This is a genomic window from Kocuria turfanensis (assembly GCF_001580365.1).
In the GTDB taxonomy this organism is placed as follows: Bacteria; Actinomycetota; Actinomycetes; order Actinomycetales; family Micrococcaceae; genus Kocuria; species Kocuria turfanensis.
In genome coordinates this window covers 1-52020 of the sequence record NZ_CP014484.1, presented here as the reverse complement: position 1 = coordinate 52020, position 52020 = coordinate 1, and the positions used below count along the sequence as shown (strand labels likewise).

Here is a 52020-nt window from a genome sequence, read left to right as displayed (position 1 = left end):
CCGTGGACGGGGTGCAGCCGCCGGCCGATGCCTGCATATCCGACACCAGCGCGAGTCCCGCAACACCCACCACGGGCACGCCTACAGCCACCACCCCGGCCAGCGCCAGAGCAGCGAAAACCAGGCCGGAGGAGCCCTTGGACTCGTCTTCTTCCATGAGCCACCTCCCTTTCCTGGTTACCTTCCAATTGACTGCCTTAGACAGTTATAAAAACTAGCACGTCTTGCCTGTGTAAAGCAGTTATAAAAGTCCTTCAAGGGGTGTGGAAGCTGCTTGGTGAGGGTCGCAGGGGTGGGTGCTCAGCGCGGGTGCGACACAATGGCTTTCGTGCCGTCCATAGTCCGCCCCGCAGGCCAGTCCGAACTCGTCGCTCAAGCCGCCATGGTCTTTGGCAACACCGTCCGGCTGTCGATCATCCATGTCCTCGGGCGCGGGCCGGCACTACGCACGGAACTGGTGGCTAAAACAGGACTCCCGGCCAAAACTATCGGCGCCCAGTTGACCGAGCTCGAGGCCGTGGGCGCCGTCAAAGCAGAGGCGCAGCGCGGACGAGGTCGCCCCATGCTGTACTACGCGAACCAGGTGCAACTGGAGAAGTTGCTATCCGCCCTCGCGGAATACGCGCTTGGGGGTATGTCCGATAAGGACACAGGGGTGCCCCTGGGGTCTCACTAGAATCTTCCCTCCTGTGATTTCGTCATCCAACGGGCTATGAACCTGTTCATGAACCTGTTCACGGTCAACTATAGGGGTACCCGAAGCGGCATCACAACGACAGGGAGTGGCTACTGGGGTGTCTCGTCCGCAGACGACTTCTCGTTCTTTTCGATCACGTCAAGGATGGCCTGAAGTCCTGCGGGGTCGATGTCCCCGAGGGCGCGCATGGCGAAGTCACGTACCTGTGCGCGACGCATGGAGATGATCATGTTCAGTTCCCGCTCGATCTGGTCGGGCAAGGGGCCGTCCTCGTGCAAGAGGAATCCAGGATCGACACCGAATAGGTCAGCAATGGCGCTCAGCAGCTCGCGATCGGTGCGAAGCGCTGGATGGCCAGTGGTGAGGTAATACCACTTGGTTCGCCCTAGGGCGACACCGCGCTCCCGCAAGCCAGCTTGAATCGCAGGAAAGTTCAGGGGTTTACCGTCCTCGCCGGGCAGCGCGTCGAGCAGCAAATTGACCTTATTGGCCAAGACCTGCTGTGGGGTCCGCTCGTCCTGTTCCATGCCTACTCCCTCTACCCGACTAGCAGTCGGTACGTCACAGCGTAGATTCCTCCGATGACGGCCACGCCGAAAGTCGCCCCCGCCATCACCTGACTAGCGGTATGGGCGCGTAACACCACCCGGCTGATGCACACGAAGGCACACACCGGGATGGCTAACAGTCCCCATGGGCCCCAGGACAACGTGGCAATGGCTGCCACACTCCCTGCCGTCATGGCATGTCCGGAGATCTTCCACCACGGGCTGATGATGATCAGCCCCACCATCCCGGAGGCGAAAGCTACAGCGAGGGCGAGCAGAATCGATGGACCTTGCCACGTCAACAAAGCCATCATATAGAGCCCCGCCAGGGCGAAGGTGGCGGCCATGATGGGGGCGCGCTCCTTCTTGTCGCTGACGTGATGGTCAGACAGGACGCCTCGACGGGCCAGGACGATGACGACGGCGAAGGGGATCAAGCAGATCGCGCACGCCCCTAAGAGTCCCCACAGGGCTCCGGCAAGCCCTGCCCCCTGGACCAGGGAGGGCATCATCACAAATAGAACGGAAAGCACTATCGGGGGTTGAAACGCCTCGCTGAACGCAACAGCGACCTTCCGAGCACGGTGTTCGGTCGTTGTTGCTGTACTAACTACCAAAGCGAGCCTCCACGGCTTTCATCATCTTGTCCCTTCTGGGACAGGGAGGGATGTCTCCACGGGATTCGGCATCGTAGGCAGCGATCATGGCCTTGTAGAGATCCTGCCGAGGTCGCGGGCTGCAGGTCGCTACGGCGAGGCCGTGGCGCAGTCTCCCTTGGCGTTCTGCCACGAGACGACCCAGGTGGTAGCGATCGCCGAGGTGCCAACGCCGAAGTGCTGCCGAAGCTGCCAGCACAAACAGGCCCGCGGCCATCAAGCCGGCTCCGGGTAGGTACAACGGTCCGAAGGCCGCATGCGTGACCGTGATGAAACGGCTGTCAGTAGCGTGAAAGTGGTCTGCGGCCATGTAGAGACACTCGATTACTGAGGCAATTCCCATGCTCAGCGCCCCTGCACAGACCAAGGACAGTGCCACGCGCACCCGCGCGTGGCGCCGGCGCTTCTCTCGCAGTCCACCGAGCACGCGCCAAGAGATATCAAGCATCAAACCCGCAGCCACGGCCATGTAGACCGTGCCGTAGAGCAGCGTAGGTAACTGGTCGATGTGCTCGGGGATGAATGCCATTGAGGTCACGGCCTTGTCGATGCCCCAGAACGAAAACGTCATCAGACCAATGATCATGGCCGCGATCATCGCCTCAACACGTCGCTGTTGCCGGGGCCAGGGGTTTGCCTGTAGTGCCTCCAGCAGGGCCACTCGCAGGGACCACATGGCTCCCAAGACGAGAACGTTGCGTACGAGGTGGAACCAGTTGTGTCCACCGAGTACAGCATCGACCTCATGCTCCGTGATGAAGACCGGATTGATCGATAGGGCTAAGGCGCCCAGGAGGGTGCCCAGCCAAGCGGCATGGCTACGAGCACGGTGGAAGATGACGGGCAGGCGCAGCACGGTGATGGCAAACAGGACCAAGGCGGCGCAGGGCTTGAGTAGGTCAATCAGCACAGGCTCAGCCGAACAGCTCGAGGATGGGGTCTGGCTGGCCGGCGAGATGGGCAGCCAGGGCCACAGCAATTGCCTCGGCGTCCTTCTCCTGAGAGGTCCACCGATCGCTGCGGGCAAGGACTTGCCGGACGCTCTTATTCTTACCCACCTTGGAGAACGCCGTGCCGATGCTCAATTCGCACCCGCTGTGGCGCAGCAGGATGTGTCCATATTCGTGCGCCACGATGTGCCTGACGAATGCATCGGACTGTACGCATCCCTCGTCATGGAAGATGTAGGACTGCGTCTCTGTCCTCATCCACACGCCAGTGACTGACCGACCAAGGCTCTGCGGAGCTGGTCCCACACTGATCTTGTATCCGTGCTGCCGTTCCACAGCCGCGTGTATGTCCGGCCAGGATCTCAATGACGAGGCACTGGGTAATAACTGGTCGAGGTCAACACCGGGGAGGCGCAGTGGAAGAGCCAGGACTTTCACCTCATGACTGTACCGGGAGGAGCTCACACGAGTCGGCTCGCGCTTGGGGTGGAGGCTCGTGCGCATGTCGGTAGAAGAGCCTACCGGTGATGTTCTACCATGAACATGTTCACGCCTCTTCGTGGGGCGCCGTATGCAAATGTGCTTTAGCTGGGAAACACGCCGCTCCGCTGTGGGCAAATGTGCATTTACCGTGGCAGACTAGCGCCATGACCGAGTACAAGCCACCGAAGATGATCGGGCGCAAAGTGCCATTCAGCATGCGCCTGACACTGGATCAGCACCGGTTGGCAGCAGAGAACGCTTCTCGCGTAGGGCTCTCCATGGCTGAGTACATCGGCGCGCTCATCGAGCGTGACTCGGGAAGGACTAACAAGCTCGACAACCCACAGGAGACAGAACTCCCCCTCAGCAACACCGCTTAAACGACTGACGGCCCGCCGGGCAAGGCGGGCCGTCGAAGTCAATCAGCTGTCCCAGGTCGCCAAACTCGTGACAGCTGGTTCAACAGAACTGAATCAGGAACCTCATGAACCCAATACCAGGGGACTGTTGTGTCCCCTAGTGTACCTGAGGCGCGTCCGCAAATGGACCCCTCTTCACTCAGTCACGCCGATTTTCGGTCACACTCCGCCCCTGACGCTGCTCTCGAGGCCGCTGGGGAGTTCCCCTCTCGTCGCCGTCGGGTGCGGGTGGAGCATGAGCAGTCCAAGGCCGTCGTGCAGCGGGCAGTGCCCAAGGGCTGCCAGCTCGCCAAGCACGTCGTCGCCTGGCGCCGGGCCGTGCTGGAGCACCCCAGCCTGGAATTGATCCGTGCCGATGCTCGGGCGAACGTGCTGGCCGTGGTGGAGATCATCTGCTCCCAGCAGAACCCCGCCTCGCGCACCTGGCGCACGACCTGGGACTGGGTCGCTGCGAAGATCGACCGCTCCCGCTCCACTGTGGCGCGGGTGATCCGTCACCTGCGCGACTGCGGGCTGCTGGCCGTGGTGGCCACCGGCCGCAGCGCGGGGCGCACCCCGCGCTCCACCGGTCGCGCCCAGGGCGAGGCCCCCGTCTACGCGCTCATCCACAACACCGTCCAGCCGGCAATGGAGCCTGTGGAACTAACTGACACCCCGGTCCCCACGAAGTGGGAGAGTCTTTCCCCGCACGCGCGCGAAGAGGTTTCCCCGAAGGACGCGGCTGCGCCGCGACCCACCCGAAAGCGCGCCGCGCAGCGGCGCGAAGTGGTCGCCGCCCTGAGTCGTCGTACAGCCTCGCTGTGGCCCCGTCATGCGACGACGGAGCCTTTGACGGGGCGGATGACCCGTCGGGCGCGGAAGGAGACTCAGCGGGCGGCTGCCCTGGAGCTCCAGCACGAGGCCATCGTCCTGCGCCAGCTCACCACCGCCCACGTCGTGAGCGTGCTCAGGCCGTTCTTCGAGGCCGGATGGACCATCGCCGATGTGCTCACCGCCCTGGACTGGACGCCTCAGGGCACCCGCTACGGCTTCCTGACCGTGGAGGGCATCGAGAACCCCGGAGCCTGGCTCACCGCCCGAATGCGCGCCTGGACCCACCCCGACGGCACCCCGATGCGGTCGCGGGACCAGCGTGTCGCCGCCGAGGCCGCTCAGCGCCGTGCGGCAGCACGCGCCGCCGCTGAACGCTCCGCGGCCCGCCTGGCTGCCTCCGCGGCCGTGCCAGCGTCGGCCCCCGAGCCTGGCCCCCGCCGGCCGTTCCGGCAACGCTGGGCCGCCCAGATCGCCGCCGGCCAAAACCAAGCCGCCGGCGCCGCCTCGGCTCCGTAGCCGGGCCCCTTGGCGTGTCCGGTCGACGGGGAAAAATCCGCACCATCGGCACTAGCCACATCGTATATTTGTACGGGTCTATTGTGTTTATGGGATGAGCTTTAGAATATGTGTTCTATCCTGGCGGCATGAGACACTCAGTACCGCTCACCATTGACCGCCCCGTGCTGGTCTCTGCGGTCCTGGTCCGAGTCCCGGCTGGCTTCCCCTCCCCTGCCCAGGACAGCTTCGACGACGGCCGGATCGACCTCAACGAGGTGCTCATCCGCGATGTCACCTCCACTTTCATCTTCCGCGTCACCGGAGACTCCATGGAAGGCATCGGGATCTACTCCGGCGACGAAGTCCTCGTGGACCGCTCCCTGACCCCCAAGCACGGCAGCGTGGTGATCGCCGTGCTCGACGGCGACTTCACCATCAAGACCCTGCACGTCCACCCGGACCGGGTCGTGCTGCACCCGGAGAACCCGGCCTACCCCAACGTGGAGGTCCCGTCCCTGTCGACCCTGCACATCTGGGGTGTCGTGGTCTACGGAATCCGCCACATCAACCAGCGGAAGCTGCACTAGGACGGTGGACGACGGTGATCGCCCTGGTCGACGTGAACAACTTCTACGCCTCCTGCGAGGCCCTCTTCGAGCCCTCCCTGGCGGGCAAGCCACTGGTGGTGCTCTCCAACAACGACGGCTGTGTCGTCGCCCGCAGCGCTGAGGCCAAGGCCCTGGGGATCAAGATGGGCGATCCCTGGTTCCAGCTGCGCGCCGACGCGAAGCGGTGGCGGCTGGAGAAGCGTTCCTCCAACTACCAGCTCTACGCCGACCTGTCCGAGCGGGTGATGCTGCTGCTGGCCCGCCACGCACGGGGGCAGGAGGTGTACTCCATCGACGAGTGCTTCCTCCTCCCCCCGCACGGCACACCCGAGGAGCAGGTGCGGTGGGCCCGCCGGCTCAAAGCCACCGTGGCCCGCAACATCGGCCTGCCGGTGAGCATCGGGATCGCCAGCTCCAAGACGAGGGCGAAAATCGCCACAGAATGCGCTAAAAAGCTGCCCGCCACCGGTGGGGTGGTGCACTGGGACCAGGCCCCGGAGGGGTACTGGGACCGGCTCATGGAAGCCCTGCCCGTCACCGAGGTCTGGGGAATCGCCGGGAGGCTGGCGAAACGCCTGGAGGCGATGGGCATCGAGACCACCGCCGATTTGCGTGATGCCGACCCGGTGGCCATCCGGCACAAGTTCTCCGTGGTGCAGATGCGCACCGTGCTGGAGCTCAACGGGTTCCCCGCCATCCCGGTGGAGGACGAGGTGGCCACCAAGGCCCAGATCCTAGTCTCCCGCTCCTTCCCGGACCCGATCTGGGACCCGGAGATCGTGGGCCAAGCCGTAGCCGAGTTCGCCCAACGCGCCTCCCGCCGGCTGCGGAAGGAAGGTGAGGTGGCCGGACGCTTCACCGTCTTTGCCAGTACCTCCCCGCACCGGCCAGGGCCCGCGCACAATGTCTCCGCGCACGTGCGCCTGGCCGTGCCCACCAATGAGCCGGGCCCGCTGGTGGCCGCCGCCCGGTCGGCGCTGGTGCCCAAGCTCATGCACGGGATGTCCTACATGCGGGCCGGCATTCTCTGCATGGACCTCGCCCTCGAGGGGGCCGTGCCTGTTCTGCCCGGAGTGCTCGAGCAACCCGCCCAGATCGGGGAGCTCATCGATGCGGTCAACCGCCGCTTCGGCACCGGCACCCTCGCCCTGGGCCGAATCGGCACCCACTCCCCCGCCCCCTGGGCCAACCACCAAGCCGACCTCTCCCCCAGATACACCACCGACTGGAGCGAGCTTCGCAGCGTCAGTTGAGCGCAGTTGAGGAGTCGTGGCCGCATAATGCATAGACCTGCTGGGAAAATGACTTGGTGATGACAATCGAAAAGTGGCTTGGAATCGTGGGAGATGTTCTTCAACACGCTGGAAGGTTCCTGACCGACACAGAGGACATTGTGTCGTCGTGGGGAGCGCTCACAGTGGCACTGGTGGCGCTAGTAGTTGCGCTGGTCACCCTGCTGCACGATCGCCAGCAAGCGACTCTTCAAGGTCTTGATTTCCGCATTACCGCTCGGCCGGTAGAGGTTCCCTTGCCGGTATCAGTCAGTCCGAATGGGCGGCGCTCGTCGGGGACGACAATCTCGACACAGCTGGTCATCGGAATTCACGCGGTAGGACCCGGGGCCAGATATGGCGTGTCGCTCCGGGTTTGGGGACCAAAAGATGGTGTCGAGGTTGTGCAGCTATCCAAGGCTCGTGAGTCCTGGGGGCCCGGGGACCCACCAATGATCGTTGTTTTGCAACGCCCTGGGGGGCCAGCAGATGCGGAGATGACTGCGCACACGGCACCGTGGACCGCTAGGGACGTCATGGTTGGCTTGACCTGGGCAGTGCCAGGCTGGCCCCGAAGGGGATTGCGAGACCGTGCATTCAGGGTTCATGTCGCATCTCCAGGCAAAGCTGCGCAGGACCTATGGAACGGTAAGTACGAAAAGTGGTCCCCCAAGCGAGACAAATGGGTACCGTACTGCCCCAGGGAACGGCGTAGCCAATTCGTAGAAGAAGTGTCCATCGGTCTCCACTGTTCGAGTCAAGGATTTGGAAAGCAAGATGTCGTTGCAGTCGAGGACAGCGAACAAGCCGTTATCGACGAACAGCACGAGCAACAGATGCGGGAGATGCAGCGAATTGCCATCGCACGAGTTGTGAACAAAACACGGGACACAGAATGAGCACCGAGCAGCCGCAGGGTGGATCAAATTACCGGGAGGGCATGGTCGTGGCAGCCCGCGATCTAGCGCCATTAAGGGAACTTCTGCGCATCTGGGACAGGTGGCAGGCCCGCAACCCTCGCGTAGAAGCAGAGGATATCCGGCAATACCTATACGTTGCCGGGTTCGCTGTACAGGGCTTTGAGCAGGCGCGTGCATACCTATCCGCAGTGAGGCGTGTCCCGGAGACGGCCTTGGTGCCGCTGGTGCGTGCTGTATTCGAGCAGGCTGTCACAGCCCAGTGGGTGGCCTTAGTGCCAGACGGGTGGAAGGCGCTGACCCAGCACTCTGGTGAAGAACGGAGTAAGACCGCTAAAGAGTTCATCAGCATGGGCGAAGAACCATGGACTCAGTGGGCGGAGCAAATAAGAGCCCAGCTGCAGCATGATCCGGCGAACCTGGCAAATGACCACACACACTGGGGCGCCAATTTCAAAGACCGATGTCGGGAACTAACGCCTAGCAAGGATTTTTATGCACACTATCGACTGATGTCAGAAGAGACGCACCCTACGGCGGGAATCCTGCATCAGTGGGTCCGCATGCCGCTGGAGACGGGTGGAGCAATTCGGGTAGTGAAGCCCGACGTCGGCGTGGATCTAACGTGGCCGCATCAACTGCTGACGTCGATGATTTGGTTGGCGCAGGCGGTGTGCATGCTCGAAGGCAACGTGGGCCGCCAGAACTACTTGGACCGAGTGGCCCGGGATAACGGGGCTATCCCTCGGCTTGAGCTCAGCGAGGAGCACCATAAGAGGATCCGAAAGGCAGCGCGAAGAGCGGCCAGGGAAGCTGCTCGAGCAACCCCAATTTCCATGGTCAGCGACAGATTGGCGAGGTGACAGGTTAGTGAGGAAGGCTGCCGCACATTCTCTCGGCCCTAGCGGGCCTCCAAAATGATTGCCGACTTGTATGAAACGTAGCGAGTGTCGTGATCGGGTCAGCTGCCCGTAGCGTCTCGTAGGACACCGGGCGGGTTGACTCGAATGATTGCTGCCGCCTTCGGGCTGGCTCGCCTTGGGTGTGTCGCCTCGCCGGTGTCTGTTCGCGGTTTGACTCAACAGAGGCATGACGGTGAGGCGCTGGTGCAGGTATCTCGAAGTCGGATTGTCAGCCGCGGATCCCTACCCCACTCGAGGCAGAAGGACTGGTTCCGATGATGCTGATTGGTATCGACCCGCACAAATCCACCCACACCGCCACGGCGGTCGACCCCGACACCCATCAAGAGATCGCCTCGATCCGGATCGAGGCGAGTCTGGGTGAGTACCGCCGGATGCTGACCTGGGCGGCCCGGTGGCCCCAGCGACGCTGGGTGGTTGAGAACGCTGAGGGGTTGGGCCGGCACCTGTCGTCGTGGCTGCTGGCCCGCGGTGAAGAGGTCCTCGACGTGCCCTCGACCGCCACCGCGCGGATCCGGCAGCTCTCCCGCGGTGGTGGACGCAAAAACGACCGTATCGATGCGGCCGCTGCTGCCTGTGTGGCCGCTCTCCATAGCGACGCCCGCAACGTCGAAGCCGAAGGTGAGGCGGAGGCGTTGGCTGTGTTGGACGAACGCCGCGTCAACCTAGCCCAGTCCCGGGTGCGGGCCGTCAACCAGCTCCATGCCCTGTTGCGGGCCCTGATCGCCGGTGGCGCCCCTCGCAGTCTGTCGGCGGCCGCGGCGACTGCTTTGTTGCGTACGGTGCGTCCCAGTGGGGTGGTGGAACAAGCCCGCAAGGCCGTGGCCAAGGACCTGGTGTCCGAGATCCGGTCACTGGATCAGCAGCTGAAGGCCAACGCTGAGGCTATTGCCGAGCTCGTGGCCGCGTCGGGCAGCACGTTGACCGAGACAGTTGGGGTGGGTCCCATCATGGCCGGACGACTCATCAGTCGAACGGGACGTGCCAGTCGCTTCCCCAACTCTTCGGCTTTCGCCAACTATGCCGGGGGCGGCGCCGATCGAGATCGCCAGCGCGGACAAGTCCCGCCACAGGCTCTCCCGGCATGGTGATCGGCAGCTCAACTCCGTGCTGCACACCATTGCCATCACCCAGATCCGCATGCCCAACAGCCGCGGCCATCGCTACTACAGAACCAAGATCGACCAGGGCAAGACCCCACGTGAGGCCACGCGATGCCTTAAGAGACGTCTGGCTGACCATCTCTGGCGCGTGATGATCAGCGACGAAGCCAGACGTCTTGAACGAAGCCAGACTGCCCAGGCAGCCGCTTGACAAACACAGAGGCATCCAAGGGAAGCCGCGGGAACCTCCGAGCCCCGGACTGGATCAAGGCCTTTCATTTATTGGTAGATAGAATACTCGCTACCTATCTTGAGACCAACCTAGCTATCTAGTTATTTAGCTAGCTGTCTAGGTAGCTAGCCAGCGTGCTCGTTAGATTGGTAGCATGAACCCATGCAAACCCTGATGGTCTACAGCGAATCTGGTGGGGTCACCAAGACCACCACCGCTGTCTCCTTAGCAATGGTCGCTGCTGCCGAGGGGCGCCGTGTAGTACTCGTTGATCTCGACCCCCGTGCGGCTTCCACCAAGTGGTTCGGGGTGGAGCCCTCGGCGGAAGGAATGCACGTCGGTGCGATCTTGGGTGATGAGAATCCTGAAGGCTGGGCCGAGGATCTCGCGGTGCCCAGTGGGTGGCACCCAAACCTGCGGGTGATTCCCTCGGCCCGCAACGTCTCCAACCGGGAGGCGGATCGGGCTGATCATGCGGAGCTGCGGCTGAAGATCTCACTGACCGGTCTGGCAGCGGATGTGGTGGTCATTGACTGCCCCAACCGGCAGGGCGGCCCGCTGACGCTGTCGGCGTTGAACGCCGCGGACACCGTGGTCTACGCCGCCACCGCCACCAGCGACGGCATCGACGGGGTGGAAGGGGCCCGGCGCACGGTCGCCCAATTCCGTCGGCACCGCCAGCAGCTCGGCGCCCCGGACACCCTCACCGAGGCCGGCATCGTCGTCGGTGGGGTGAAGGAGACGATCATGAGCCGGGCGGCCGTGGCCAGCCTCGAGGAGCTTCGGGCCACGGGGTTGTTCCTGGAGCCGTTGATCCCGGACCGGGCGATCGTCCAGGAGGTGCGGATCTCGGGGGAGTGGTACGGGCAGTACCGCAAGGGCTCCCGGGTGCTGGATGCCTACACCGCGATTGCGAAGAAGGTGCTGCGATGACCGACAAGCCCGAGCGTCCCGCCTCGCTAGCCCGCCGCCGGCCCCGACCGGCCCCGGATGAGCACATCGACCCGGTCGACTACACACCTGCGGCCCCCGCCACACCCCAGCCCGCGACACCGATGGCGTCGACGCCGCCGGTACAGGCGGTCCCGGCGGAGCAGCCCGCGGTGGCCGCGCCGAAGCGTGGGCGGGGTCGGCCGCGCCGGGAACCCACGATCCAGCTGGGGGTTCGGGTGGCTCAGGATGTCTCCGATCTGATCGAGGAGCTCACCGAGCATGACGGTACCGCTCGGGCAGTGATCGAGAACGCGGTGCGCGCCTACGCCCAACAAATCAACCGATAGCTGCTGGGGACACTGTTTGCTTGGTCTTGCGATTGGCGCCGAGCTCGGCCCGTAGGGTGCGCAGCGAGTTGGGTGTCGCCAGCGCCATTTCCTCGAATCTGCACCGACGTGTCGGTGGCTTCCCCAGTGCATTGTATTTCGGTGTGACACCGTTCGCGTTTTTTAGGTTGAAAATGCCATGTAAACCCAGGCGATTTAATCGTCTATAGTTAAGATTTTCCGCTTTGAGGTCAGGGAACCTTGGGTTGGGCTAGGAGAGGCATGAAGATAGCTACACGGAACCGCGACTTTCTGGAGGCTCGGAAAGCGAAAAAAGATGAGTTCTACACCCAGCTTGTCGACATCGAGCGAGAACTAAAGCACTACACGGGGCATTTCAAGGACAAGGTCGTCTATTGCAATTGCGACGACCCGCGGATATCCAACTTCTTTCGCTACTTCTCCTCGAATTTTGACGAACTCGGACTCAAAAAGCTGATTACTACTTGTTATAAAAATCAGAGTGCTGATCTTTTTAGTCGGAATTCCGCTGACCAGGCCGTATATCTTGAGTATGGCGGTGGAGGGAGCGGGAATGACGCTTCTGACCCCAGGAAGATTGGGGTCAAGCCGCTCATGGGAGACGGGGACTTCCGCAGCCCCGAGAGCATAAATTTGCTGAAGCAGGCAGATATTGTGGTTACCAACCCGCCATTCTCACTGTTTCGTGAGTATGTCGCCCAGTTGGTTGAGTACAAAAAGCAGTTTCTTATTATCGGGAACATGAACGCTTTGACATACAAAGAAATTTTTCCGCTATTTCAGAACGACCAGGTGTGGTACGGCCCAAGTATTCGCAGTGGAGATCGTGAGTTTGGTGTGCCTGACGACTATCCAATAACTGCCGTTGGTTCACGAATCGACGAAAACGGTAACAAGTTCATCCGGGTTAAGGGAGTCCGCTGGTTCACCAACTTGGACTATCCCGAACGACACAAAGACCTGATCCTCCATAAATCATATAATCCCGAGGAGTATCCGAGGTACGCCAACTTTGACGCCATTGACGTTAGTAAGACAATGGATATTCCCGTCGACTATGACGGCCCCATGGGCGTGCCTATCACCTTTCTCGACAAGTACAACCCAGAGCAGTTCGAAATTATCGGCTCGAGTAAGACCTTAGGTAGGCCAATGTCGGAAGTTGCCAACAAAGGCACCTACCAGCAGGGCGGACCCCGTTTCTATCTTCCAAATGGTGACGGGACGTACCGACGCATGTACGACCGGATCGTTATCAGGAACAAGCGGCTGTGACTGATCGGACGCATGAGGAGACAGAGAGGTGTGCATGTCGTACCGCTACCTAGGTAATAAGACACGGTTGTCCGAGTGGATCGTCAGCGAGATTGCACGGGTTCTTCCTCCGGGCTCTTCGATTGCAGACCCCATGTGCGGTACTGCAGCTATCTCGATTGCCCTAGCACGAGCCGGGTACTCAGTCACCGCCGCAGATGCCCTGACATTCCCTGTAGTCCACGCCCGAACTCGCCTGCTCGCCAAGCAGCCCCCAGCCTTCGCGGCCCTAGGCGGCTATGACGAGGCTTTGAACTGGATGCGGTCGGCCGCGCCTCGCGAGGGTTACTTCTTCCGCGAGTTCGGCGAGTCTGGTCAGCCCGACAACGGACGCGCCCCCCGGCTCTATTTCTCCGCCAGGAATGCGGCCCACATCGACGGCATACGGGAGGGCATCCGTACGTTGCGCTCGGCTGGGATCCTGACCGAAATCGAGCACAGCGTGCTGCTTCACCATCTGATTCTCGCGACCAACAAGGTTGCCAACATCACCGGGACATACGGCTATTTCAGGTCTACGCTCTCCGCGCCGTCTCTTCGACCACTGGCCTTCGAGCCCATCGTCTTCGAGGACACTTTGGGGAATCACACCGTCACCCAGAGCGCTGTTGAGGACCTCGCAACGACGCTCACCACAGACGCGGTGTACCTAGACCCCCCGTATACCAAGCGGCAGTACGCGGGGAACTATCACGTCCTGGAGACATTGGCTCAGGGCGACGAGCCGGTTGCAGCGGGCGATGGCGGGCTACGTCCCTGGACCGACCAGGCGTCCGATTTCTGTTACCGGCGCAGTGCAGGCAAGGCATTTCGCGAGACGCTGGAGCGCCTCAACGTTCCGCACGTGTTTATCTCCTACAGTGAGGACGGCCAGGTCCATGAGGACGAGCTGATGTCAATCCTGAGCGACTTCGGCAAGGTCACCGTTCACGAGCAACCCCATGTCCGATTCCGCAGTAACGACCGAGTAAAGGGTGGATCAGTGTTGGAGCATCTCTACCACGTCGAGGCAATCTGATCGTGGCCCAAAAACTCAACGTCGATCGCATCTGGTGGCGCAACGTCCAACCCGGCGAGTTCTACAACATTGAGCGTTACCATCGAATCGAGGGCGGGGGTGGATCTCTCTACATCGAAATCCCCAGCTCGATGGTTCCTGCGACCCTCGACTTCCTCGACGCGACGGGCACTGACGTCGAAGCCCTACCGACCATCACCATCCAGGCGGGAGTCGCCGATACGTCAGGCGTGTCTGCTCCTATTGAGTTCCAACGTAAGGCCGGCGGACGCATGCGCATCGCGCGCCAGAACCGCCAGCAACCTAACTCGCAGCGACATCCGGCCTGGACAGCTGCCCGGGGGTTCCCGCTTGCCCCTGATGGTGTCCGCAATAAGGAAGAAGCGTTGCCGTACTTCCCTGAGGGTGGGCTCCGCATATACATCTTCAAAACAGTGGAAGGTGACTACTACGCAGGGTTCACCAAGGGTTTACGTCCTGCGAACATGAAACCCAACAACCCTGCGTGGGATCTCTACACCCAGGGCCGGACTGTAGGCGGCGTAATCGATGCGGACTGAGGTGTGACATGGCTGACAAGATCGAGGACATTCTCTCGTCCTGGAGCGCGGGCAGGAACGCGCTCCTCTACGGGCCCCCAGCTACGGGTAAAACTCGACTCATCAGCGAGTTGTTCGATGCGTTGAACACCCCGCCAGAGAGCCAACGAGGCATCCGATTCGACCCCGAAGATACTGAGTTCAGCCGGCCCGAGCAAGAGATCACCATCCCGCAACCCATCAAAGTCGTGTGGACGACGTTCCATCAGTCGTATGGATACGAGGATTTCGTGCTAGGACTTAGGCCGGAAATCACCAGGGACGGCACTCGGCTCCAACCGTGGGCTGGCGTTTTTCTTGACGCGGCACTGGAACTATCTGATCCCAAGTCGGAGTACAAGTCGGTCGTCATTTTCATCGACGAGATAAATCGTGGAAACGCTGCTCGTATCTTCGGGGAGTTCATGACGTTCCTGGACTTTGACTACCGCGACGGCGGCACTGTTCCGCTCCCACTCCCGCTGCGACAGCTGACCTATGAGAACGGTCAAAGCGAGAAGGTTTGCCGACCGGGTGGCAATACAGCCATGATTCCTGAGGGATTCACCTTCCCCAAGCACGTCTATATTGTTTCGACGATGAATAGTGTCGACCGTGCAGCCGTACCCATCGACAGCGCCCTTGCGCGGCGATTCGACCGGATCGAAATGCGTCCCGCCCTCGATGTTCTGGCCGAGCACTGGAATCTTGACATAACGGCGATTCCGACACCGACCGAGGACAACTGGGAGTCGCTCGGGCCATTCCAGACCGGCTACCTTATCCTCGACCGACTCAATGTTGTCATTGCGTCGGACCTTGGCCCTGAGTTCGAACTCGGCCACGGTCTTTTGACTCCGGTTCTAGCGACCAAGGTGAATTCAGACGGCGTTGAGGAGCCAGTCGACGCGAAGGACGCGTGGCGAAGCCTCGCAAAGACCTGGGACGACGTGCTGTTCCCTCAATTGGAAGACCGCTACTCCGGTCGGCCGGATCAGCTAATGGACCTATTGAACGTCGCCACCGCCCCAACGGATGGCGAGTATGCATGGAAGCTGCGGACATCCAAAAGTGCGACTGTCAATGCCCGCACGCTTGCCCCCGTGCGGACGAGTGAACTCCACATCGACGTCATCAAACGGTCGTTCAGGTGGCTGACACGCTAGCCGCGCCGCCGCGCATTCAACTCCAGGAGTACGGGGCACCAGCGGTTCTCCATGCCAGGGAGATCGATTTTCACGCGCTAGCTGAGGCAAACAGACGCTGGACACGTGCGTTAGGCCTGTCCGGAGACCCAATCCGGGTCGAAGACCTTGGCGATGGACTCGTGCAGATGCGAGCGGAAGCAATAACCGGGGTGGTGCGAGTCGGCCACACCGATATCGAAATCGCGCCCAAATTCCTGAACACCGCCGATGGCAGTTGGCAGACAGTGCTGTGGCGGATTCTCACCGTCGTCGAGGGTGGGCACGTCGACGACAACCTGACGACCGCCCACGAAGTCGCTTCACTCTCCATGCCGGACCTGCTCGCCGAGATGTTCCTTGCTTCGTACGCCAAAGGCGCTGCCCGGGGCGTGCCGCGCGGTTATCTGACGGAGCGAGCCTCTGGTCCGCTGCTCCGAGGAAGTTTAGACATGTCGCGCGTGGGCGACTGGATTGCGCGCCCGTGGGAGGTTCCCTACGTCGCAGACCATTTGACCGATGACACCCCGCTGGCCCGACTATTGCGTTGGACCGCCGAGTGCCTCGCAGCAACAGTCAAAGCGCCCGGGCGTGCTCGCGCGGTACGCGACATTGCAAGTAGCCTCTCCCACGTTGGAAGGTTGCCTCCCCACCTTTTCGAAGCGCAGAGGATCTCCCTAGGGACTCAACACCAGGCTCTGGAGACGGCACGAGTTGTTGGAACCCTACTTCTCGAAGGCGCCGGCGTACATCACGCACGTGGAGAGCACGCTCTGTCCGGCTTCCTGTGGAACTCTGATGTGATCTACGAAAACTACATCTACTGGTTGTGCAGGCGTGCGGCCAGCAATCGCGGCGAACGGGTCAGCAAGACTGCGAACAAGTTCGGCACTGTGATCTCGGGGCAAGGCTCGCTGCTGCAGACCACGCCGGATGTTGTGTTCCGTGACAGCCAAGGAATCACCGTTGCGGTCACTGATTCGAAGTACAAGCGTTTCGGCTCCCGGCCGAAGGCCCCTGACACGTATCAGGTGCTTACGGCGGGCCACGTCCTCGGATGCCAACGCATCTCCCTGACCTATCCTGTAGCGCTAGAGCGTGATCCCACAGTCTGGCGGGTCTCCTCGGCCCTAGGTAGCAAAGACATTGAGCTGACCGCGCTTCCACTTAATCTGATGTCCTTGACGCTTCCGCATGGACATCAAATTTTGATCGATACCATCGGCAACTGGCTCGACCGCGAATTGTTCACCGAACCTCTTGCGAAGGACTTGTAACCCCCTCTATCTCAGCAGCTTTCCTAACAACCACCTCAGTTGTACAAGTTGGGGTTGACCCCGTTTCGTGGACATCGAGTTATGCGGCTTCTGCCGCGGGGTTCATGAGCTGGTGCTCGAAGGCTACCGGGCTGAGCATGCCCAGTGACGAGTGCCGTCGGGTCCGGTTGTAGGTAGCCTCGATCCAGGCGCCGACGCCGCGCTTGGCGGCGGCCTTGGTCGTGAATCTCCGCCGGTGGTAGTACTCGGTCTTCAACGTCGACCAGAACGATTCGATCTGCGCGTTGTCCCAGCACACCCCGGTCCGCCCGACCGAGATCCTGACGTCCAGCTCGGCGGCGACCTCGGCCAGCCGGGCGGAGGTGTACTGGCAGCCGCGATCGGCGTGGAAGATCACTCCGGTGGTGTCACACCGGCGCAGGGTCACTGCCCGGCGCAGCGCGGTCTCGACCAGCTCAGTGCGCAGGTGGTCATCGACCGCCCAGCCCAGCACCCGCCGCGAGCAGCCGTCGCGGACCGCACACAAGTACAGCCATCCCTGATCGGTGGGCAAATAGGTGATGTCCGAGGTCCACACCGCATCGAGGCGGCCGCGATCGAAGTCGCGCTCCACCAGATCGGGGATCGTGTGCGCGGACTCGTCTGCGACCGTGGTCACCGGGTGCCAGGTGGCCGGGCTGATGCCGGCGATGCCGTGGGCGCGCATGAGTTTCGCGACCGTCTTGCGCGAGACCACCTCCCCGACAGCGCGCAGGTCGGCCAGGATCCGCGGCGCACCGTTGACCCCGTCGGAGGCCGTGTGGGCGGCCAGCACCTTCTGGCCCAGCTGGGCCCGTCGCACAGCCGAGGGACCCGGCGGCCCCTCGCGACGTGCCAGCCAGGCGTAGTAGCCCGACCGGGACACCTCGAGCAGCTCGGCCATGCGGGTGATCTCGTAGTCGGCCTTCTCCGCGTCGATGAGCTCGAACATCCTCACCGGTTCTGGTTCTCGGTCGCGAAGAAGGCGGCTGCTTTTTTCAGGAACTCCCGGTCCATCCGCAGCTCGGCCACCTCACGGCGCAACCGCTCCAGCTCTGCCCGCTCATCGGTATCCAGTGCTGAGGGCGGGTCGTCCATCTTGGCCCTCTCGATCGCGACCCAACGACCCAGCAGAGCTTCTCCGACACCGATCTCCTTCGCCACGTGGACGATCGGGCGCCCGGTGTCGATCACCAGATGCGCGGCATCACGCCGGTACGCGGGCGTGTACCTCTTCCGTTTGGCTCCCACAGGAACATCCTCCCTGCCAGGCACCAGGCCTGACCATCAAGGACGTCCACCGAAGGGGGTCAACCTCAAAGTTGAGCACCCTTTTATTGTCTTTTAGTCGAAGGTTGTGAGTTAGACGCTGCCGATTCAGTGGGCGGCGTAGTAGGCGTCCTTGACGGTTTGGTGGATGCGGCCGCGGTCTGAGACCTCATAGCCGTTGCCCTTGGCCCAGGCCCGGATCTTCGCGGTGTCCGGGTCGCTACCCGACCTACGGCTGCGGGTGGCGCGGGGGCCGCTGCTGCGGGTGGTCTTGCGGCCGGCTTGCGCGAAGGGGCGCAGCGCCTCGCGCAGCTTTTCGGCGTTGGTGGTGGACAGGTCGATCTCGTAGTCCTTGCCGTCCAGGGCGAAGGTGATGGTGTCGTCGGCGGGGCCGCCGTCGAGGTCGTCCTCGAGGTGCACTTGGACTTTCTGGGCCATGGGTGTGGGTTCCTTATCAGTGAGGGGGTCGTAGAACAGGGTTGTGCTGGCGTACGGGTGGTCAGGAGTCGTCGGTGGTGTCATCGCCGGTCGGGTTGTCCTGGGCGGCGACGGCGTCGATGTCGTCCACGGGATCTGCTGCCTCGACGTCTTGAACCGGTGCCGTGGGCTTGGTGCGGTTGCCGGTGATCACGGTGCCTTCGGTGGTGAGGTCCACGCAGAGCATGTCGTCTTCCACGAACGGCTTCCAACGCCGGGTGGCGGTGGTGTCGATGCCGTAGTGGGCGGTGAAGGCGGTGGCCGAGACGATTGCCTGCCCGGGCCCGCGTTTGGATCCGTTCCGGACCACGTAGGCGTGCGGGGAGGAGTCATCGGTGGCGCGCACTGCCATGACCTGGCGGTCGCGGTCGAAGAGCAGCTCCACTGTCTCGGCGTTGCCGATCAGATCGTGGGCGGCCTTATTCAGCGAGATGACTCCGCGCTTCTGGATCGTCACGCTTGGTGCCTTGGCCAGCGGAGTCATTCTCTTGCCGAACACCTCGAACGGCATCGTTCCCCCTATGGCGTGTAACTAACAGCGGCAAACTTCATCGTAACCATTGCACGCAATTTCCAGACAGTCACGCCTAGCTCATAGTTGGTGTCTTTGAAGGCAAGGGATGCGAGACGTCTCGTCACGCTCGGGGCGACCGTCCCATTTCCTTGGTAGTGGGACAACCCGCGTGGAGATCCTTGCTCAGTGTGCATGATCGGCGTTTCCTGTACCAAAGCTTGGACCAAAAGTCATGAACCGGTTGGGCCGTACGGATTCGACTTCCGGTACGCTGGGCGCATGGAATTGGGCTACGCGCGGGTCTCGACGGCCAAGCAGGACCTCGATCGGCAGATCGATGCCCTTCGGCAGGTCGGGATCGCGCCCGAGCGGATCTATGTGGACAAGAAGTCCGGGGCCACCACGGACCGTCCCGGTCTGTCCGCGGCCCTGGCCTACGCCCGGAAGGGCGACGTGATCGTGGTGCACACCCTGGACCGGCTCGGGCGCACCGTGCGCGACACCCTGAACCTGATCCACGATCTGGCCGAGCGGGGGGTGGGGGTGCGCAACCTGGCGGATCCGATCAAGGTGGACTCCACTAACCCGAACGATCCGATGGCGCAGCTGGCGGTGGTGCTGCTGGCGCTGTTCGGGCAGATGGAACGGACCTACACCCTCGAGCGGGCCGCTCATGCCCGGTCGGTGGCCACGGCCAAGGGCCGGCGGATCGGGCGGCCTTCGGTGGTGGATCCGGACAAGCTGGCCTACGCAGCCCATCTGCGCGAGTCCGGGCACACCATGGCGGAGATCGTGGCCAAGACTGGCATCACCCGCACCACCCTCTACCGCCACCTCCCACCGAGGCCTCCGGAGTCGGTGACCGCCGGGCCGGTCACCGCCGCCGAAGCCGACCCTGATCCGACAGGCTGACTCCTCACCACACCCCTTGACTGTCCGGGCTCAGCCGGATGGGCATCCCCAGCTGGCTGGGCTCTGCCCACGGTCATGGGCGTTAGTGGCGATGATCCCCTCCGCACCGACGTCGGTGTTCCCGACGTCCGTCTTGAGCTTCTGCATTGGTTGCTCGACCGCCTCGGACCATGGGTGAGTAGCGCGTTGGACTGCCGGTGCTGCGGTGGCGGTGCTACGCAGGACCACCGGATGGGAGAGCTGATGGGTCAAGGGCAGGACCCGGTCGTGCTCCTGGGCGGGGAATCCCTCGCTGTGCTGGGAAAGCAGAAAGCCGGACATGGGATGGTGTCCGGCTTTCTGTGTGGGGGTGCCTTTCCGCCACAGCACCAGCGTGAAACACCGTGAGGGCCGCTGACTAGAGGCTTCGTGCCGTGGTGGACGCGTATGACCGAGTGAGTCCAGGGGGCGACGTCGATGATGATGGTTGCCCTGGGATCAACGTCGCTCACAAGAGCGCCGCCCGACCGAGGGGATGACTCGTCAGTCGGGGGCTGGGCTGAGCGACGTCTTCTGGGGGGCGGATCCGCCTGCCGCCGCTGCGAGATCGTGGATAGATGTGGCAGGGGCGGGGTGGCCCCCCGGCCATCCCGCCCCTGCGCTGCTTCGTCGCGGACCATGATCTGGCTCGCACCCTGGATCCCCCCGGAACCACGGTGCGCCCGGTCAACACGGCCGAAGCTGGAGGATGGTCTGATGCAGATCACCTGTCCCCCTGGTAATCCAGGATGCTCATCCCCGCCCCGTGCGGCAATGTCGGGGGTGTATTCGCGTTCACAACCTGAAACAACAATGTGCGGTCGTGAATAGAAGGGGTTGGGGTGGTCGGGCGTGGCGGGAAGGGGTGGCCCGTGCGCAGGATCAGCTCCCGATGCTCGAGGTCTCGTCCTCGAGCACCCACTCCGAGAGCTGTCCGGCCGGGACGACGAACGTGTCCTCGCGCAGCGACTGCGCCTCCTGGTCCGAGAGGGGTTCCTCGATGACCTCGGTGTCGTGGACGGCCTGTGCGGCTGCGTAGCCGGCGGCCAGTTCGGTGGCCCACTCCTGGTGGCCGGCGTAGCAGGGATGATCGGGATCGGAGCTGCACGCCTCCAGCCACCGTGCCGGCTCCCGCGGGGCAGAAGCGGCGGGCATCAGGTGCTGGTGCAGATCCCAGGTGACCTCGGCCCAACGGCCCGCGGGGGTGACCACCATGGGGTAGTAGGTGGCAACCCACTGGGTGGGAGAGGCCCGTTGCAGCTCGACGGCCAGGGCTCCAGGGGCAGAGGTCGTCATGTGTTGTTCCTGTTCGCAGGTGAGGGATGGTCCCGCGGCGCCGGCTTGGGGCAGGGCAGGGCCGTGCCGGCAGGCCGGGGCCCCGTGGTGATTTACCAGGGTAGGCGCAGGACCGATAATTCTAGAAGCAGGCTGAGCAATGTGACATCAAGCCGCTCCTCATGCCAAGGCTTTGAAGACGGATTTGCACAAGACACAACGGCGAGTGAGATGCCTTAATTTGCAAGGGCTCATCTGTATCACAACTATGTGTTTCAATTGTTGTGCCAATTTGGTGTACTCAAAGACCGTTGCGAGACACTCGGGTGTCTCGTGAGACAGGGTGATGCTGACCGGGCAAGGCAATGCTTCCGAACCCTGAGAAGGGCCGGGGGCTTAGAGGTCGCGCGGGTAGGTCAGGGTCTTCGGTGGGGTCGTGTGTCCCAGCGGTGAGTGGTCCAGGCGGTCCGAATCAGGCGCCGAACGATGATGATGGCGTTGGCCAGCGCGATCCAGGCGCGTTGGATCGCTTCGCTGCGATCGGTGACGATCTGCAGGGTGCGAAAGCCGTGGGTGTGCCAGGAGTTCGTGCGTTCGACCTTCCAGCGGTGGGTGTGGTTGATCGGGACGAACTGACCCTTCGGGCTGATCTGCCAGGTGCAGCCGAGCTCATCGAGCAGCTCGCGCGTGACGGCGGAGTCGTAGCCGGAGTCGAGGTGGACCGTGATGGTCTCGGGCAGGTCGAACCCGAACCTGCTCAGCCGCTCCAGGGTCCTCGCGCAGCAGCGGTGAGTCGTGCCGGTTGGCACCGGCGAGCTCGCACCCGATCGGGGTGCCGGCGCCCTCGACAAGCAGCGAACGTTTCAGGCCCGACTTCGCGCGGTCGACCGGGGACTTGCCGGTGTTGTCCCCGCCGCACGGGGCCTTGACGATGCAGCCGTCGACGACCAGGTCGCGCAGGTCCAGTCCCACGACCGTGTCGTAGGCCTCCAGCGCGGCCTGTTCGAGACGGTCGACCACACCCGCGGTGATCCACTCGTCGCGGCGGGCCCGCAGGGTCGTGGCCGAGACCCGGTCGTCGGCGTGCGCCTGGTAGGAGCCGCCCAGCACGAGCCGGGCCACGAGCTTGTCGAACACCACCCGGTCCGGTACCCGCCGCCGGTGACACCCCAACGGATGAGTGTCGACCCGCGCAGGGATCAGGACCTGGAACTGGACCCACAGCGGCTCGATGAAGGATGCTGGCACCGCAGGCACGGGACTCCTCGCGACGACGTAGATCTAGGCAATCCACATCGAAGCGGATATCCCGTGCCTGCGTCACATCCCCGACAAGCCGCGCCCTACCCGCGCGACCTCTTACTCATGCCCTGGTGTTACTCGTCTTCCATGCGGACCTGGAAGGTCACCAGGCCGCGCGATGAGCCGGAGTGGTGAGGGTCGCACTCAAAGTGCATTCGCTGGTCACCGATGAGCATGTCGAACGCCACGACGGGAATGCGAACGTTGGTGTGCGTGGAGACGTGCCGGTACTCATAGCTCACCAGCGTGCCCGCAACACTCTCGCCGTGGTGGTACTGCACAGTCACGAACTTGCCGAGGGCCGAAGGAGTCAGCCCTCCGTGGTGGACTTCCTGAATCTTTGACAATGCCTTGCCTCACTGCTGGGGGATGCTTACCCCTCCACTGTAGGAACGGCAGGGGACACGGCTTGTCATCACCAGACGCCCCAACCGACGCTGCCCCGGGGCCTCAAAGTTGCGCGCAATCCGCCTAGTCGACAACCGGCAACACAGGCGCAGTAGGGAGAGCCGGCTCCCTAGAGTCGGCATCCTTCCTAACTTCGACCCACCCCTGCATAAGCTGGGGAATCTTTTCGACCACCTCACGCCCAAAAAGAATCTCAGATACGTGACCCATATTTAAGATATCGATAAGGCGACACAGGTACGACTTACCTTTGTCCCACCATGTTTCCCTTGCATCCACGATCAATAGATGTTCGATTTTAATTTTGGTAGCAAGCTCCAGCTCTAGCCGCTCATAACCATCGAGGGCGCTAATATAGACTGCATCGCTGATTTTTGAGCCAAACGTAGTTGTATAGTAGTATTCTTTGAGTTCCCAAATCGCAATTGGATTGACGCTTGAGGGGTAAGCGCCATCCATGCGCCTGGAAAGTGCAGCGTAAAGCATTCCATCGTGGTCAATTACAGGCAAGCGTCGGGGGTCCTGTTCAAATTCCTCACCCGCCAGTTCATTTGCTACAAGCAAATTCACCATACCCGTAAGAAATGCGGGCTGCCTCATTGCCCCCTTCTGCTTATTGAAGGGCACTCGCACTTCCGTGCCATGCACGCGGTATTTGTATCCAACAGCGACTTCTGGACTGCCCTTGCCAGCACTGGAACCGTAGACTTCGCCCTCAAATACCGCACCCGTACTATTGACTACACTTTTGAATTCAGCAGCAGCTTCGTGCTTATCCATCAAATTAGACCGAATATCGCCATTGATAACCCCTGCCCTGTACTCGAAGTAATCGCAGAGCAGTTGTCCAAATTCTGATGGGGCAGAAGGCGTGCCAAGCGCCTCATAAGAACGGCCCAGTCGCTCCAACACTTCAATCATTTCTGCGATGGAAAAGGTTCGCACTTTCCCCGGCCCGCTTTTCTTGGTAGTACGCGTGGCATAGTTTGAAGCTTCTGGGATAATGCGCACATATGCCCAGAAAGTGGAGGGCTGGTTGATAAATCGTGAATCCGCTCTCATGGGGTCTCTATTTCCTCAAAAAGTTCAACGATTTGCCTAAGCGGCACCCCGAGAGCAAAGGCAACCTGCTCCAGCTCCACGAGGTCGAGGCGCCGGAGGCCGCCTTCGTACCGACTAACGAAGGACTGATCCTCGTCAATTAACTCGGCAACTTCGGCTTGGCTCATGCCGGTGCGGATGCGCAGCTCCCGCAGCAGCCGGGCAAGTTGCCTGTGCCTTTGCGAAGAGATCGACTTGTCCACAGGCACAGCAAAGCAACTGACTACCGATATGCAAAAAGTGCATGGCGCGATGTAGGCTGTCCTCGTGACGACGTACCCCGAAACCGAGACTCTCCCAATCCACATGGTGCAACCCTTAAAGAAGCAATTGCTGAAGTGGATTGGCAACAAGCAGCGCATGGCCCACGAGATTGCAAATCTTTTGCCCGGAGATATGCGCACTTACCATGAACCATTCTTGGGTTCTGGTGCTGTGCTGGGAACGCTCGCGCCCGAGCGAGCCTTTGGATCAGATGCGCTCGCTCCGCTGATGGAGATATGGAGCATGCTCTCCAGTGATACAGGCACGGTAGTGGAATGGTACCGAGAGCGGCGTCAGCATGTGGTTGACGTAGATTCAAAGAAGGAAACGTATGACCGCGTCAAGGCTTCGTATAATGCGAACCCTAATGGTGCGGACCTTCTATTCCTTTCCCGCACCTGCTATGGCGGTGTGGTCCGCTTCAGGCGCAGAGACGGACATATGTCCACGCCTTGTGGTGCACACACACCCATGCCAGTTGAAAAGTTTGCGAAGCACGTTGAACTGTGGCACGAGCGCACCAAGGGTGCAGCCTTCCGGAACCTAGATTTCCGGGAAGCCTTCCAAGAAGCGCAGGCAGGAGACGTCATCTACTGTGACCCGCCCTATACCGACACTCAAACTATTCTCTATGGGGCACAGGGCTTCGTACTAGAGGATCTCATTAGTGAAATTGATAAGGCCAAGTCGCGTGGTGTACGCGTTGCCTTGTCAATCGATGGCACGAAGCGTTCGGGACTGTACGAGGTCGTGCATCACTTCCCGGACGGTCTTTTTGAAACGGAAGCTGCGGTCACTGTGGGACGTTCCATGCTTCGTCGATTCCAGATGGTTGGACAGTCCCTTGAGGATGAAGTGGTGCACGACAGGCTTTTGCTTACTTACGCCGCATAGCCTCAGCCTGCCGCAGGGTGGCTTGGCCCCAAGGCTTGGGGGCACTTAATGCATCACCTGACTCGTGCCACTTGAGGGGTGTTGGTTGACTTGGCTGGTGTTGTCGCTGGTCAGGGTCTTGTGGTGGGGGTCGGCAACACACTAATCGTGTGAGTAGGGTCGGGTCGTGGTGTTCGTGTGCAAGGTCCGGACGGCGTCGGGAGCGACGGCGGTGCAGATCGCTGAGCGCCAGGGCGGACGGGACAAGGTCCTGGAGCACCTGGGCTCAGCGCACACCGACGCCGAGCTGACCGCGCTGCTGGAGGCCGCCCGGGTGAAGATGCACCCGGGCCAGGGCGAGCTCGACCTGAGCGCGGGCGCGGTGCCGGCGGGACAGTCGGTGATCACCGGCAAGAGCAGCGCGGTGCTGTGGCATGTTCTGACCAGCGCGTACGCCAAGTTGGGGTTCGATGCCCTGGGCGATGAGGCGTTCAAGGCGCTGGTGCTGGCGCGGATCGTGGAGCCGACGAGCAAGGCCGACTCACTGCGGGTGTTGGACGAGCTCGGTGTCCCGCACGCGTCGCTGCGCACGATGATCCGGTGCCTGGCCCGCGCCCAGGAACGCGGCTACCGCGACCAGATCGCGGCGGCGTGCTTCGCCCACGCCACCGGTCACGGGGACCTGTCGCTGGTCCTGTACGACGTGACCACCCTCTACTTCGAGGCCGAGCAGGAGGACGAGCTGCGCAAGGTCGGCTACTCGAAGGAACGGCGCGTGGACCCCCAAGTCGTCGTGGGGCTGCTCGTGGACCGTGCCGGGTTTCCCCTGGAGGTCGGGTGCTTCGAGGGCAACAAGGCCGAGACCACCACGATCCTGCCGATCATCGAGCAGTTCCAGCAACGCCACAACCTGGCCGACATCGTGGTGGTCGCCGACGCGGGCATGCTTTCGGCGGCGAACCTCAAGGAGCTCGATGCGGCCGGGTTGCGGTTCATCGTCGGCTCGCGGGTCACCAAGGCCCCGGGCGACCTCGCCTCCCACTTCCGGTGGCACGGGGATGCCTTCGCCGACGGACAGATCATCGACACCATCACCCCACGGGTGGCCACCGCCAAGGCGGCCTCCGTCAACGACGTCAACAAACGCGCCGAACCCGTCTGGGACCCCGCGGTGCACGAACGGTCGTGGCGGGCGGTATGGGCGTACTCCGCCAAGCGCGCCGCACGGGACCGGGCCACCCTCACCCTGCAGGAGAACCGCGCCAAGGCCGTCATCGCCGGCGAGAAGCCAGCCTGCACACCGCGGTTCGTGAAGACGGTGAACGGCTCGACGAGTCTGGACGAGAACGCCTTGGCCCGCGCCCGCAGCCTGGCCGGGCTGAAGGGCTACGTCACCAACCTGCCCGTCACGACCATGCCCGCAGCGGAGGTGATCGCCTCCTACCACTCGTTGTGGCAGGTCGAGGCCTCGTTCCGGATGAGCAAGACCGACCTGCGAGCCCGGCCCATGTTCCACCACGACCGCGACGCCATCGAAGCCCACCTCACCATCGTCGTCACCGCCCTGGCCGTCGCCCGCCATCTGCAGGACCAGACCGGGATGAGCATCAAGAAGATCGTCCAGGCTCTACGCCCGCTGCAACAGGTCACCGTCGTCATCGCCGGCCACCCCCACGTCGCCGCCGATCCGCTGACCGACACCGCCCGCGAGATCCTCACCGCCACCGGCACCGAATGGCCAACCCACTAAATTGGCACGACTCGGGTCTGATGCGGGAGTCTAAAGCACCGGTTCCAAGGCCCAGTCCCGCGCAGAACGCCCGCTGAGGAAACGCCACTCGGCCAAGCACTTGTCGCACTCAAGCCAGACACTGTGATCGCGGAATCCCGGGATGTTGTCATGCTCTTCGATAATCATCCCGTCACCACAGGGACACCGGAACTTAACGCGATCCGTAGTGCCTGCGCCAGCACCGAATCCTCCAACAGCTTCGGACGCCTCGCTGATGCTCTGAGTGCGGACGCCCGTTGACGGTGAAGTGGTTTCAAGCCATTCCCCGATTGCGGTCCGCGCCGCTTCGTACGCCTCAGAAGAGCGAGAAACCTCGGTGAGGAGGGTCAACAGGTCATCGGGCGTGGGAGTGAATCGGTGCTGACTGCTCCGTACACCTGCTACGTAGTCACTGGCGAAATCACCGATCGGGTCGTCCCGATCAGCCTGCGCCACCAACCAGTCATGGAACGGGGCTGATACTTCCACGGGAGCGGGCCTGACCCAGTGCCCCTCGACAGGCTCACCCGCAGCACATCGCCGGAGCGCGTCCTCCAAGTAGGTGAATCCAGGCGGGCGGTAGTGGTGTGCCTGTGGCTGATTCATCCCCTTATCGACCATCCCTCGCACGTAGCTGTGCTCGCGGTCGGGTATGCCGATCAATAAGTTCGGGCCGCCATCGCTGTCGTACTCGGCGATGGGGAGTCCCAGCGCAGCTGCAGCCCAGATCAGGCGACCATTGGTCACGTACGAGTAAGGGGCGGGAAGGAACTTCTCCGCAGTGTGTTTGAGCGTGTAGCTACCCACTTCCGGCGTAGCGGGCCCTTCAGTTGGGCTGAACATGCGAAGCACGTCAACGAGCAAGGCAAGCTGAATGTAGTCGGTCTCGCCGTTAAAGCTGAACGGCTTGTCCGCGTAGAACCCAACGTCGCCGAGGACGAACTCGCCGCCGTCGGCACCGATCAGTGCGTGATCTTCGAGAGTCGAAATCAGCTGTCGTGCGCTGACCCTTTCACCAAGGAAACCCTGCGCCAAGGGTGACTCCATCTGACGCAGTGCGGCTGTGTAATTGCACCCTGTGAAGTCTTTCCAGGCGCGGGCATCCTGCTGCACTGCGCGGTTGTTTGTGCGGTTATTGGACGTCATCTCAATCTCAATTCCGGGACTTGATAACCCCACGCGCACAAGCCCATTGGTATGAGAGAGATCTCTATCCGAAAGGCACTGGCATCTGGATCAGCAACTGTTGTCCTCGGCGTCCTCGTAGCGTGGGCACTCAGACTCGGAGAAGGGAGGTCCAGAAACCACCCGAGAAAGAGCATAGCCACGACCGCCCGGTGGGTCCATAGCTCCAGCGAAAAGCTAACTGGACCCAGAGGCTCGTATGCCCAGTCCCTGCCCGGTTTCGGTGCGGACGCGCACACAGAAGCCCCATGCGTCCGTCAACTCATCGCCCGCGGTGTTCCGTTGGGTATACCCCAGTGCAACAGTGCTGGCATCTATCGTTTCACGTGGCGTTAGGGTCATTTTCTGACCTTTGCCCCAGATATGTGCAAAGCTCTAAACATGGCGCAACATGCAGGGCAGCGAATCGGGTACGCCCGAGTATCGAGCACCGACCAGAACCTCACCCGGCAGCTCACCGCCCTGGGCGAGGTGAGCAGGGTGTTCGAGGAGAAGCAGTCCGGGGCCAAGCGTGAGGGGCGCACGGCCTTGGCGGACCTGATCGGCTACTCCCGGGCCGGGGATACGGTCGTGGTCTCCTCGATGGATCGGCTGGCCCGCTCGGTCGTGGATCTGAATCAGATCGTGGGGGAGCTGGTGGCCAAGGGCGTGGTGGTGGAGTTCGTCCACGAGCGGGTCACCTTCCAACCCGGTGATGCGGACCCGTTCGCGGAGTTCCAGCTGAACATCATGGCCTCCTTCGCCCAGCTGGAGCGGGCGATCACCAGGGAACGGCAGGCCGAGGGCATCCGTGCCGCCAAGGCCCGGGGGGTCTATCAAGGCAGAGCCCGCAAGCTCACCACCGAGCAACTGGACACCGCTCGTGAGCTGGTCGATACCGGGGTGCCCAAGGCCCAGGTGGCCCGTCAGCTGGGTATCGACCGTTCCACGCTCTACCGGTCCCTGGCTCGGAATCCATAGTGGCCGGCCCGCCGACGAGGGCCGGCCACAGCTTCCAAAATCCCGACTCGAAATCCAGGGCTCGATACGCGATGACTCAAAAAGCTCACAACAGCCTAGATTCGAGTCAACACGGCCGGCTGCTTGGCTACGCCCGAGTGTCCACCATCTCCCAGAACCTCGATGTGCAGCTGCGCGCACTCACCGATGCCGGAGTGCCAGCTGAGCTGGTCTTCACCGACAAGATCAGCGGCACCCAGGCAGAGCGCCCGGGCCTGGCCGCGCTTATGGCCGAGGCTCGGGAGGGGGACACCCTGGTGCTGTACTCCTTGGACCGGCTGGGCCGGTCTCTGGTGCACATGGTCACCACGATTGACGAGCTGATCCGCCGCGGAGTCGCGTTGCGCAGTCTTACCGACACCATCGACACCACCACTTCGGCCGGGCGCTTTCAGCTCAACGTGTTCGTGGCGATGGCCGAGTACCAACGCGCGCTGATCGTGGAGCGGGTCCAGGACGGGCTGGAGGCCGCCCGGGCCCGCGGGGTGCAGCTGGGGCGGAAGTCCCCGATCACCCCCGAGCAGGTGCGTGCTATCCACCGGCTGCACCGGGCGGGGCTGTCCCACTACAAGATCCACCGCCGCGTCGGGGTATCCAAGGGGGCAGTGGGACGGGTGCTGCGCGGGGAGATTAAGTCCCTGGCGCATGTGAGTCTGGAGCTACCCGAAGACGAGATTGACGTCTGGGACGCCGAGGCACTGGCGGCCACCCATAATGACCCCGCGCCGAGAGGAGACCGCTGATGCCCCGCATCCTGATCCCCTATCTGCTGTGGTGGGTGCGGTTGTACTACCGCATCGGTCACGGGATAGCGCACTGGGTGCTGCGCATCATCCCGATGCCGTCCGCGCTGCGGCACCGCCTGGCCGGCACCGTAGCCATCACCCCGTATCTGCTCATGGTGTGGGACGTGGTGGGCATTAACGACAACACCTGGCCGGCGATCGGAGTGGGCGCGGTGATCACGGGCCTGCTGTTGCTGCTGGTCCACGAAGCGGAGGCCCGCCGTGCAGTCATCCGACGTTGAGCGCTTCTACTCCCACGTCCTGAAAGGCCCGGAGCCCGAGTCGTGCTGGTTGTGGCTCGGCGCGATCAGCGATGACGGCTACGGCCGCTTCTGGTTGACAACCCCTAACGGACAGAGAGCAGTTGCCGCCCACCGCTTCTCCTTGGCCACCATCCATGGTGGCCTGACCGCGATCGAGGGGCTGACCGCGCTGCACTGGTGCGACGTGCCCCTGTGCGTGCACGCCTCCCTGGAGCCCTCCACGCACCTGCTGCTGGGCACACGGTCGGAGAACATGGCTGACCGGGCCATGAAAGGTCGGATGCCCTCGGCCACCGCCGCCCGCTGGCGCCGGCTGTCGAAGGCGGAACGCTCGGCCCGGTCCCGACAGCTGCGCGAGGAGCTCAAAACCCACGGGTGGGACGAGGACGTGGTGCGCGAGCTAGTGCACGGCATCGACCCCGACCATCCCACCCTGTTCTAGAACCATCACGTCCTGCATGTGCACCGAGAGACAAGGCTGAGTGAGATCCGATGGCTATCAACTTCAAGCTGTTCGACCAGAAGGTTCTCGATCCGAAGGAGTCATGGGCGGGACGGCCGTGGCAGGGCTGGGCTTCTGATGCGCACCTTGAAGAGGTCTGGGAGTACAACCGAGGAGTCTGGCGGTTCGGGGACCGTATCGAGGACGAGCGGATCGCCACCTTTTCCTGGCAAGGAAGAGTCGTGTTGGTGGCCGCCATCACCGGGGTCGAGGACGTCGGTCCCGAGTTCCAGCAGAACGGCCAACGACGTAGAGCTCTCCAGGGGTATGTGCTGCAAAAGGGCCATCCGGTGCGCGACGTCCTCATGTGTATCGAGCGGCCTCGGAACCGGGCTGCGCTGACTTACCATCCGACACCGGAACTCGATGAGGTTCTGGCGGCTGATGAGCCTAAGCACCCCGACTCCGGGGGACAAAGGCGGGTCCTGGACCCTCAGCGGCGAAAGGCACTGGAAGACGCCGCCCAGTCCCGCCTGGAGGCCTACTACCGCGATCGTGGGTGGGAGGTCGAGGACGTTCGCTTCGACGGCCCTTACGACGCCATCGCGCGGAAGAATGGACAGATCCGTTACCTAGAGGCCAAAGGCACGCAGTCCAATGGTGCGTCCGTGATCGTGACCAGCGGGGAAGTCGAACACGCTCGGCGCCACCCGGGTGAGTGCATCATGGGCATCCTTAGCGGCCTGCGGTTCACTCAGGACGGTGAGATCGACGATCAGGGCGCACGGTTCACCGTGAGTCCATGGGACCCAGCTGATGAGGACTTGCAGGCGACTCAGTACCGGTGGGTGACCACTCGCGAGACAGTCCTGCCCGCAGAGTGACCTGAAGAGTCACCGGGCAGGGTCTAAGCGTCGACGGTCTCTCGCTCCAGCTCACTGTCGACTGGAGTCGTCACGTCGGCGGAACCGGCGTCCTTCGGCGTCGCAGAGTCGTCACCCGCGTTGTCCTTCAAGAGGGCGCGCACCGCGGCTGCTGACAGCTCCAATCGCTGAGCGATATCGGAGACCGCCACCCGCTCACCCTTCATGCGCACCACCACACTGGCCTGCGCTTCCTTAGCCTGAGCCGCTTCCTGCTCGGCTTTGGCTCGGACCTCCGCAATACGCTGCTCGGCCGTCTCCATGATCTGCTCGGCCTCGCCCTGAGCGACGAAGAACTCCTCACCCAGCTCCAACAACCGCTGCTCCCGCGCCATCGACTCCGCGGCCGCCCGGCGGGCACGCTCCCGCGCCTCGGTCTTCGTCGCACTCTTACGCTGCGCCATCACCACTCCTTCACATCAGCAACACCATTCCCTCCCATTGAACACCAACCCCGGCCTAACGGTTATAGACCAACTTCTCCACACCGACCCGTTCCGCCGGCCGAACCGGCGGTGCGAGAAAGGGCCCCTAACCGGCGGCAGTGCTCTGAGCTGTGGTGGGGGCTGTGGACCGCTTCCGAGATTCATCCTCCGGTCTCTCCACCGGACCCACAGCCCCCAGCACACCTCGTGCAGGTTGCCCACACGAACAGCACATGTGGACAACCTGATTTCGCTTGCACCCAATCGATGGTGGGTGTGGACAGCTGATGCTCTGCGGTTCGTCCTCGTTCCTCGTCCTCCCTTGGCATCCCCTGTCCACACCCACCATCTCGTGGGCACAACCGCGTCACGTTCGTGACGGACATTCTGGGTCGCTTCGACCCGATGACTCGCAAGCTCGCATCGAACCTCCACGCCCTATCAGAACGTCACACCTCATGCATCATTGATAAATGAGGATGAAAACGCGATAGATTGCTTCTGTGATGACCGTCCACAAGCTCAGCGCTGGGGACGGCTATGCCTACTACACCAGCGAGGTCGCCTCGGCTGATGAGCTGCGCGCGGAGGGCCGCGAGCTGGGCGACTACTACACCGTCGAGGGCATGCCCCCGGGGCAGTGGGTCGCTCATTCAGAGGCCCTGTTGGGGGTTTCTGGGGAGGTCACCGAGGCGCAGATGGCGGCCCTGTTCGGGGAGGGCATCCGCCCGGACGCGGACCGTATCCTTGCCGCCGGCGGCACCGAGGCCGACGTGGCCCTGGGGCAGAAGTACCACCGCTATGCCAGTGCTGACACGGAGCTGACCCGGCGCCTGGAGGAGGAGATCGCCCGGCACGAACGCACCACCGGGACGGCCCCAACCCGCGAGGAACGCCAAGCCATTCGCGGTCGCGTCGGTGGCCAGTTGTTCCGTGAGACCCACGGGCGCGACGTGCGGAACAAGGAGGAGCTGGGCCGGTTCATCACGGCTCAGACCACCCCGAAGCAGCAGACCGTGGCCGGGTATGACCTGGTGTTCTCCCCCGCTAAGTCCGTCTCCTTGCTCTGGGCCCTGGGCGGCGACGAGGCCCGCAAAGCGGTCGAGACGGCGCACAACGAGGCCATCGCGGAAACCCTAAACTTCCTGGAGCAGGAGGGGACGTACACCCGGCGTGGGCGCAACGGGGTGCGGCAGATCGACGTCGAGGGCGGGTTGGTGGCCACCCAGTTCCGTCACTACGACTCCCGGAATGGGGACCCTCAGCTGCACGATCACGTGGTGATCGCCAACAAGGTTTTGGGCGCGGATGGGAAGTGGTCCTCGCTGGACGGGCGCACCTTGTACCGGACGAATGTGGCCGCCTCGGAGACCTACAACGCCAAGGTGATGGAGAAGGTCACCGCGTCCCTGGGTGTCGCTGCCGTCCCGCGCATGGCCGGTGGGAACGAGCCGATCTATGAGATTGCCGGGGTGGACCTGGACGCCATCCACCACGCCTCCTCCCGCCGGGCTGACATTGCCGGGACCCTTGATCGGCTGCACGCGGAGTTCACCGACCGCCACGGCTACGCCCCCAACGCCAAGCAGAAGATCGCCCTGGCCCAGCAAGCCACCCTGGAGTCGAGACCGGCGAAGAAGTCCGCCCGACGCCTGTCCGAGCTGGTCGAGCAGTGGGGCCAGGAGTACGGGCAGCAGATGCAGATGCCGGTCGGAGACGACCTGCTAACCCACGTGCGGGCCGCCGCCACCGGGATGCCGACCGGCCCCGATGCCACCCAGATCGACGTGGCCGAGCACGCCCGTCTGGTGGTGCACGAGCTGTCCCAAAAGCGGGCGACCTGGAGTGTGAACCACGTCCAGGCCCAGACCCGCCGGCACCTGAAAGAGACCATGATCGGGCGCACCGTGCCCGATGAGCTGGTGGCCGAAGTCGTCAAGGAAGCCACCACAACACACAGCCTGTCCGTCACCCCGCAGGCCGATGTGCCGCACCTTGCGGAGTTCACCCGTGCCGATGGCACCAGCCAGTTCGTGCGCTCCGACGCCCAGGTGTACACCTCCCGCGAGGTCTTGGAGACCGAGCACCAGGTGCTCGCCGCTGCCCAGCGCACCGTCATCCCGGCCGTGTCCACCCAGACCTTTGACGAGGTGCTGGCCGCCCATGCCGGCCCGCTCAGCGAGGGGCAGGTGGCCCTGGCCCGTGCCTTCGCCACGGATGAGAAGCTGCTCTCCTTGGGTATTGGACCGGCCGGTGCCGGTAAGACCACGAGCCTGGCCCTGGCCGCTGATGCTGTTCGGGCGACCGGCGGCAACGTTGTCGGCTTGGCCCCCACGGCTGCTGCTGCTGCCGTCATGTCGGATGACATTGGGGCGCAGGCCACGACGATTGACGCCTTCTTGATTGCCCACCGCACCGGGCGCACGGGGGCTGCTCAGCTGCACGCCGGGGACGTGGTGATCGTCGATGAGGTGGGTATGGTGACCACCCCGAAGCTGGCCGAGCTCGTGGGTGTGGCGGCCCGGCACGGGGCCGTGGTGCGCGCCATTGGCGATGACCGACAGCTCGGGGCGATCGGCTCCGGCGGGGCGCTGCGCCTGCTGGACAACGAGGTGGGAGCGACTCGCCTGGAAGCTGTCCATCGCTTCCGCACCGAGGGGGAGGCTGCCGCGTCGCTGGCGCTGCGCGAGTCGCCGGCGGCCGGGGCCGACGTCCCGTGGGCTTGGTATCTGGAGAACCGCCGGGTGGTCGCCGGGGACGCCGAGGCCATGACCGACACCGCCCTGCGGGCCTGGATCACGGACACCGAAGCGGGCAAGCGGTCCCTGCTGATCGCCACCGACAACACCACCGTGAATGATCTGAATGCCCGGGCTCAGGCGGCACGGATCGCCACCGGAGCCCTCGATGCCAGCGGCGAATCCGTGGTGCTGCGCGACGGTCTCACGGCGCATACCGGGGACGTCGTGGTGACCCGCCGCAACGACCGGACCTTGCAGCTCAACGGCGGCCGCGACTTCGTGAAGAACAACGACGTGTGGACCGTTGAGAAGATCGGGGCCGACACCGCCACGCTGCGCCACACCGGCCACGGCGGCAAGATCACCCTGGACGCCGAGTACCTGGCCAAGCATGGCCAGCTCGGATACGCGGCCACCGTGCACCGCGCCCAGGGCGCGACCGTGGACACCGCCCACGCCATCGTGGACTCCGCCACCGCCCGGGCCGCCGCCTACGTGGCCGCCACCCGCGGACGCGAAACCAACCAGCTCTACGTCGCCCTGAGCGAGGGTCAGAGCCGGGACGAGGTGCTGGAGAGCATCGCCGGCGCCTACGACCGGAACCTGAACGCCCACGAAACGGTAGCCGCCGAGGCCATGCGCGCCGGCGACGTCGCCACGTTGGGCGAGGTTTACCGGGAGACCGCTGACGCCGCTTGGGCGGCCAAGACCCGCACGATGGCCGTGGAGGTCCTGGGCTCGGACAAGGCCGCGGACTTCACCAGCGCCGAGGCGTGGGGCGCGGTGGCCACGCACCTGCACACTGTCCAGCAGCAGGGCATGGACCCGGCCGCGTTGCTTGCGAAGGCAGTCAATCAGCGCGGCTTTGGCGGGGCCGAGGACCCCGCTGCGGTGCTCGCGTGGCGGCTGGAGCACCAGATCGAGGACGCCCAACGGATCATCGACAACACCGACCGCCGGCCCCTGGGCAACCTCACCGACGAGCACCTGGAGCGGCTGGCCGAGCGTGCGCGTGCCGCCCAGACCCAGCCCACAGTCGAGGACCCACAGTGGGCGGCCCACCCCTACGCGCTCGTGCCCTCGGCCCATCTGGCTGCGGCGAAGGCCAGTGCCGAGGCCGAGAACCTGGCCCTGCCCCCGGAGCTGTGGGAGTCCACTACATCGCTGCACCTGGACTGGACCGCCCGCACGATGGGCGCCGAGCAAGAGCGCCGGGCGGGGCTGTCCCTGGAGCAGACGGCGGTGGAGCAGATCGCCCGTGGGGAGCGCCCCCGCGCTGACACGGGCGTGTCGATCGGTGAGGCGATCGCCGCCGAGCAACAGGTGCGCGCGGTGGCCGCTAGGACCCCGGCACCGGTCCCCGTGGCGGACCGGCGCCGGGTGAGCGAGGACCTGGCCCCCACCGCGCTGATCACCGACCCGCAGGTGCCGGCCCAATATCGGGAGCAGCTGGTGCGGCTGCGCACCCGCATGGAGGAGCGCGTCATGGTGCGCGGTGCCGAGCTGGCCGAGACCCGCCCGGAGTGGGCTGCGGCGTTGGGGCCGGTGCCGACCAAACCCGCCAAGGCCGCCGAGTGGCACCAAGTCGCCGCCGAGGTCGAGGCGTACCGCAACCGGTACAACATCCCCGCCCACGAAACCGCACTGATCCCCCAGACCCACCACCAGGACCCGGTGGCGGCCGCACTCATGACACGCGCCACCGCGCTGCACAAGCACTCCGCGCTCACCACCGCGGCACCCCAGACGCCTGAGCAGATCCGCCAGGCCGCCGATGAGGCGCACGTGGCCGAGCGGGTGCGCACCACCCCGGCCGAAGCCCAGGAGGCCGTGGAGGCGCTGCGCGCCACCCGTGCGCAGGCCGCCGATCCGTTGCCGGCCCCGCAGGCCCGGGAGGCGGCCGTCACCGAGGCTGCCACGGCCCCGGTAGCCGAGGAACCCCGGAAGGTGCTGACCAGGGAGGAGCTGATCGCTCACGTAGTGGCCCAGCACCGGGCCCAAACCCAACAGGCCACCTCGACCACCGATGCAGCTGCCCCCCATGCGCCGGCGTCCCCCACGCCGGCCACTCAGCCGAAGGAACCCGCCGTGTCCGAGAACGCCCAGAACGCCCAGAACGACTCCAACCGCCGCCAGCACACCTCCGGGATAGAGCAGAAGCAAGCGGAGCTCGCCAAGCGATACGCGGCCACTCGACGCCCCGAGCAAGAGGCTCGCCGTCAGGAAAGTAAGGCCGCAGCGGCCCGACGAGCTGCCGACACCGCCCGCCGTGACGGCGGACGTAGCCTCTAGACCAGTTTTAACTGCAAGTCATCTACCCGGCGTGAGGACCGGATCTAGGTCGGCATAGAGATCTCGCATGAGCTGGCGATCATGCTTGCTCGTACGAGGACCATGCGTTGTGTTCACTTCAAAGCGAATCGACTCTACGACTCGATCGTGTTCGCGTAGTGCGTGGAGTACACCGGTCCAACCAAAGGAAACGTCGACCTGTTCACCCGGGGATAAAAGGCGGGGAGGCTGGTTCTCCGCTCCTGTGGGTATGCGTTGCACGTCCTTCCTCCCCTCGATACGACTTTCCACGAGCATGGTGACGCCCGTCGCGCTGGTACTGATCCCGCGGCTGAGATTTCGCACTGACACTCTGAGGTCACCGGAACGTCGGGACTGGTGAGGAACGATCTTGTGCGCTGTTACTCGGACTCGCACTCGTTCGCCGTAGCGGAACACCATGGTCAGCACGACGCTAAATAACGAAATCCCCAAAGCCGCGAGGGGAAGCAGTTGCTGCCACCACGGGTCTACCAGCTCGACACGCACAATCTCAGCAAGGACCAATGGTCGTCTCCCTTCGCTCTCACCATTTTGAACCGAGCGACACAGGAGGGCCTGCATCACAAGCCACCCCTTATCGCAGGCCCACGAAGAAAGGTCCTAGCGAACCATCTCCTGGGTGCCGCGCTTCAAGCGTCTCGGCATCGGCTACGACCGCACCGAGACCACTCTGCGGCCGCTGTTGTTGCTGGCAATCACGCTGATCAACTTACGACGCCGCGCCCGCACCACCGCATGAGCATGAGCCCTGGGACACCCCAGCGCATCAGGGACGTGTTCTCATCGGGTGCTGGAGGCCGTCGAGACTCGATTGCGGGTGCGTAGCTTCTCCGTCAGCGACAGCCGCACGGTGGGCCACTCGGAGTCGATGATGGAGAACACCACCACATCACGCATGGACCCGTCACGCCACAGGTCGTGGTTGCGCAGCACCCCGTCCTGCTTCGCGCCCAGGGCCGCGATGGCCGCACGGGAGCGGTGGTTGTGCCAGTGCGTGCGGAACTCCACGGCGATGCAGTCCAGAGCCTCGAAGGCGTGAGCGAGCTGCAGCAGCTTCACCTGCGTGTTGACCCCGGTGCCCTGGGCGGACGGGGCGATCCAGGTGGAGCCGATCTCCAGCCGCCGGTGGTCGGGACGGATGTTCAGGAACGTCGTCATCCCCACGGCGCGACCGTCCGCGGCCCGGATGGTCCACGGCACGATCTGACCGGCGGCGTGGCCGGCCAGCCGCTTCTCGATCTCCGCGCTCATCCGGTCCGGTGTGGGCAGGCGGGTGTACCAGATCTTGTAGAGATCCTCCTCGGCTACCGCCTCCGCCAGCTCCTCGGCGTGCTCCGGGGCCAGTGGTTCGAGGGAAGCCAGATCACCGCGCAGCGTGGGAATCGCAAGGAAGTCCATCTCGTCAGGCTACTGAACCCAGCAGCAACCGGCCGGGAGCATAGCTGACACCGGCTCCCAGACCAGGTCTAAGCAACCACACCACCCTTGGGCAATCACTTCGGAGGCCCGCCAGGGCCGAGGAAATGTGCGGCTGCCCTTGTCTGGGCATGGCAGTGGCCGGGGTCCCTGGGAAGGAGGGACCCCGGCCACTGTGGGACAGCGCACGAGTGCCTGTCCCTCCGGAGGGGGGCAGGCCGCCTACTGGGAAGAGACGGCGGCCTGCCCCCGGTCTATGTGGTCACCACGACCACTCGCTAGGGGGTTGCTCGCAGGCCAGCGTCCGGCGCATTCCGCGTTCGGTGTGGGAGACCCCGCACTCTCCAAAGGGGCCGTTCCGGGAGAACAGCACCTTGGCGTGAGCATCGAAGTGATCAACCCACCACGAGGACATGCCCCCATCGGCCAGGCGGATTAGCCACTCCTCGTGGAGGGCGCGCAACCGCTTCACGGCCTCGGGGTGGGCCCACCACTGGGAGCACCAGTGCATGTTGGCGGAGCGGTCTACGGACTCCACATCGGCCATCGTGGCCTGGACCCACTCGATGAAATCCTCCAGCGTGGGCTTGTTCTCGGCCGTCTCTGCTACTTGATCGGTCATCGCCGCTGTCCTTCTGTGATCCGCTCTAGCACCGGTGTGATCCGGGCTTTCAGGTCCTTGTCCTCAAACCACCGCACGGTGCGCACGATCGTGCCGCCGCCGGTGGAGGTCTTCACCCAGGCGTGCCCGGCCGGCAGCTCCGAGAGCTTGGAGACTGGCATGATGTCGCGCTGGACGGTCTGCACCGACCGGGAGGCCACCCCGCGGGAGGTGGAGGTGCTGCGCACCTTCGCGTCATAGGTGCCGATCAGTTTGCGCAACGACTCCAGGAACTCCGCGTCATCGGAGCCACCGCCGTAGACCTTCACCGCGGCCGCCGACCACAGGGTGTCCCACCCGGTGCGTTGCAGCATGTCCACGCCCTGGCCCTTGGTCTGGAAGTAGGCCGAGACGACAATGCCCATCGACCCGAAGAAGGAGTACCACTCGGGCAGCTGCTTGAGTTTCACCACGTTGCCGACCTCATCGAGGTCAGCCACCAGCGGCACCGGCAACCTGCCTCCAGCACGCCGGGCGGCGTGCTGGGCGGCGGTAACCACCGCGTAGACCAGGGTCGAGACGAACGCCGCCCCAGACCCGGCAGCATCCTGGGTGAGCAGAATCAGAGTGTCCTTGCTCGTGACGAAGCGGTGCGGATTGAATACCGGCACCCCAGGGGTCGGAGTGGTCCAGGCCAGCAGCTCATCGTGGACCAGTGCGGAAGCCATGCGCTGTGCACTGGCAGCCACCGACCCCCGGGTGTCCTCTGGCTGACGGCCCATACCTTCCACCGCGGCGGCCGGTCCGGTGTGGCCGGCCTGTTTCAGGGCTTGGGCCGGTTCCAGGAAATTCGCGGAGGACACCCAGGCCAGCACGTCCGAGAGCGTTTTGCCGCTCTTGGACGCCCCCAGCAGGCACCAGGAGAGGTAATCGCGGCCCTGGGAGTCGAACTGCGGATCACCCTTCCCGCCGGCCGAGCCGGAGGCCGAGGCGGTCTCGAAGATTGAGGCGACCTCCCCGGCCGAGACCGTATCGGTGACCGTGGCCAACAGGTTGAAAATCATCGCCGGACGGGCGCTGTCGCGCCAAATGCGCTGGGGGTCGAACAGCCACACGGTGCTCCCCGTAGTGGTTCGGGCCGCCAGGACCTCGGCCACCCCATCCACCTTGTTCGTCGTCATCAGGAACGCCCCCGGCGCCTCGGTGGCGTGCCGAATCACCTGTGAGGTGGTCTTACCCCGCCCAGTGCCCCACACATGGGCCGAGCACTCCCGCCAGCCCTGATAGACCGGGTTCTTGCCCACCAGCCCGATCGTCAGCCCCGGACCAATGCCCTGGGCATCAGGGTGCAACCGGTGGGCCTCAGTGGTGCGGGCAGCAGCCATCGCCGGGTTGATCCGGCCCGGAGGGCTCATCCGCCGGGCGGCTTCCTGGGTCTTGGACGGGCTCCGGGTGCCCCACACCATCAGCGCCGCCACCCCGGCCACCACCTCCAAACCGACCAGGAAAGTCGCGGCCATCGGCCAGTCCACCGCCCCGGTCGCCAGCTGGATGCCCAAGGTAAACGGGTTCCACGGCAGGTCCCCGGTCACCGGGGTCAGCACGTTCCCCAGGTGCACCAGGCCCACCGCGCCCATCACGGCCGTGAACAGGATCAAGATGCCGATGAAACTCTTGTTCTGGTCGTTGGTGTTCATGCGTTCACCCGGGCCTGTGCGGCCGCCCAGGCGGCATTGGTGTCATGGACCCGCAGCTCCCCGGCGGTGAGGTTGGTCTGGAACGGCACCCCGGGGGCCTCCCCGGTCTTCAACATGAACCGGCCCCGCCCCGGAGGGGGCGAGGTGCGCCCGGTCTTAGGGTTCACCGAGCCCTCCGCCGACCACGCCACCAGCAACGCCTTCTCCTGCTCAGACAGGGGAAAGACGGTCTCCAGCATCCCCATCTCGTTCTGCGCCAGCCCACCCAGAACCTTCATCGAGGAGCGCTCCATGAACCCGGTAGCGATCTTGGTCAGCTCCTCGGTCGAGAGCTGGAGGTCTTTCATGGAGTGGGTGATCAACAGCTGCCCGAGTCCTTTGGTGCGGTTCAGCCGGGTGATGCCGTCGATCTGGTGCACCAGCAGCTCCGAGGCGCGCAGGGCTTGCCACAGCTCGTCCATGATCATCAGGTGGTGGCGCTCCTCCATGAGCCCGGCCTCGGCCAGGGTCTTGGCCGCGGAGATCCCGGCTTGGGCGTAGGACCAGCACACGATCTGCACTGCGGCCCGCAGGTCCAGCAGCGTCTCGTCGATGGCCGACAGATCGAAGTCCACCGACTGATCAATCTGCATCTCCTCGGAGGTCTGCCGGCAGAACACATCCCCGAACGGGCCATGTGCGCCCAGGGCGTTGAGCCCGGCCAGCAGGTTGCGCACCTGCCCCCGATAGGCGGCCTGGTCATCGACCAGGATCGCGGCCATGATCGCCGGGCGTGCGGCGGTGATCACGTCCACCACGTCTTCGATGATCGGTTGCCGGCCCTGGGCCTCGGCGTGCTCGGCGGCCTCGGTGATCGCCATGGACAGCACCGTGGGCTCTTGTTGGCGGGCATCCAGGGGTGCCTTGAAGACCAGCTCCAGCAGTCCGGTGAGGGCGTTGAGGCGGCGGCTGTGAATCTCTGCGCGCATCTGCCGTTGCAGCGCCTCGGGTAGCTCAGCCAGCCGGCGCCACAAAGGGCCGGCATCGAGCGGGTTGATCGAGCCCACTCCGGGGGCGACCCGGATGACCTGCCCGCCGACCTCGACGGTGAGCCCGGCCAGGTCCGGCTTCACATCACTGGCCCCGACGAACAAGAACCCTTGATCGACCAGGGCCAGGGCCATGCGCACCGCCACCGAGGACTTCCCCCGAGCCTGCAGTCCGAGGATGAAGCAGGAGGGGGAGGAAATGATGCCGCGCAGAAACAGGTTGATCGGGTCCCCGCACACCACTGAGCCGTTGAGCTGGTTCCGCCCCAGCACCGCCCCGACCAGCGGGGAGGAGGTGCCCACGGCAAAGGGCCACAGCCCGGCCGTCTGGTTGGAGGTGGCGGTGAATTCCGGGGGTGCCTCCACCCAGGAGTTCATCCCGCCGTGGGTGACGTCCATGCCCTTCTCCGTGAGCTCGCGCATTTGCCCAGTACCGGCGGCGGCGGAACGGCCGAAGAACTTATTGAGGATCGAATCGGTGAGCTGGTCGAAAACAGACATCACAGCGCCTTTCGCACATCAGCTGGAATGGTGGCCACGGCATCGGGCACCACGCCCAGACCGAGGTTGAACGCGAACGCGGCATCGTCGTTGTAGTCGCATTCCCGCAGGCCCAGCTGCACCCCCTGGGAGGCGTTGCGCCGCAGCGTGGCCGCCACCCTCGGCAACTGCTCGGGCCGCTCCACGGTGGCGGTCACGACGATCGAGAACCGCACCAGCGACGCCCCTTCGGCCTGCTCACGTTCGGCCTTCCGGGCCTTCTCCAGGGCGATGATCTGGGAGCTGGTGGGGCGGCGGTTCTTCTGGTTCGCCGCGAACTGCGCATTGGTGAGGGACTGCTGCACCTGAATAGCCGACTTGTCCGGGGACTGCGGCCGGTAGAACACCGTCACCCGCTTCTGCAACATCTCCGCATTCGGTGCAAGCAGGGCCACCAGCGCGTTCTCCCGGAACGTGCCAGCGGGGGGCCGCCACATCTGCCAGGACTTCGACACCACCCCACCGTGCTCGTACCGGCCCGGGTAACCCACCACCCGGGCCGCCGAGGGTCCTACTTCCTCCCAGCGCAGCCCGGTGCCGGCCTCGGATAGCCGGGCCTTCTCCACCGCGGCCGCCGCCAACGGGTTATAGGCCACATAGGTCTGGTCGGTCAGGTCGTGTTCTTGCATCAGGGAGACCGACCCGGCCCCGGCCTGCTCCAGCTGCTCCAGGAACCCACTGAGCAGCGAGGAGACGTCTGTGGCCAGCTCCTCGGCGGTGCGCTCGGGTACGCCCTCGCCCTCGTTGGCCTTGCCGCTGAATGTGAGCGCGATCCACTGCTCCAGCTTGGGCACGTCCTGGTTGAGGTTGGCCACCACTTCGTCCATCGTGGCCCGGGCGAAGGCCGGCACCGATTGGGACCCGGCCTGGGCCCGGCCCACGGCCACCGCATCGGGCAGCCGCTCTCCGGGGTCGGTGGTGGACTGGGTGGTGACCGAGACCTGCACCAGCTCCGTGTTGGAACCGGCGTCGCGCTGGAAGGCGGCCCAGGTGCCCACCATCCGGTCCACCCGGTCCTGATCCAACAGGCCCAGCCCGGAGGAGTTGGCGATGACGAACACCGTGCCGGTCTTCAACTTCGGGTGCCACAGCATCACCCCTCGGTGGCCGAACAGGTCCGTGAAGGACACCGGCTCGGTGGCGGCCAGCACGCCCGGGGCGCGAAAGGAGCCATCCGGGATCTGTGAGGTCGGACCGGCCTTGTACGTGGTGCGATTCTTCTTCTCGGCCCGGGAGAACATGCCCCGGGCGATCCAGCGTTCGGGCTTGGATCGGCCGTTGCGGTCCTTGGACCCGAGCACGGTGGCCACGATGAACGCGGCCACCGCGATGCCGGCCGCGACCCAGATCTGGGAGGCCATGATGAACAAGAACACCAGCACCGACCCGACACCGAGGACCACGGTGGAGGCCATCGAGAACCCCAGCAGCCCGGCCGTCTTGTCCTCCGCGATGTTGCCGTACTGCCGCACGATTACCTGGTTGCTACTCACAGATCCTCACCACTTTCAATGGATTGCTCAGCGTCCCGGACGACTTCCCGCAGCCCGAATTCCAGCCGTTGGCCGTTGATCAACGGTTTCTTGGCCCCCGTGACCGAGGACCCTTCCCCGCCCGGGTGCCCGGTCGGCCCGGCACCATTGGTCGGAGCCACCGCCTCGGCACCGGCCGGCCCAGACGCCTCGGATGCCCCACCGGCAGCTGCCGGGGACGGGCTCGAGCTCTGCACCTGCTCCGCACCCGAGGCCCCGCCCGTGCCCGTGCCCGTGCCTGCTGCACTGCTGGGGGCAGCGCCCGTGGTGGGGCTCTGCACGTTCTCCGCGCCCGAGGCCCCGCCTGTACCCGTGCCTGCTGCACTGCTGGGGGCAGCACCCGTGGTGGGGCTCTGCACGTTCTCCGCACCCGAAGCTCCACCTGTCGTGGTTCCCGGTGCGGACGTAGGAGCTGCACCAGCTGTGGTGCTCTCCACGTTCTCGGCACCGGCGGGTCCACCAGCCGAGGGAGAGCCACCACCAGCACCAGTCGATCCCGGCGCCCCGGTCGAACTGGAGGCACCGCCCCCAGCACCCGAACCGGCACCAGCCCCGGCAGCTCCAGCGCCACCGGCTCCAGCGCCACCGGCTCCAGCGCCACCGGCTCCAGCACCCGCAGCGCCACCGGCTCCAGCACCAGCAGCTCCAGTAGCGCCACCGGCCGCTCCAGCACCGGCCCCGGCAGCTCCGGCACTCGCGGCGGCCGCTCCGGCGGCGGCGGTGCCGACACCAGCGGTGAGTGCGCCGATGGCCACGGCACCACCGAGCATGGCCAGCCCACCAGCGCCCATGCCGCGGGGGCCAGCACTGACGGCCGGGACCATGACGCGGGCCAGGGCGGGCATCGACAGGCAGGCGGAGAAGATGATCACGGTGCCGGTGAGCAGGGTGATCACATGGTTGGCCACTTCACCGTCACCGGTTCCCCTGATCCCGTTCATCAGCGCCAGGCCGAAGCCGTAGAGCACGGCCGCGACCGGCTTGAACAGGATCACCGAAATCAGCCAGCCCACCGCTTTGTCGAACGCCTTGCGTCCCCGCTCCGTGGTCGAAGCGGCGGCGAAGATCGGCAGCAGCCCGCACAAGGCTCCGGCCACTCCGTAGGAGAAGATCACCAGGGCCGCGTTGAGGATCGCCCCGAGGATGGCAAAGGGAGCGAGCACGATCAGGATTCCAGCGGTGGTCAGCGCCATCTTGGACCCGGTCACAGCGTCCAGGTCCATCGACTGTCCCAGCCCGTCCCGGGCCGCGTTGCCGGCGATCGTGTCCACCAGCCACGGGGCCACCTCATCGGTGACCGCCAGCGACAGGGACACCATCGACACCGCCAGCCCGGAGACCACCACGGTGCGGATCAGACCCATCACCAGGTTCTCGGCCGAGTCCCGGCTGTGGTCCCGAGCTATCTTGATGACAGCGAAGGCGGTGCCGATGATGCCGGCGACGCCGACGAAGGTAGTGGTGGCGGTCTGCACCCGCTCGGTGGCCGATCCGGCGCCCATTGCCGGTGCGCCGATGTTGAGCCACCAGGTGCCCACGAAATCGAGCATGGTGGTGAAGATTTCGACCAGCCACCCGGCCATGAACAGGATCAGCTTCTCCACCGTGTCCCCGGCAACACTGCTAGCGAGGTCTCCGAGCAGTCCCATTAGACCTTGGGCCCCCACTCGACGTAGGGCTGGCCCTGGTAGAGGTCCGCCGTCATCATCTTCGTGCCCGAGGCCGGGTCCAGCTTCCAGTCCCCGTCCTCCCACACCAGGTCAGCTTGGGCGAGGGCCTTCTCTTCCAAGCCGTTGCCCGAGGGGAAGGAGTAGACCAGCTGGTAGGAGGCGACCTCATCGGTGTAGTTGAGCTGGGAGTAACCGAGCAACGTGGACGAGGCCGTTGTGGTCCCGTCGTCGCCCTGCTCCAGTCCGTCGCGGATGCGCTGGGCCTTTTCCTCGATCTGGTCGCGGTTGGGACCTTCCGCCATTGCCACCTCAACGTCCTCCGCGGCCTCCTCGCTCACCGAAGGGTCCAAGGCCATCGCGTAGGTTGCCGCAGCCATCAGCGCCCCGGCCTCGGAGTGAGCGAAACCGACCCGCAACCCAGAGTCGCGTCGTTCGCAGCCTCCGAACTCAGGGGAGGAGGGCACCACGTTGTAGCCGGCGGCCACCCAGTCCTGCACCTCCGGGGCCTCATCGGCCACCGAGGAGGTGTCCGTGCTCAGCTGCGCCTGGCAGTCCCAGGCGAAGTCCTCCCCCGAGGAGGGAGCTGCTGCCTCGGCCGCCCCCTGGGTGGGGGCGGTCGAGGCAGCCGGAGCCGTGGGGGCTTGGACCTCATCGGGGGTCGTGAGGTTGCGGATGGTCCATCCGGCTACCGCGACCAGCAGCAGCACCAGGGCGATCAGGGCCGGGCCGAACCAGCGGGGGCGGGTCCGGGTTGCGTTGTTGTTGTTCGTGTCCATCGGGGGTCTCCCTGTCGTTGCGGTGCCGGTTGAGGATCGGGGGCCGGCTCAGCCGCCGGTGATCATGTTCCAGATCGCCCCGGCCGCCCCGAGCAGGGCGGCCGCGACCAGCGGCCACACCGGGGCCTCGACCTCATCACCGCGGCGGCGGTTCCGTCCGGCGGTGACGAGTCCGAAGATGAAGTAGACGAACAGGACCAGGCCGGCGGCCCAGAGGATCCAGCCGAGGATCATGGTCACGTTCTCCATGCCCGGGGGCTGGGTGGGGGTGGCGTTGATGGCCGGGACCAGCACCGTGTTGAGGGTGCTCAGGGAGGTGGTCATGAGGGTGTGGGTGATCATCGGGGGGTTTCCTTTCTCAGTGCCCGGTCTGGGCGATTTTTTCGATCTTCCGCAGCACGGTTTTCAGCCGTGTGCTGGAAGGGGAGGGGGTGACGCCGACCTCGCGCCACGACGGTTCATAGGGGACGGTCATGGCCACCGGGAACATGCGTGCCACACTCCGGGCGAAGGTCAGGGTGGGTTTGGTGATCCGGTTCTTGGGCCGGTCGTGGACGATGACCAGGCCGACCAGCTCATAGGGCAGCTGTCCGGTGGCCGAGGCCCGGGCCAGCTGGGCGGCCGCCTCCAAGGAGGAGGCGCTGGTGGAGCACACCAGCAGCGCCCGTGACGCCCATTCCGGTTCCTGCACCGCCGCGTCCACGACCTGCTCCGAGCACAGGCCGGCCAGGGTGGAGGTGCCCACCCCGCCGGAGGCCCCGACGAGCCATAGCGTGGCCTGGGTGACCTCCACCGGGGCGGTTTCCTCCTCTTCGGGGATCGGTTCCTTAGCCAAGGTCTGCTGGAGGTTCTGCGGGCCGCGGATGGAGTCCCGGGAGCCGAGGATCGGGTCCTCCTCCATCGGGTCCTCCTCCTCCACCATCTCGGGGGCGGCCACGAAGGGGTTACGGGGACTGTCCACGATCACAGGCCCTCCCGCACTGCTGCCCCGGCGCGCAGCCAGGCCCGGCGGGTGGCCGGGGTCATCGCGGAGAACCGCACCCGACCCTCCACCAGCGCCCGGTCATAGGGAATCGTGGCCACCGCCCGGACGTAGGGGGCGAACTCCTCCGCGAGTTCCTTGGCCTTGGTCTTCTGGTGGCCGGGCTCGCAGCACAGCACCACTACCACCGCGTTGCGCGCGAGCTCCTGGGCGTGCTCATCTCCGGCGTGCAGGGCGGCCAGCACCCGGGAGGCCCCTTCGGCGGCGTCATCAACCGACTTCACCGGGATCACCACCTGATCGGCGTGGCCGATCATCGCCTGCCAGTTCGCCCCGCGTTCGGTGTTGCCCGAATCCATCACGATCGCCCGGTAATACTTCGCGGCCACCGCGTGCAGCCGGTCCACCTCCTCCCCGGTGACCATGTGCCGCTCCTGATCCCCGGAACGGTCATCGGAGCGCAGCACGTCATAGCGATCCGCCGGCTGGTGGTGAACGTACCCGGACAGGTCCCCCACCCGGGCATCAGAAGTCATGAAGTGATCAGTACGCCCCAGCAGATCGACCACGGTCGCCTCATGGCCGGCGTCGAAGGTGCGCCAACCCAACGAGCCCAGGGAGTTGTTGTTGTCCCAGGCCAACACCCCACCACCGGAGAGGCGGGCGAACACGGCCGACAGACAGATCACCGTCGGCGTCTTGCCGGCCCCACCCTTGGGGTTCAGGACCGCGATCGTGCGCGGCCCGGCCCAGTGGGCCGACACCGCGGCCTCGTCCTTCCGCTGGCTCAGCTCCGCGGCCGAGGGCGCCAAGTGCAGGCCCATCGAGTTCAGTGCCCCGCGCCACCCGTGCTGGGCCGGGGCGTCCACCTCGGGGCGGTCCACGAAGGACGGCAGCGACTCCCGCCGGCTACCAGCTGCCGTGGGCTCCGCCACCGCGGGCTCCGCAGGGCGGGCCGTGGACGGGCGGCCGCCGAGGAACGGATTAGGCGCGGGAGCAGCCGCCGTAGCCAGTGCAGCGGGGGCCTGCTCCTCCTCCTCCGCAGCAGCCACCGGGACAGTCTCTCCCGACGCCGGCTCCACCGGCTCCACGGCAGGCACGGGCTCAGGCTCAGCAGCGGACACCGGCTCTACCGGCGCTGGCACCACCGATTCCACGGCAGGCACCGACCCGGACCGAGCGGGCTCGACCGGGGCCGGGGACTCGGCGGTGGCCGGTGCCGGGGCCACACTTTCCTGCCGGGAGCTGCCATCGGCACCGACCAGGAAGGTGCGAGACCCGGCAGGGTCCTCGATGTGCAGCTGCATGTCCTGGCTCGTCTGCTCCGCCAGGCTCTTTGCCGTGTCCATCACGGCCCGGCGCGCATCGGCCACGGTGGAGTGGTTCTCACGGGTGATCTGCCCGGCGGTGTCCAGGTGCACGGCACCGGTGGAGTCGATCGTGGCGGTCATTCTCATCAGGGGGTCTCCTTGGCAGTGGGGGTAGTGCTCTCAGTCGGTGAAGGGCTCTCAGCCGGTGACGTGCTCGCCGTGGGGCTAGCTGTGGGGGTGGGGCCGGTCTCGACCAGGGCGTAGAGGGAGCCATCGGTGGCACCGGCCACCCGGGTCAGCGCCATCCCGTTGTCCGTGATGACGTCAGGCACCGCGGCCTGATCGGCCGTGGTGGTCGCCTCGGTCGCCCCGTCACGGGTGACCTGGGTCTGCTTGCCGTCATTGGTGACCCAGGCGTAGCCGGCGGCCAGCGTGGCTTGGCCATCGAGACGGTGGGCGGTGGTGGCGTCCACATCGATCAGCACCGTGGAGGCCAGCAGCAACCCGTGCACCCGGTCGGTCTGCACCGTGGAGGTGGTGATCTGGTTGCCGTCGAGTTCGCGCACCGCGACCTGCTTCACCGCAGTCGCCTCCGTGGCCTCGTCCACGTCATAGAACCCGACGATCGTCTGCTTCCCGTCCTTCCACGCGGCCACCACCCGGCCCTCGACACTGCCGAGAATGCCGGTCAGTTCCGCACCCTTGGCCGGGGCCGGCAAGGTCGCCGGCTTGGGCAGGGCCGCGGAGTCGGTGCCGACCCGCCACACCTTCCCCGCCTTGGCGTCAGCGGCGATCAGGTCCTCCCCCTGAGCTTCCAGGGGTTTGGCGGCCGCTGGCACCACCCGGGAGGCGGTGGACCCGTCCGCTGCCACCAGCAGGGACTTCTGATTGGGCAGGTCCAGGCGGGGTACGGTGCCCCCGTCCAGGACCACGGTGGCCTCCTGGGGCACCTGAACCCGGATCGGCTCGGTGGAGTCCGGGGTGAACAGCACCAGCTCCTTGCCCGTGGCGGCCGCCAGGCGGGTCTGCCCGTCCACGGTGAACATCGCCAGCTGGGTCACGGTGAACGGTGCGGACCGGCTCCACTGTTCCACCCCGGTGTCGGGGTCGTGGCCGATGAGCTTGGCACCGTCCACACTCACGGGCCGGCCCTCCCAGTCCAGGACCGCCTGCACCTGGGACCCGGACATGGGCGTGGCCCATGCACCGTAGGTGTCCCATCCGGCCGGGGCCGGCACCGGCAGCTGGGCCGGGGGCGGGGTGTGCACCACCGCCACCGGCTCCCCCTCACCCTCACCCTCGGTGAGGTTCATCGCCACCGAGGTCCCGGCCGTCAGGGCCAGGACCCCGACGCTGCCCCAGATCGCCAGGGCGCGACGGCGCTGGTTCCCGGACCGGGCACCCGCCGTGCGTGTCCGGGCGGAGCTCCCGCCCCGCCGGGCTGCGCTGCGCTCAGCAGACCCGGGACCAGCCGCCCCGGGACCAGCCGGAGGCTCGTACTCCTCCAGGGTGCCCAGTTCGGCGTCCACGACCATCTCAAACATGGACCCGTCCTCGGTGTGGCCCTGCACCCGGCACGCCTTCAACCCGAGTCGTCGACACGCCTCAGTGGCCGCATCCGCGGCGACCTCGTGCGCGGTGGCGGCGTCGAGCACCGGGTAGGTCAGCACCTCCCCGTTGGCATCGGCCACGATCTGCTCGGCCCCGAAGGTCAGGGTGATCACCGGCCAGGTGTGCACGGCCACGCTCACGAGGAGACCTCCCCGGCGGGCAGCTCGTGGGACTGGTGGCCGACAACCTCCCAGGCATCGGAGTGCTTTTCCAGGTAGATCGTCACGTGCCGGGTGCCGGTGCCCTCGGCCGGTTCCCCGTCACGGCTGGCCCACCGCCAGGTCACCTTGTACGCCCGGATCGCCTTATCGTCAGCGACGTCGCGGGCCGTGTCCCCGATCGCCGGCACCGCCTGGGCCCGGCTGTAGGCCCCGTGCGAGGCAGGGTCCAACCACGCCCCCTGGGAGGCGTTGCGCTCCGGCTCGACCTGCTGGGCCGCCCAATCGTCCGACATGAGTGGCTTGGTGCGGATCGCGGCCGCCGTCTCCGTGTGGTCCACCACGGTGTCCCAGGAGTGCAGCAGAATGGCGGCCGCTCGGGCGGTGGAGTCCACATCGGTGCGGTCCACGTCCTCAACGGCCGGGAACGTCCCATCCCCGGGCACCTCCGGGGTGGGGAAGCTGCTCGACGTAGGCCACGCGGCCGGGGCCGAGCTGGCCGGGGCCGCTGCACTGGAGGAGGCGGACGTCTCCTGTGCCGGGCTGGTTGAGCACGCCGCCAGGGGCAGGGCGCACAGGGCCAGGGCAGTGATCAGGTGGGGGCGGCGGCTCATTGCGGCCACGCTCCTTTCTCTCGCAGGATCGGCTCGGGGTCGATGTTGAAGCCCTGATAGGGGAAAACGACGTCGGGGGCCCCGGGCTTGTAAATCTCGATGTGCAGGTGCGTGGACATGCCGAACTGACCCCGGTTGCCCTCCACACCGATCACGTCGCCGCGGCTGAGCTTCTGGCCCTTCTTCACGCCCCAGGAGTTCAGGTGGCAGAAGGCGAACCCGAAATCGGGATCGCCCCCGTCCTCCTTGGCAATCACGCACCCGTCGGTGTCGTTGAATCCGGTGATCCGCAGATCGGTCGGGGCGATCACCGGACCACCCGGACGGGAGCCGGCACCGGGGGTGGCGAAGTCCAGGCCCACGTGGTTCTGCGCCCAGTCGGGCACACCGGGTACGTTGCGGCGCCCGTAGCCGGAGGTGAACTTGCCCCCGGGCAGCGGGGCGGTCCACTCCCCGTCTCCCAGGTCGCCGTCCCATGCCTTGCCCCCGGTGGGGGCCTCACAGCCGGGGGAGAACTCGATCTGACCGCCGTCGAGGATCGTGGCCACGTAGCGCTCGGTTTCCGCGAACGGCGGCACACCCTTGTGCTGCTGCACCGCTCCAGGCCCGGCGTTGTAGGCGGCGAGGGTCAGGCGCACCAACTGGTCAGCGTCATCACCGGCCAGGGGCTTCACCTCATTGCGCAGCGCTGCCATGTAGCGCCCATAGGCAGGAATCGCGTCCTCGGGATCGGTCACGTCCCCGCTCTCCCCATAGGCGGCCCAGGTGTCGGGCATGAACTGGGCGATGCCCTGAGCCCCGGCGGAGCTACCGGCGCGGGGGTCCCAATTGGATTCCTGCTTGAGCTGGGCGGCCGCGACACTCACCGGCAGCCCTGCCGTCTTGGCGGCCTCCACCACCAGTGGTCCCCACCCGTTAGGGACGTTGATCACCGCGTCGGTGGAGTCCTCACCGGAGACGACCGTGGACGGGGTGCAGCCGCCGGCCGATGCCTGC

48 protein-coding genes and 2 pseudogenes are annotated in these 52020 nt (G+C 65.0%); 23 read left to right on the top strand and 27 right to left on the bottom strand.

Translation table 11 applies throughout. The annotated features are described in order from the left end of the window. The first annotated feature begins 328 nt into the window (after window positions 1–328). Window positions 329–676: an ArsR/SmtB family transcription factor gene (locus tag AYX06_RS19045; protein ID WP_147018003.1), complete on the top strand. Its 348-nt coding sequence runs from the start codon at window positions 329–331 to the stop codon at window positions 674–676. Between the two features lie 110 nt (window positions 677–786). Here the strand turns inward: AYX06_RS19045 and AYX06_RS19040 are convergent, their stop codons facing one another. The 4 genes from AYX06_RS19040 to AYX06_RS20310 form a co-directional block, all read right to left on the bottom strand. After that, a complete protein-coding gene (locus tag AYX06_RS19040; protein ID WP_062737502.1) occupies window positions 787–1224 on the bottom strand; it encodes a hypothetical protein in 438 nt (145 codons plus the stop codon). Window positions 1225–1235: 11 nt separating this feature from the next. Next, on the bottom strand, window positions 1236–1592 hold the full coding sequence (locus AYX06_RS19035; RefSeq protein WP_186815715.1) for a phosphatase PAP2 family protein: 357 nt from the start codon (window positions 1590–1592) through the stop codon (window positions 1236–1238). A 259-nt stretch (window positions 1593–1851) separates the two neighbouring features. Beyond that, a complete protein-coding gene (locus AYX06_RS19030; RefSeq protein ID WP_062737500.1) occupies window positions 1852–2811 on the bottom strand; it encodes a hypothetical protein in 960 nt (319 codons plus the stop codon). Window positions 2812–2815: 4 nt separating this feature from the next. Continuing rightward, window positions 2816–3109 carry a M48 family metalloprotease gene (locus AYX06_RS20310; protein WP_198161497.1) on the bottom strand — a complete coding sequence of 98 codons (294 nt, stop codon included), beginning with the start codon at window positions 3107–3109 and terminating at the stop codon, window positions 2816–2818. A 389-nt stretch (window positions 3110–3498) separates the two neighbouring features. Here AYX06_RS20310 and AYX06_RS19590 point away from each other — a divergent pair, with 389 nt between their 5' ends. From AYX06_RS19590 to AYX06_RS19580, 13 genes and pseudogenes are all read left to right on the top strand, one after another. Then, window positions 3499–3714 (top strand): hypothetical protein, encoded by a 216-nt coding sequence (locus AYX06_RS19590; RefSeq protein ID WP_084271859.1) that lies wholly within the window; start codon window positions 3499–3501, stop codon window positions 3712–3714. A 267-nt stretch (window positions 3715–3981) separates the two neighbouring features. Further along, entirely contained in the window at window positions 3982–5082 is a 1101-nt protein-coding gene (locus AYX06_RS19020; RefSeq protein WP_147018043.1) for a hypothetical protein, read from the top strand. 128 nt (window positions 5083–5210) lie between these two features. After that, entirely contained in the window at window positions 5211–5651 is a 441-nt protein-coding gene (locus tag AYX06_RS19015) for a LexA family protein (RefSeq protein WP_062737497.1), read from the top strand. A 14-nt stretch (window positions 5652–5665) separates the two neighbouring features. Beyond that, a complete protein-coding gene (locus AYX06_RS19010; protein WP_062737496.1) occupies window positions 5666–6925 on the top strand; it encodes a Y-family DNA polymerase in 1260 nt (419 codons plus the stop codon). A 913-nt stretch (window positions 6926–7838) separates the two neighbouring features. Beyond that, window positions 7839–8723, top strand: coding sequence for a DUF5677 domain-containing protein (locus AYX06_RS20075; RefSeq protein ID WP_147017879.1), 885 nt, complete (start codon window positions 7839–7841; stop codon window positions 8721–8723). 314 nt (window positions 8724–9037) lie between these two features. Further along, window positions 9038–10097 (top strand): annotated as a pseudogene (locus AYX06_RS19005) (IS110 family RNA-guided transposase). A 183-nt stretch (window positions 10098–10280) separates the two neighbouring features. After that, complete coding sequence (locus AYX06_RS19000) at window positions 10281–11051, top strand: ParA family protein (RefSeq protein ID WP_062737495.1); 771 nt, start codon at window positions 10281–10283, stop codon at window positions 11049–11051. Continuing rightward, a complete protein-coding gene (locus AYX06_RS18995) occupies window positions 11048–11398 on the top strand; it encodes a hypothetical protein (RefSeq protein WP_062737494.1) in 351 nt (116 codons plus the stop codon). Before AYX06_RS19000 ends, AYX06_RS18995 begins: the two co-directional genes overlap by 4 nt. A 261-nt stretch (window positions 11399–11659) precedes the next feature. Then, a complete protein-coding gene (locus AYX06_RS19585) occupies window positions 11660–12694 on the top strand; it encodes an adenine-specific methyltransferase EcoRI family protein (protein ID WP_084271858.1) in 1035 nt (344 codons plus the stop codon). A 34-nt stretch (window positions 12695–12728) separates the two neighbouring features. Continuing rightward, window positions 12729–13751, top strand: a complete 1023-nt coding sequence (locus tag AYX06_RS18990) for a DNA adenine methylase (RefSeq protein WP_147017877.1) — start codon at window positions 12729–12731, stop codon at window positions 13749–13751. A 2-nt stretch (window positions 13752–13753) separates the two neighbouring features. Further along, window positions 13754–14311, top strand: coding sequence for a hypothetical protein (locus AYX06_RS20070; RefSeq protein WP_147017875.1), 558 nt, complete (start codon window positions 13754–13756; stop codon window positions 14309–14311). 8 nt (window positions 14312–14319) lie between these two features. After that, window positions 14320–15495: an AAA family ATPase gene (locus AYX06_RS18985; RefSeq protein WP_062737492.1), complete on the top strand. Its 1176-nt coding sequence runs from the start codon at window positions 14320–14322 to the stop codon at window positions 15493–15495. Beyond that, window positions 15480–16790 carry a 5-methylcytosine restriction system specificity protein McrC gene (locus tag AYX06_RS19580; protein WP_147017873.1) on the top strand — a complete coding sequence of 437 codons (1311 nt, stop codon included), beginning with the start codon at window positions 15480–15482 and terminating at the stop codon, window positions 16788–16790. Before AYX06_RS18985 ends, AYX06_RS19580 begins: the two co-directional genes overlap by 16 nt. A gap of 79 nt (window positions 16791–16869) precedes the next feature. Here the strand turns inward: AYX06_RS19580 and AYX06_RS18975 are convergent. The 3 genes from AYX06_RS18975 to AYX06_RS20065 form a co-directional block, all read right to left on the bottom strand. Then, window positions 16870–18059 (bottom strand): IS3 family transposase gene (locus tag AYX06_RS18975; RefSeq protein WP_136341198.1). Its coding sequence is split into 2 segments (ribosomal slippage): window positions 16870–17807 and window positions 17807–18059, totalling 1191 coding nucleotides; the frame shifts between segments, so codons are not numbered across the junction. Window positions 18060–18185: 126 nt separating this feature from the next. After that, the gene (locus AYX06_RS18965; protein WP_062737490.1) at window positions 18186–18515 is read right to left on the bottom strand and encodes a histone-like nucleoid-structuring protein Lsr2; all 330 of its coding nucleotides are present in this window, start codon (window positions 18513–18515) and stop codon (window positions 18186–18188) included. Between the two features lie 61 nt (window positions 18516–18576). Beyond that, the gene (locus AYX06_RS20065; protein WP_062737489.1) at window positions 18577–19011 is read right to left on the bottom strand and encodes a hypothetical protein; all 435 of its coding nucleotides are present in this window, start codon (window positions 19009–19011) and stop codon (window positions 18577–18579) included. Window positions 19012–19347: 336 nt separating this feature from the next. On the opposite strand from AYX06_RS20065, the gene AYX06_RS18955 reads away from it, so the two are divergent. Further along, window positions 19348–19980, top strand: a complete 633-nt coding sequence (locus AYX06_RS18955) for a recombinase family protein (RefSeq protein ID WP_062737488.1) — start codon at window positions 19348–19350, stop codon at window positions 19978–19980. Window positions 19981–20880: 900 nt separating this feature from the next. Here the strand turns inward: AYX06_RS18955 and AYX06_RS18945 are convergent. The 5 genes and pseudogenes from AYX06_RS18945 to AYX06_RS18930 form a co-directional block, all read right to left on the bottom strand. After that, window positions 20881–21294: a hypothetical protein gene (locus tag AYX06_RS18945; protein ID WP_062737486.1), complete on the bottom strand. Its 414-nt coding sequence runs from the start codon at window positions 21292–21294 to the stop codon at window positions 20881–20883. A 395-nt stretch (window positions 21295–21689) separates the two neighbouring features. Then, window positions 21690–22530: pseudogene (locus AYX06_RS18940) on the bottom strand (IS5 family transposase). A gap of 119 nt (window positions 22531–22649) precedes the next feature. Next, complete coding sequence (locus AYX06_RS18935) at window positions 22650–22856, bottom strand: hypothetical protein (protein ID WP_147017918.1); 207 nt, start codon at window positions 22854–22856, stop codon at window positions 22650–22652. A gap of 190 nt (window positions 22857–23046) precedes the next feature. After that, the gene (locus AYX06_RS20060) at window positions 23047–24045 is read right to left on the bottom strand and encodes a DUF7687 domain-containing protein (RefSeq protein WP_147017916.1); all 999 of its coding nucleotides are present in this window, start codon (window positions 24043–24045) and stop codon (window positions 23047–23049) included. Beyond that, complete coding sequence (locus AYX06_RS18930; RefSeq protein WP_062737484.1) at window positions 24042–24287, bottom strand: helix-turn-helix domain-containing protein; 246 nt, start codon at window positions 24285–24287, stop codon at window positions 24042–24044. Before AYX06_RS18930 ends, AYX06_RS20060 begins: the two co-directional genes overlap by 4 nt. Before the next feature lie 64 nt (window positions 24288–24351). On the opposite strand from AYX06_RS18930, the gene AYX06_RS19570 reads away from it, so the two are divergent. Both AYX06_RS19570 and AYX06_RS18925 read left to right on the top strand, forming a co-directional pair. Next, on the top strand, window positions 24352–25242 hold the full coding sequence (locus tag AYX06_RS19570) for a DNA adenine methylase (RefSeq protein ID WP_222596088.1): 891 nt from the start codon (window positions 24352–24354) through the stop codon (window positions 25240–25242). 166 nt (window positions 25243–25408) lie between these two features. Beyond that, window positions 25409–26971 carry an IS1634 family transposase gene (locus AYX06_RS18925; RefSeq protein WP_232319493.1) on the top strand — a complete coding sequence of 521 codons (1563 nt, stop codon included), beginning with the start codon at window positions 25409–25411 and terminating at the stop codon, window positions 26969–26971. 30 nt (window positions 26972–27001) lie between these two features. Here the strand turns inward: AYX06_RS18925 and AYX06_RS20670 are convergent, their stop codons facing one another. Further along, the gene (locus tag AYX06_RS20670; RefSeq protein ID WP_222596087.1) at window positions 27002–28138 is read right to left on the bottom strand and encodes a hypothetical protein; all 1137 of its coding nucleotides are present in this window, start codon (window positions 28136–28138) and stop codon (window positions 27002–27004) included. Between the two features lie 420 nt (window positions 28139–28558). On the opposite strand from AYX06_RS20670, the gene AYX06_RS18915 reads away from it, so the two are divergent. From AYX06_RS18915 to AYX06_RS18895, 5 genes are all read left to right on the top strand, one after another. Further along, window positions 28559–29137: a recombinase family protein gene (locus AYX06_RS18915; protein ID WP_062737482.1), complete on the top strand. Its 579-nt coding sequence runs from the start codon at window positions 28559–28561 to the stop codon at window positions 29135–29137. A gap of 137 nt (window positions 29138–29274) precedes the next feature. After that, window positions 29275–29919, top strand: coding sequence for a recombinase family protein (locus AYX06_RS18910; RefSeq protein ID WP_186815700.1), 645 nt, complete (start codon window positions 29275–29277; stop codon window positions 29917–29919). Beyond that, a complete protein-coding gene (locus AYX06_RS18905; RefSeq protein WP_062737481.1) occupies window positions 29919–30203 on the top strand; it encodes a hypothetical protein in 285 nt (94 codons plus the stop codon). The genes AYX06_RS18910 and AYX06_RS18905 overlap by 1 nt, the downstream gene beginning before the upstream one ends. Next, on the top strand, window positions 30184–30666 hold the full coding sequence (locus AYX06_RS18900) for a hypothetical protein (RefSeq protein ID WP_062737480.1): 483 nt from the start codon (window positions 30184–30186) through the stop codon (window positions 30664–30666). The genes AYX06_RS18905 and AYX06_RS18900 overlap by 20 nt, the downstream gene beginning before the upstream one ends. 50 nt (window positions 30667–30716) lie before the next feature. Beyond that, on the top strand, window positions 30717–31550 hold the full coding sequence (locus AYX06_RS18895) for a protein NO VEIN domain-containing protein (RefSeq protein WP_062737479.1): 834 nt from the start codon (window positions 30717–30719) through the stop codon (window positions 31548–31550). A gap of 23 nt (window positions 31551–31573) precedes the next feature. Here the strand turns inward: AYX06_RS18895 and AYX06_RS18890 are convergent, their stop codons facing one another. Continuing rightward, window positions 31574–31993 (bottom strand): hypothetical protein, encoded by a 420-nt coding sequence (locus tag AYX06_RS18890; RefSeq protein WP_062737478.1) that lies wholly within the window; start codon window positions 31991–31993, stop codon window positions 31574–31576. Between the two features lie 527 nt (window positions 31994–32520). On the opposite strand from AYX06_RS18890, the gene mobF reads away from it, so the two are divergent. After that, the gene (gene mobF / locus AYX06_RS18885; protein ID WP_062737477.1) at window positions 32521–37047 is read left to right on the top strand and encodes a MobF family relaxase; all 4527 of its coding nucleotides are present in this window, start codon (window positions 32521–32523) and stop codon (window positions 37045–37047) included. An 822-nt stretch (window positions 37048–37869) separates the two neighbouring features. On the opposite strand, the gene AYX06_RS18880 is transcribed toward mobF, so the two are convergent. The 13 genes from AYX06_RS18880 to AYX06_RS18820 form a co-directional block, all read right to left on the bottom strand. After that, window positions 37870–38487: a GNAT family N-acetyltransferase gene (locus tag AYX06_RS18880; RefSeq protein ID WP_062737476.1), complete on the bottom strand. Its 618-nt coding sequence runs from the start codon at window positions 38485–38487 to the stop codon at window positions 37870–37872. A gap of 280 nt (window positions 38488–38767) precedes the next feature. Beyond that, entirely contained in the window at window positions 38768–39127 is a 360-nt protein-coding gene (locus AYX06_RS18875; RefSeq protein ID WP_062737475.1) for a DUF4913 domain-containing protein, read from the bottom strand. Next, a complete protein-coding gene (locus tag AYX06_RS18870; RefSeq protein WP_062737474.1) occupies window positions 39124–40803 on the bottom strand; it encodes a type IV secretory system conjugative DNA transfer family protein in 1680 nt (559 codons plus the stop codon). The genes AYX06_RS18875 and AYX06_RS18870 overlap by 4 nt, the downstream gene beginning before the upstream one ends. After that, on the bottom strand, window positions 40800–42332 hold the full coding sequence (locus AYX06_RS18865; protein WP_147017963.1) for a hypothetical protein: 1533 nt from the start codon (window positions 42330–42332) through the stop codon (window positions 40800–40802). The genes AYX06_RS18870 and AYX06_RS18865 overlap by 4 nt, the downstream gene beginning before the upstream one ends. Further along, complete coding sequence (locus AYX06_RS18860; protein ID WP_147017965.1) at window positions 42332–43864, bottom strand: SCO6880 family protein; 1533 nt, start codon at window positions 43862–43864, stop codon at window positions 42332–42334. The genes AYX06_RS18865 and AYX06_RS18860 overlap by 1 nt, the downstream gene beginning before the upstream one ends. Then, window positions 43861–45552 (bottom strand): hypothetical protein, encoded by a 1692-nt coding sequence (locus AYX06_RS20810; protein WP_062737471.1) that lies wholly within the window; start codon window positions 45550–45552, stop codon window positions 43861–43863. Before AYX06_RS20810 ends, AYX06_RS18860 begins: the two co-directional genes overlap by 4 nt. Then, the gene (locus AYX06_RS18850; RefSeq protein ID WP_062737470.1) at window positions 45552–46349 is read right to left on the bottom strand and encodes a hypothetical protein; all 798 of its coding nucleotides are present in this window, start codon (window positions 46347–46349) and stop codon (window positions 45552–45554) included. Before AYX06_RS18850 ends, AYX06_RS20810 begins: the two co-directional genes overlap by 1 nt. 48 nt (window positions 46350–46397) lie before the next feature. Continuing rightward, window positions 46398–46691 (bottom strand): hypothetical protein, encoded by a 294-nt coding sequence (locus tag AYX06_RS18845; RefSeq protein WP_062737469.1) that lies wholly within the window; start codon window positions 46689–46691, stop codon window positions 46398–46400. Window positions 46692–46707: 16 nt separating this feature from the next. After that, window positions 46708–47310, bottom strand: coding sequence for a DUF6668 family protein (locus AYX06_RS18840; protein ID WP_157093491.1), 603 nt, complete (start codon window positions 47308–47310; stop codon window positions 46708–46710). A gap of 2 nt (window positions 47311–47312) precedes the next feature. Further along, entirely contained in the window at window positions 47313–48788 is a 1476-nt protein-coding gene (locus AYX06_RS18835; RefSeq protein ID WP_062737467.1) for a MinD/ParA family ATP-binding protein, read from the bottom strand. Then, the gene (locus AYX06_RS18830; protein ID WP_062737466.1) at window positions 48788–50392 is read right to left on the bottom strand and encodes a hypothetical protein; all 1605 of its coding nucleotides are present in this window, start codon (window positions 50390–50392) and stop codon (window positions 48788–48790) included. The genes AYX06_RS18835 and AYX06_RS18830 overlap by 1 nt, the downstream gene beginning before the upstream one ends. Next, window positions 50389–51024: a hypothetical protein gene (locus tag AYX06_RS18825; RefSeq protein WP_062737465.1), complete on the bottom strand. Its 636-nt coding sequence runs from the start codon at window positions 51022–51024 to the stop codon at window positions 50389–50391. Before AYX06_RS18825 ends, AYX06_RS18830 begins: the two co-directional genes overlap by 4 nt. After that, window positions 51021–51920 (bottom strand): transglycosylase SLT domain-containing protein, encoded by a 900-nt coding sequence (locus AYX06_RS18820; RefSeq protein ID WP_232319492.1) that lies wholly within the window; start codon window positions 51918–51920, stop codon window positions 51021–51023. The genes AYX06_RS18825 and AYX06_RS18820 overlap by 4 nt, the downstream gene beginning before the upstream one ends. Window positions 51921–52020 lie beyond the last annotated feature (100 nt).

Bases quoted from the DNA above. Each gene is read 5' to 3' on its own strand.
- AYX06_RS18955 (WP_062737488.1), top strand. From the start codon at position 19,348: ATGGAATTGGGCTACGCGCGGGTCTCGACGGCCAAGCAGGACCTCGAT.
- AYX06_RS19000 (WP_062737495.1), top strand. From the start codon at position 10,281: ATGCAAACCCTGATGGTCTACAGCGAATCTGGTGGGGTCACCAAGACC.
- AYX06_RS18895 (WP_062737479.1), top strand. From the start codon at position 30,717: ATGGCTATCAACTTCAAGCTGTTCGACCAGAAGGTTCTCGATCCGAAG.
- AYX06_RS18825 (WP_062737465.1), bottom strand. From the start codon at position 51,024: ATGAGCCGCCGCCCCCACCTGATCACTGCCCTGGCCCTGTGCGCCCTG.
- AYX06_RS20670 (WP_222596087.1), bottom strand. From the start codon at position 28,138: ATGACGTCCAATAACCGCACAAACAACCGCGCAGTGCAGCAGGATGCC.
- AYX06_RS19040 (WP_062737502.1), bottom strand. From the start codon at position 1,224: ATGGAACAGGACGAGCGGACCCCACAGCAGGTCTTGGCCAATAAGGTC.
- AYX06_RS18865 (WP_147017963.1), bottom strand. From the start codon at position 42,332: ATGTCTGTTTTCGACCAGCTCACCGATTCGATCCTCAATAAGTTCTTC.
- AYX06_RS18905 (WP_062737481.1), top strand. From the start codon at position 29,919: ATGCCCCGCATCCTGATCCCCTATCTGCTGTGGTGGGTGCGGTTGTAC.
- AYX06_RS18870 (WP_062737474.1), bottom strand. From the start codon at position 40,803: ATGAACACCAACGACCAGAACAAGAGTTTCATCGGCATCTTGATCCTG.
- AYX06_RS20075 (WP_147017879.1), top strand. From the start codon at position 7,839: ATGAGCACCGAGCAGCCGCAGGGTGGATCAAATTACCGGGAGGGCATG.
- AYX06_RS18965 (WP_062737490.1), bottom strand. From the start codon at position 18,515: ATGGCCCAGAAAGTCCAAGTGCACCTCGAGGACGACCTCGACGGCGGC.
- AYX06_RS18875 (WP_062737475.1), bottom strand. From the start codon at position 39,127: ATGACCGATCAAGTAGCAGAGACGGCCGAGAACAAGCCCACGCTGGAG.
- AYX06_RS18985 (WP_062737492.1), top strand. From the start codon at position 14,320: ATGGCTGACAAGATCGAGGACATTCTCTCGTCCTGGAGCGCGGGCAGG.
- AYX06_RS18890 (WP_062737478.1), bottom strand. From the start codon at position 31,993: ATGGCGCAGCGTAAGAGTGCGACGAAGACCGAGGCGCGGGAGCGTGCC.
- AYX06_RS19585 (WP_084271858.1), top strand. From the start codon at position 11,660: ATGAAGATAGCTACACGGAACCGCGACTTTCTGGAGGCTCGGAAAGCG.
- AYX06_RS18915 (WP_062737482.1), top strand. From the start codon at position 28,559: ATGGCGCAACATGCAGGGCAGCGAATCGGGTACGCCCGAGTATCGAGC.
- AYX06_RS19590 (WP_084271859.1), top strand. From the start codon at position 3,499: ATGACCGAGTACAAGCCACCGAAGATGATCGGGCGCAAAGTGCCATTC.
- AYX06_RS18990 (WP_147017877.1), top strand. From the start codon at position 12,729: ATGTCGTACCGCTACCTAGGTAATAAGACACGGTTGTCCGAGTGGATC.
- AYX06_RS19035 (WP_186815715.1), bottom strand. From the start codon at position 1,592: ATGGCCGCCACCTTCGCCCTGGCGGGGCTCTATATGATGGCTTTGTTG.
- AYX06_RS19015 (WP_062737497.1), top strand. From the start codon at position 5,211: ATGAGACACTCAGTACCGCTCACCATTGACCGCCCCGTGCTGGTCTCT.
- AYX06_RS18835 (WP_062737467.1), bottom strand. From the start codon at position 48,788: ATGAGAATGACCGCCACGATCGACTCCACCGGTGCCGTGCACCTGGAC.
- AYX06_RS18945 (WP_062737486.1), bottom strand. From the start codon at position 21,294: ATGACGACCTCTGCCCCTGGAGCCCTGGCCGTCGAGCTGCAACGGGCC.
- AYX06_RS20810 (WP_062737471.1), bottom strand. From the start codon at position 45,552: ATGGGACTGCTCGGAGACCTCGCTAGCAGTGTTGCCGGGGACACGGTG.
- AYX06_RS18880 (WP_062737476.1), bottom strand. From the start codon at position 38,487: ATGGACTTCCTTGCGATTCCCACGCTGCGCGGTGATCTGGCTTCCCTC.
- AYX06_RS20310 (WP_198161497.1), bottom strand. From the start codon at position 3,109: ATGAGGACAGAGACGCAGTCCTACATCTTCCATGACGAGGGATGCGTA.
- AYX06_RS18850 (WP_062737470.1), bottom strand. From the start codon at position 46,349: ATGGACACGAACAACAACAACGCAACCCGGACCCGCCCCCGCTGGTTC.
- AYX06_RS18995 (WP_062737494.1), top strand. From the start codon at position 11,048: ATGACCGACAAGCCCGAGCGTCCCGCCTCGCTAGCCCGCCGCCGGCCC.
- mobF (WP_062737477.1), top strand. From the start codon at position 32,521: ATGACCGTCCACAAGCTCAGCGCTGGGGACGGCTATGCCTACTACACC.
- AYX06_RS20060 (WP_147017916.1), bottom strand. From the start codon at position 24,045: ATGAGAGCGGATTCACGATTTATCAACCAGCCCTCCACTTTCTGGGCA.
- AYX06_RS18845 (WP_062737469.1), bottom strand. From the start codon at position 46,691: ATGATCACCCACACCCTCATGACCACCTCCCTGAGCACCCTCAACACG.